At 31.2% G+C, this 57,671-nt stretch carries 56 protein-coding genes and 1 tRNA gene (1 of these 57 running past the window's edge); 25 read left to right on the top strand and 32 right to left on the bottom strand.

Translation table 11 applies throughout. The features are described 5' to 3' along the window. Positions 1 to 13: the 5' portion of a photosystem II reaction center X protein gene (psbX, locus tag EU91_RS07320; RefSeq protein ID WP_025905805.1), read on the bottom strand. Its footprint begins 173 nt before the window's first position; 13 of the gene's 186 nt are visible here — the first part of the coding sequence; it begins with the start codon at positions 11 to 13; its stop codon lies off the left edge, out of view. A gap of 89 nt (positions 14 to 102) precedes the next feature. Here psbX and EU91_RS07325 point away from each other — a divergent pair, with 89 nt between their 5' ends. Continuing rightward, positions 103 to 408, top strand: a complete 306-nt coding sequence (locus EU91_RS07325; protein ID WP_032523845.1) for a YggT family protein — start codon at positions 103 to 105, stop codon at positions 406 to 408. Positions 409 to 425: 17 nt separating this feature from the next. On the opposite strand, the gene accC is transcribed toward EU91_RS07325, so the two are convergent. Further along, on the bottom strand, positions 426 to 1,775 hold the full coding sequence (accC, locus tag EU91_RS07330; protein WP_025923813.1) for an acetyl-CoA carboxylase biotin carboxylase subunit: 1,350 nt from the start codon (positions 1,773 to 1,775) through the stop codon (positions 426 to 428). Positions 1,776 to 2,035: 260 nt separating this feature from the next. On the opposite strand from accC, the gene EU91_RS07335 reads away from it, so the two are divergent. Continuing rightward, a tRNA-Leu gene (locus tag EU91_RS07335) sits at positions 2,036 to 2,117 on the top strand. A 4-nt stretch (positions 2,118 to 2,121) separates the two neighbouring features. Next, positions 2,122 to 3,408 carry a hypothetical protein gene (locus EU91_RS07340; RefSeq protein WP_032523844.1) on the top strand — a complete coding sequence of 429 codons (1,287 nt, stop codon included), beginning with the start codon at positions 2,122 to 2,124 and terminating at the stop codon, positions 3,406 to 3,408. A gap of 3 nt (positions 3,409 to 3,411) precedes the next feature. Here EU91_RS07340 and EU91_RS07345 read toward each other — a convergent pair whose 3' ends face one another. The 4 genes from EU91_RS07345 to EU91_RS09155 form a co-directional block, all read right to left on the bottom strand. Then, positions 3,412 to 4,467: a PRC-barrel domain-containing protein gene (locus EU91_RS07345; protein WP_032523843.1), complete on the bottom strand. Its 1,056-nt coding sequence runs from the start codon at positions 4,465 to 4,467 to the stop codon at positions 3,412 to 3,414. A gap of 45 nt (positions 4,468 to 4,512) precedes the next feature. After that, positions 4,513 to 8,103: a chromosome segregation protein SMC gene (gene smc, locus EU91_RS07350; protein ID WP_032523842.1), complete on the bottom strand. Its 3,591-nt coding sequence runs from the start codon at positions 8,101 to 8,103 to the stop codon at positions 4,513 to 4,515. A 76-nt stretch (positions 8,104 to 8,179) separates the two neighbouring features. Continuing rightward, complete coding sequence (locus EU91_RS07355) at positions 8,180 to 8,542, bottom strand: hypothetical protein (protein ID WP_032523841.1); 363 nt, start codon at positions 8,540 to 8,542, stop codon at positions 8,180 to 8,182. 83 nt (positions 8,543 to 8,625) lie between these two features. Next, positions 8,626 to 8,763 carry a hypothetical protein gene (locus EU91_RS09155; protein WP_144010192.1) on the bottom strand — a complete coding sequence of 46 codons (138 nt, stop codon included), beginning with the start codon at positions 8,761 to 8,763 and terminating at the stop codon, positions 8,626 to 8,628. 188 nt (positions 8,764 to 8,951) lie between these two features. On the opposite strand from EU91_RS09155, the gene EU91_RS07360 reads away from it, so the two are divergent. Continuing rightward, entirely contained in the window at positions 8,952 to 9,413 is a 462-nt protein-coding gene (locus tag EU91_RS07360) for a DUF883 C-terminal domain-containing protein (protein WP_032523840.1), read from the top strand. Position 9,414: 1 nt separating this feature from the next. Further along, positions 9,415 to 9,801: a phage holin family protein gene (locus tag EU91_RS07365; RefSeq protein ID WP_025905778.1), complete on the top strand. Its 387-nt coding sequence runs from the start codon at positions 9,415 to 9,417 to the stop codon at positions 9,799 to 9,801. A gap of 1 nt (position 9,802) precedes the next feature. Here EU91_RS07365 and EU91_RS07370 read toward each other — a convergent pair whose 3' ends face one another. Continuing rightward, positions 9,803 to 10,927 carry a THUMP domain-containing class I SAM-dependent RNA methyltransferase gene (locus tag EU91_RS07370; protein WP_032523839.1) on the bottom strand — a complete coding sequence of 375 codons (1,125 nt, stop codon included), beginning with the start codon at positions 10,925 to 10,927 and terminating at the stop codon, positions 9,803 to 9,805. A 480-nt stretch (positions 10,928 to 11,407) separates the two neighbouring features. Between EU91_RS07370 and EU91_RS09250 the strand changes: the two genes are divergently transcribed. Beyond that, entirely contained in the window at positions 11,408 to 11,545 is a 138-nt protein-coding gene (locus tag EU91_RS09250) for a hypothetical protein (RefSeq protein WP_193741582.1), read from the top strand. Between the two features lie 8 nt (positions 11,546 to 11,553). Here EU91_RS09250 and EU91_RS07375 read toward each other — a convergent pair whose 3' ends face one another. Then, positions 11,554 to 12,516 carry an aldo/keto reductase gene (locus EU91_RS07375; protein WP_025880075.1) on the bottom strand — a complete coding sequence of 321 codons (963 nt, stop codon included), beginning with the start codon at positions 12,514 to 12,516 and terminating at the stop codon, positions 11,554 to 11,556. A gap of 150 nt (positions 12,517 to 12,666) precedes the next feature. On the opposite strand from EU91_RS07375, the gene EU91_RS07380 reads away from it, so the two are divergent. Continuing rightward, positions 12,667 to 13,338, top strand: coding sequence for an AAA family ATPase (locus tag EU91_RS07380; protein ID WP_025880073.1), 672 nt, complete (start codon positions 12,667 to 12,669; stop codon positions 13,336 to 13,338). Between the two features lie 168 nt (positions 13,339 to 13,506). Here the strand turns inward: EU91_RS07380 and argJ are convergent, their stop codons facing one another. Next, positions 13,507 to 14,745 carry a bifunctional glutamate N-acetyltransferase/amino-acid acetyltransferase ArgJ gene (gene argJ / locus EU91_RS07385; protein WP_032523838.1) on the bottom strand — a complete coding sequence of 413 codons (1,239 nt, stop codon included), beginning with the start codon at positions 14,743 to 14,745 and terminating at the stop codon, positions 13,507 to 13,509. A 76-nt stretch (positions 14,746 to 14,821) separates the two neighbouring features. Here argJ and coaE point away from each other — a divergent pair, with 76 nt between their 5' ends. Further along, positions 14,822 to 15,439: a dephospho-CoA kinase gene (gene coaE, locus EU91_RS07390; protein WP_032523837.1), complete on the top strand. Its 618-nt coding sequence runs from the start codon at positions 14,822 to 14,824 to the stop codon at positions 15,437 to 15,439. 3 nt (positions 15,440 to 15,442) lie between these two features. Here coaE and gatB read toward each other — a convergent pair whose 3' ends face one another. Further along, positions 15,443 to 16,915, bottom strand: a complete 1,473-nt coding sequence (gatB, locus tag EU91_RS07395; RefSeq protein WP_032515494.1) for an Asp-tRNA(Asn)/Glu-tRNA(Gln) amidotransferase subunit GatB — start codon at positions 16,913 to 16,915, stop codon at positions 15,443 to 15,445. A 79-nt stretch (positions 16,916 to 16,994) separates the two neighbouring features. On the opposite strand from gatB, the gene EU91_RS07400 reads away from it, so the two are divergent. Then, the gene (locus tag EU91_RS07400) at positions 16,995 to 18,104 is read left to right on the top strand and encodes an FAD-dependent oxidoreductase (protein ID WP_032523836.1); all 1,110 of its coding nucleotides are present in this window, start codon (positions 16,995 to 16,997) and stop codon (positions 18,102 to 18,104) included. A gap of 3 nt (positions 18,105 to 18,107) precedes the next feature. On the opposite strand, the gene ndk is transcribed toward EU91_RS07400, so the two are convergent. Beyond that, on the bottom strand, positions 18,108 to 18,566 hold the full coding sequence (gene ndk, locus EU91_RS07405) for a nucleoside-diphosphate kinase (RefSeq protein WP_032523835.1): 459 nt from the start codon (positions 18,564 to 18,566) through the stop codon (positions 18,108 to 18,110). A gap of 122 nt (positions 18,567 to 18,688) precedes the next feature. Here ndk and speA point away from each other — a divergent pair, with 122 nt between their 5' ends. Then, entirely contained in the window at positions 18,689 to 20,635 is a 1,947-nt protein-coding gene (gene speA / locus EU91_RS07410) for a biosynthetic arginine decarboxylase (RefSeq protein ID WP_032523834.1), read from the top strand. Here the strand turns inward: speA and alaS are convergent. After that, entirely contained in the window at positions 20,620 to 23,280 is a 2,661-nt protein-coding gene (gene alaS / locus EU91_RS07415; RefSeq protein WP_032523833.1) for an alanine--tRNA ligase, read from the bottom strand. The genes speA and alaS overlap by 16 nt on opposite strands. Before the next feature lie 118 nt (positions 23,281 to 23,398). Between alaS and EU91_RS07420 the strand changes: the two genes are divergently transcribed. From EU91_RS07420 to EU91_RS07430, 3 genes are read left to right on the top strand one after another with little or no spacing between them, the layout of a single operon-like run. Further along, on the top strand, positions 23,399 to 25,174 hold the full coding sequence (locus EU91_RS07420; RefSeq protein WP_032523832.1) for a diflavin flavoprotein: 1,776 nt from the start codon (positions 23,399 to 23,401) through the stop codon (positions 25,172 to 25,174). A gap of 16 nt (positions 25,175 to 25,190) precedes the next feature. Further along, positions 25,191 to 26,993, top strand: coding sequence for a diflavin flavoprotein (locus EU91_RS07425; protein WP_032523831.1), 1,803 nt, complete (start codon positions 25,191 to 25,193; stop codon positions 26,991 to 26,993). Positions 26,994 to 27,010: 17 nt separating this feature from the next. After that, on the top strand, positions 27,011 to 27,535 hold the full coding sequence (locus tag EU91_RS07430; RefSeq protein ID WP_032523830.1) for an NAD(P)H-dependent oxidoreductase: 525 nt from the start codon (positions 27,011 to 27,013) through the stop codon (positions 27,533 to 27,535). 22 nt (positions 27,536 to 27,557) lie between these two features. Here EU91_RS07430 and mrdA read toward each other — a convergent pair whose 3' ends face one another. The 7 genes from mrdA to cbiD form a co-directional block, all read right to left on the bottom strand. Beyond that, positions 27,558 to 29,348 carry a penicillin-binding protein 2 gene (gene mrdA, locus EU91_RS07435; RefSeq protein ID WP_072012883.1) on the bottom strand — a complete coding sequence of 597 codons (1,791 nt, stop codon included), beginning with the start codon at positions 29,346 to 29,348 and terminating at the stop codon, positions 27,558 to 27,560. A gap of 11 nt (positions 29,349 to 29,359) precedes the next feature. Beyond that, positions 29,360 to 29,503: a hypothetical protein gene (locus EU91_RS09245; protein ID WP_193741581.1), complete on the bottom strand. Its 144-nt coding sequence runs from the start codon at positions 29,501 to 29,503 to the stop codon at positions 29,360 to 29,362. Between the two features lie 99 nt (positions 29,504 to 29,602). After that, positions 29,603 to 30,211 carry a hypothetical protein gene (locus EU91_RS07440; RefSeq protein WP_032523829.1) on the bottom strand — a complete coding sequence of 203 codons (609 nt, stop codon included), beginning with the start codon at positions 30,209 to 30,211 and terminating at the stop codon, positions 29,603 to 29,605. An 83-nt stretch (positions 30,212 to 30,294) separates the two neighbouring features. Then, positions 30,295 to 31,008 (bottom strand): PD-(D/E)XK nuclease family protein, encoded by a 714-nt coding sequence (locus tag EU91_RS07445; RefSeq protein ID WP_032523828.1) that lies wholly within the window; start codon positions 31,006 to 31,008, stop codon positions 30,295 to 30,297. A gap of 56 nt (positions 31,009 to 31,064) precedes the next feature. Beyond that, on the bottom strand, positions 31,065 to 33,005 hold the full coding sequence (locus tag EU91_RS0108380; protein ID WP_052041260.1) for an acyltransferase family protein: 1,941 nt from the start codon (positions 33,003 to 33,005) through the stop codon (positions 31,065 to 31,067). 391 nt (positions 33,006 to 33,396) lie between these two features. Next, the gene (gene guaA / locus EU91_RS07450; protein ID WP_032523827.1) at positions 33,397 to 34,983 is read right to left on the bottom strand and encodes a glutamine-hydrolyzing GMP synthase; all 1,587 of its coding nucleotides are present in this window, start codon (positions 34,981 to 34,983) and stop codon (positions 33,397 to 33,399) included. A gap of 48 nt (positions 34,984 to 35,031) precedes the next feature. Further along, entirely contained in the window at positions 35,032 to 36,150 is a 1,119-nt protein-coding gene (gene cbiD / locus EU91_RS07455) for a cobalt-precorrin-5B (C(1))-methyltransferase CbiD (RefSeq protein ID WP_032523826.1), read from the bottom strand. A gap of 87 nt (positions 36,151 to 36,237) precedes the next feature. On the opposite strand from cbiD, the gene EU91_RS07460 reads away from it, so the two are divergent. Further along, positions 36,238 to 37,374 (top strand): pyridoxal-phosphate-dependent aminotransferase family protein, encoded by a 1,137-nt coding sequence (locus EU91_RS07460; protein WP_032523825.1) that lies wholly within the window; start codon positions 36,238 to 36,240, stop codon positions 37,372 to 37,374. Position 37,375: 1 nt separating this feature from the next. Here the strand turns inward: EU91_RS07460 and EU91_RS07465 are convergent, their stop codons facing one another. Next, on the bottom strand, positions 37,376 to 37,573 hold the full coding sequence (locus EU91_RS07465) for a hypothetical protein (RefSeq protein WP_032523824.1): 198 nt from the start codon (positions 37,571 to 37,573) through the stop codon (positions 37,376 to 37,378). 133 nt (positions 37,574 to 37,706) lie between these two features. On the opposite strand from EU91_RS07465, the gene EU91_RS07470 reads away from it, so the two are divergent. The 5 genes from EU91_RS07470 (at position 37,707) to pdxA (ending at position 41,467) form a co-directional block, all read left to right on the top strand. Further along, on the top strand, positions 37,707 to 38,219 hold the full coding sequence (locus EU91_RS07470) for an AbrB family transcriptional regulator (protein ID WP_032523823.1): 513 nt from the start codon (positions 37,707 to 37,709) through the stop codon (positions 38,217 to 38,219). A 56-nt stretch (positions 38,220 to 38,275) separates the two neighbouring features. Beyond that, complete coding sequence (locus EU91_RS07475) at positions 38,276 to 38,704, top strand: DUF6554 family protein (protein ID WP_032523822.1); 429 nt, start codon at positions 38,276 to 38,278, stop codon at positions 38,702 to 38,704. 166 nt (positions 38,705 to 38,870) lie between these two features. Next, a complete protein-coding gene (locus tag EU91_RS07480; protein ID WP_032523821.1) occupies positions 38,871 to 39,272 on the top strand; it encodes an HNH endonuclease in 402 nt (133 codons plus the stop codon). Between the two features lie 263 nt (positions 39,273 to 39,535). Beyond that, positions 39,536 to 40,411: an NAD-dependent epimerase/dehydratase family protein gene (locus EU91_RS07485; RefSeq protein ID WP_032523819.1), complete on the top strand. Its 876-nt coding sequence runs from the start codon at positions 39,536 to 39,538 to the stop codon at positions 40,409 to 40,411. A 21-nt stretch (positions 40,412 to 40,432) separates the two neighbouring features. Then, positions 40,433 to 41,467, top strand: a complete 1,035-nt coding sequence (gene pdxA / locus EU91_RS07490) for a 4-hydroxythreonine-4-phosphate dehydrogenase PdxA (protein ID WP_032523818.1) — start codon at positions 40,433 to 40,435, stop codon at positions 41,465 to 41,467. Here the strand turns inward: pdxA and accB are convergent. Next, positions 41,444 to 41,950: an acetyl-CoA carboxylase biotin carboxyl carrier protein gene (accB, locus tag EU91_RS07495; protein ID WP_032523817.1), complete on the bottom strand. Its 507-nt coding sequence runs from the start codon at positions 41,948 to 41,950 to the stop codon at positions 41,444 to 41,446. The two genes, pdxA and accB, sit on opposite strands and share 24 nt — an antisense overlap. Next, positions 41,950 to 42,510, bottom strand: coding sequence for an elongation factor P (gene efp, locus EU91_RS07500; RefSeq protein WP_032524183.1), 561 nt, complete (start codon positions 42,508 to 42,510; stop codon positions 41,950 to 41,952). Before efp ends, accB begins: the two co-directional genes overlap by 1 nt. 43 nt (positions 42,511 to 42,553) lie before the next feature. On the opposite strand from efp, the gene EU91_RS07505 reads away from it, so the two are divergent. Next, positions 42,554 to 43,645 (top strand): peptidylprolyl isomerase, encoded by a 1,092-nt coding sequence (locus EU91_RS07505; RefSeq protein ID WP_032523816.1) that lies wholly within the window; start codon positions 42,554 to 42,556, stop codon positions 43,643 to 43,645. After that, the gene (thiL, locus tag EU91_RS07510; protein ID WP_032523815.1) at positions 43,638 to 44,624 is read left to right on the top strand and encodes a thiamine-phosphate kinase; all 987 of its coding nucleotides are present in this window, start codon (positions 43,638 to 43,640) and stop codon (positions 44,622 to 44,624) included. The genes EU91_RS07505 and thiL overlap by 8 nt, the downstream gene beginning before the upstream one ends. Here thiL and gap read toward each other — a convergent pair whose 3' ends face one another. Further along, the gene (gene gap / locus EU91_RS07515; RefSeq protein ID WP_032523814.1) at positions 44,625 to 45,647 is read right to left on the bottom strand and encodes a type I glyceraldehyde-3-phosphate dehydrogenase; all 1,023 of its coding nucleotides are present in this window, start codon (positions 45,645 to 45,647) and stop codon (positions 44,625 to 44,627) included. 192 nt (positions 45,648 to 45,839) lie between these two features. Here gap and murC point away from each other — a divergent pair, with 192 nt between their 5' ends. The 3 genes from murC to EU91_RS07530 are packed head-to-tail and all read left to right on the top strand — an operon-like array spanning position 45,840 to position 48,527. Beyond that, entirely contained in the window at positions 45,840 to 47,249 is a 1,410-nt protein-coding gene (gene murC / locus EU91_RS07520) for a UDP-N-acetylmuramate--L-alanine ligase (RefSeq protein ID WP_032523813.1), read from the top strand. Positions 47,250 to 47,265: 16 nt separating this feature from the next. Beyond that, positions 47,266 to 48,159, top strand: coding sequence for a UDP-N-acetylmuramate dehydrogenase (gene murB / locus EU91_RS07525; protein ID WP_032523812.1), 894 nt, complete (start codon positions 47,266 to 47,268; stop codon positions 48,157 to 48,159). A gap of 17 nt (positions 48,160 to 48,176) precedes the next feature. Beyond that, positions 48,177 to 48,527 carry a YbaB/EbfC family nucleoid-associated protein gene (locus EU91_RS07530; RefSeq protein WP_032523811.1) on the top strand — a complete coding sequence of 117 codons (351 nt, stop codon included), beginning with the start codon at positions 48,177 to 48,179 and terminating at the stop codon, positions 48,525 to 48,527. Here the strand turns inward: EU91_RS07530 and rsgA are convergent. From rsgA to msrB, 5 genes are all read right to left on the bottom strand, one after another. Next, positions 48,493 to 49,410: a ribosome small subunit-dependent GTPase A gene (rsgA, locus tag EU91_RS07535; RefSeq protein WP_032523810.1), complete on the bottom strand. Its 918-nt coding sequence runs from the start codon at positions 49,408 to 49,410 to the stop codon at positions 48,493 to 48,495. The two genes, EU91_RS07530 and rsgA, sit on opposite strands and share 35 nt — an antisense overlap. Further along, positions 49,400 to 49,630 (bottom strand): sulfurtransferase TusA family protein, encoded by a 231-nt coding sequence (locus EU91_RS07540; RefSeq protein ID WP_032523809.1) that lies wholly within the window; start codon positions 49,628 to 49,630, stop codon positions 49,400 to 49,402. The genes rsgA and EU91_RS07540 overlap by 11 nt, the downstream gene beginning before the upstream one ends. Next, positions 49,630 to 50,754 carry a molecular chaperone DnaJ gene (dnaJ, locus tag EU91_RS07545; RefSeq protein ID WP_032523808.1) on the bottom strand — a complete coding sequence of 375 codons (1,125 nt, stop codon included), beginning with the start codon at positions 50,752 to 50,754 and terminating at the stop codon, positions 49,630 to 49,632. The genes EU91_RS07540 and dnaJ overlap by 1 nt, the downstream gene beginning before the upstream one ends. Positions 50,755 to 50,783: 29 nt before the next feature. Continuing rightward, the gene (gene grpE, locus EU91_RS07550) at positions 50,784 to 51,503 is read right to left on the bottom strand and encodes a nucleotide exchange factor GrpE (RefSeq protein WP_032523807.1); all 720 of its coding nucleotides are present in this window, start codon (positions 51,501 to 51,503) and stop codon (positions 50,784 to 50,786) included. A 76-nt stretch (positions 51,504 to 51,579) separates the two neighbouring features. Beyond that, a complete protein-coding gene (gene msrB, locus EU91_RS07555) occupies positions 51,580 to 52,074 on the bottom strand; it encodes a peptide-methionine (R)-S-oxide reductase MsrB (protein WP_032523806.1) in 495 nt (164 codons plus the stop codon). 23 nt (positions 52,075 to 52,097) lie between these two features. On the opposite strand from msrB, the gene dusA reads away from it, so the two are divergent. Continuing rightward, positions 52,098 to 53,102, top strand: coding sequence for a tRNA dihydrouridine(20/20a) synthase DusA (gene dusA, locus EU91_RS07560; protein ID WP_032523805.1), 1,005 nt, complete (start codon positions 52,098 to 52,100; stop codon positions 53,100 to 53,102). Here dusA and EU91_RS07565 read toward each other — a convergent pair. The 4 genes from EU91_RS07565 to ftsY form a co-directional block, all read right to left on the bottom strand. Then, positions 53,099 to 53,602 carry an RNA recognition motif domain-containing protein gene (locus tag EU91_RS07565; protein WP_032523804.1) on the bottom strand — a complete coding sequence of 168 codons (504 nt, stop codon included), beginning with the start codon at positions 53,600 to 53,602 and terminating at the stop codon, positions 53,099 to 53,101. The two genes, dusA and EU91_RS07565, sit on opposite strands and share 4 nt — an antisense overlap. A gap of 121 nt (positions 53,603 to 53,723) precedes the next feature. Beyond that, on the bottom strand, positions 53,724 to 55,097 hold the full coding sequence (gene argH / locus EU91_RS07570) for an argininosuccinate lyase (protein ID WP_032523803.1): 1,374 nt from the start codon (positions 55,095 to 55,097) through the stop codon (positions 53,724 to 53,726). A gap of 59 nt (positions 55,098 to 55,156) precedes the next feature. Further along, positions 55,157 to 56,500: a PP2C family protein-serine/threonine phosphatase gene (locus tag EU91_RS07575; protein WP_032523802.1), complete on the bottom strand. Its 1,344-nt coding sequence runs from the start codon at positions 56,498 to 56,500 to the stop codon at positions 55,157 to 55,159. Positions 56,501 to 56,567: 67 nt separating this feature from the next. Then, positions 56,568 to 57,671 (bottom strand): signal recognition particle-docking protein FtsY (ftsY, locus tag EU91_RS07580; protein ID WP_032523801.1); only part of this gene is annotated, 1,104 nt, incomplete at its 5' end.

Below are 57,671 nucleotides of genomic sequence, written 5' to 3'. Positions count from 1 at the left end.
AGATTTGAAACACTTTTTAAATATTAAATTCTCAATTTATAATACGAATTAAATACGTTTCAATGGGTTATTTATTAAGATGAGTTAAATAATTGTGATTTCTTGCTTGTAAACTCTCTTCAAATTTTAGATATTAGTTTAGGAATTTCTCTTTCATATCTAACTATAGTTTTTCTAATAAGATTAATACTTACTTGGTACCCAAAAATTGATTTAAGTAAAGGTTTATGGTTATTAATTTCAATACCATCAAGCTCTATTCTTAATTTAACAAGAAAACTAATTCCTCCTATTGGAGGTGTTGATGTTGGACCCGTAATTTGGATCGGAGTTATAAGCTTTTTAAGAGAAATTTTGGTCGGTCAGCAAGGGCTTATAAAACTTGCATTAAATACAAATATTTCATAGAAATAAGTAATTATTTCTCAGTAATTTGGCAATAATTCTTCTTCTACATATTTAGTATGAATCTTACCCTGCTTAAATTTAGATTTATTCAGTAAAGTTAGATGAAAGTTAATTGTTGTAGGAATACCAGTGACCGCACATTCATTTAAAGCCCTATTCATACGTTTAATTGCAGTATTACGATCTTTTCCCCAGACTATTAATTTACCAATTAATGAGTCATAGAAAGGAGGTATTTCATAGCCTGTATACACATGACTATCCACCCTTACACCAGGGCCACCTGGAGGAAGCCACCCAGTTATTTTTCCAGGTGATGGTCGGAAATTGTGAGAAGGATCTTCAGCATTGATTCTACATTCAATGGCATGACCGTTTAAATGGATATCATCCTGATTAAATTCCAAGTTTGCTCCGCTTGCGATTTTAATTTGCTCAGCTATTAAATCTACTCCTGTAACCATTTCAGTAACAGGATGTTCAACTTGAATCCTAGTATTCATTTCCATAAAATAAAAATTATCATCATCATCAACTAAAAATTCAACTGTCCCCGCTCCTTCGTAGCCGATACTTTTTGCAGCAGCAATAGCTGCGTTCCCCATTTTTTTTCTAAGCTCAGGGTTAATTGCAGGACTGGGAGACTCTTCTAGTAACTTCTGATGTCTTCTTTGAACCGAACAATCTCGCTCTCCTAGGTGAACAACATTACCCGACCTGTCGGCCAAAATTTGAATTTCTACATGTCTTGGCTTCTTTATAAATTTCTCCATATATAAACCATCATTACCAAAAGCTGCTTCTGCTTCGCCTTGAGCTGCTTTAAACATTTTTTCGAGATTATTAGAGTTTTCAACCAACCTCATACCTCTTCCACCTCCTCCAGCAGTCGCTTTAATAATTACCGGATAACCAATATCATCTGCCAATTTATAAGCCTCATCAACATTTGAAAGCAAGCCTTTACTGCCAGGTACTGTTGGAACTCCAACTGCTTCCATAGTTTCTTTAGCTGTAGATTTATCTCCCATAGATCTAATAGCTTTAGGAGATGGACCAATAAAAACTATGCCGTGATCGTTACACATCTCAGCAAATTTATCATTTTCAGCAAGAAATCCATAACCAGGATGAATAGCATCAACTCCTCTTGATGTAGCAGCAGCAAGTATATTTGGAATATTTAAATAACTCTTATTACTTAATGAATCCCCGACGCAAACCGCCTCATCAGCAAGCTGAACATGCAATGCTTTTTTATCTACAGTGCTAAAAACTGCAACTGTTGCAATGCCTAGTTCTCTACAACTTCTGACAATTCGTAAAGCTATTTCTCCACGATTAGCAATTAAAACTTTTTCAACCATTATGAAAATAAAATTGAAGAAATGAAATGACTTAAAATAAAAAATTATTTGCCAAAGTATTCAACAAATTTTTTTAGTGATCAGAGGACATTTTTTACAATACAACCTAAAACGTTATATATGTATAAATATTTGTTTTATGCAATAGAAAAATTATTCATGATATTCAAAAATACTCTTTTCGAACTACATCCTTATTTCAGCCAATAATGTATGATATTTTTAAGGTTTAGGTATCCCACGGTTGCTGAAAACCCTTTGCGGACGTGGCGGAATTGGTAGACGCGCACGTCTAAGGAGCGTGTGGCTTCGGCCTTGCGAGTTCAAGTCTCGCCGTCCGCATTTAATGTATTCTGGTTTGACTGCAATGAAAAAAAAATCAGTTGCAGTAGTTATTATTTCCAATGGTCCTGGTGAATTAACCACATGGGTAAATCCTGTAATAGATGAGCTTAACAAAGTAAATAAATCACTACGTGATGACGATAAACAAGATTTCACTCTTAGGTTAGTCCTTGTTCCTTGCCCAAATGCTACTGGTAAAGAATTTTCAGTTGCAAATTCATGGAATAAATTCGAATTAATTACAAAATCCAAAAGTTTTTGGAAATTATTAATAAATCCACATTCTTTTGCATATTGGCCAAAAAAAGGGGTAGTTATTTTCCTTGGTGGGGATCAATTTTGGAGCATTTTATTAGCTAAAAGATTAGGTTATTTAAATATCACATATGCTGAATGGGTTTCACGATGGCCTAAATGGTCCAACGCAATAGCTGCTATGAATGTAAAAGTAAAAGAGTCAATACCTAAAAGATATAAATATAAATGTAAGGTCATTGGCGATTTGATGGCAGATATCAAACTTAATAGCGAAATATCATTAAGAAATAAAGAAAAACATCATATTGCATTGTTGCCTGGTTCTAAGAAAGCAAAGCTTTCTGTAGGAATTCCTTTCTTCTTAGAAGTTGCAGATCATATCGCTGAAGAAAATCAAAATATAAATTTTATAATTCCCATTGCCCCAACTACTGATAAAAGTGAATATTTATTTTTTCAAAGCAATAAAAATCCAATTGCTAAATATTACTCATCAAAAATCAAAACAATTAAAAACTTCAAAGACTCTCGTTTTGATTATGTAATTGAAACATCAAAAAATACAAAGATTTATCTAATCAAGAAACATCCTTGCTATGAAATATTAAAAGAATGTGATCTTGCAATTACAACTGTTGGAGCAAATACTGCAGAATTAGCAGCAATTAGTCTTCCAATGTTAGTAGTTCTGCCAACTCAACATTTAAATATGATGAATGCCTGGGATGGTATTTTTGGAGTGATTGGAAAAATTTCATTCATAAATAGATTCCTAACTTTTATAATCAAAAATTTCTATTTTAAAAAAAAGAAATTTTTTGCTTGGCCAAATATTAAAGCTAAAAGAATGATTGTCCCTGAAAGGATTGGTAATATTTCACCAATAAAAATTGCAAGAGAAGTATTATTTCTTATTAAAAATAGAGATCAATTAAAAAGTATTAGGAATAATCTACACAAAGAAAGAGGCGATAAAGGTGCTGCAAAAAAACTTGCTTCTATAATTCTTAATTCAATAAAAAAACTTTAACAATTACCAGGGGTCATCAATTTCAAACTTTTCTGATTTTTTATTATCTTGAACAAAATTTTGTTCATCAAGTGGTTCAATATCTAAAGTTTCAGATGCATTTTGAATTGGTCTTTTCGAAGTTAAATTAGTAGTTGATTGTTTCTTTTGCTTAAAATCAATATTGTTTTTTTCATCTATTTGATTAACAATATTTTGATTCTGGATCTGATCAGAATCATCATTATCCATGTATAGCTTTTTTCTATTATTTAGTTCTTCTTCAGAACCCTTTATTTCAACATATTCAAGTTCATCTTCATAATCATCTTCAAAATCCTCTTCATAATCATCTTGTTCAACAACTTCTTCATATTCCTCGACCAAATTGTTTTGCTGTTCTGATTCAGAACCTGAAAGTAACTGATTCTCAACAGGTACAAGATTTGCTGAGTATCCATTTACTTCCCTTTCATCCCATGAAGAACCCCCGACTCCAAGTTTCTCTAGTAGACCGCTACTTAGTTGCTTCAGTTTTTCTTCCGCACCTTCATAAACAATAATCCTATCAGTACCACTACTTACAATTTCCTCAACAGGTATTTCCCAAGTACTTAAAACTCCCTCGCCTAAGAGCGGCACACCAACAGCACCCATAACAAGAGATATCAAATCCCCAGTCTCAATATCAAAAGAAAAGCCAAGAACTCTTCCCAAAAGTTGTCCAGATTCTGTAATCACTTGACAATTAATTACCTTCCCATACCTTTCTGGAGAAAAACTTTCACTCAAAGAATCTAGGGAGTCAACTAATATGACATCTCCAACTTGCTTAATACTTTCTAAAGGCATCCATTTTGGCAAACCTGGTAAAAATCTTGTAAGTGGATTATCTCTTAGTCCCAAAGCGACCACCTCTCTTCTATCAATATCAACAACAACCTCGCCGACTACTCCTAGCCGTCTTCCAGTATCAGTAGTTATCACTTGTGTTCCCATTAATTCTGACCTTAACCATAAACGTTCACTAGGAACCGAGTTAGGGAGATTCTTATTAGCAGATGTGTTAGACAAGCTCATAAATTTCTTTTTATCATTCTGACGTATAAATTTAAAAAAGTGTGTTTATGCAGCATTTGGTAACCCAAGAACTTGAGTATTAGCACCTCTTGCTTGTGCGACCCCAATTGTTCGTTCAGATGCACTAATCATAGGCCTTCTATGACTTACGACTATAAATTGAGCATTTGATGACTGATTTGATATTAGTTTTGACAACCTTTCAACATTAATGCCATCTAAAAAACTATCAACCTCGTCTAATGCATAAAAAGGTGAAGGCTTATACTTTTGCAAAGCAAATAAAAAACTTAAAGCAGTTAACGATTTTTCACCACCTGACATAGACGCTAATCTTCTGACATTTTTTCCCTTGGGATGAGCCACTAAAGTTAATCCTCCTTCTAAAGGAGAATTAGGATTTTCAAGTTGAAGAAATCCATCTCCATCAGATAAATTTGCAAAAATTTCTCTAAAATGTCTATCAACTTCTGTAAATGCTTGCATAAAAGCTTCTTGACGCATCGTAGATACAGTTTCTATTCTCAGCAATAATTCAGATCTTTCATTAGATAGAATTTCTAATTTTTCTCGCAAACCATTTAATCTCTCAATTAATTCTTCTAGTTCATCAAGAGCTAACATATTGACAGGTTCTAAGCTTTCTAGTTTGGCATTTATAATCGAAATTTCTGATTGCAAAGATTCAAGACTCTTCCCTTCATATTCTCCAAACTCCGGGGACGGATTAGGTAGATCTTTTTTATAATTTTCTAATTTTATTTTTTCGCTCCTCATCTCTTCTTTAAGGGAATGCATATCCCTTTCAAGATATTCAAGCTTTAACAGATAGTTATTATATTCTTGCCTTTTATTTGAAATTGAAGAGTTTAATTCATCTCTTTTCCTTCTCAATAAACCTAAATCCCTTTCCAGGGAATTTTTTTGATTATCGAGATCTAAAAGCTCTTTTTTAAATTTATCTCTTTTTTCTGTCCATTCACTATGAGCAATTGCAAGTTGTTTAATAGATTCCTGCAAGTTTTTTTCTTGTAGTAAATTAATTTTTAATGAATTGTTGATACGCTCTTTATCTAAAGCAAATTGATTCTTTTTATCTAATAATGTATTTCTTTCCTTAATAAGTAATTCAAGTTTTTTATCAAGATTATTAAAATCCTCATTAAAAGCTATTAATGATGATTTTTGATTTTTTTCATAATTTGCCTTTTGAATGGTTTGTAATTGATTCAACTTATCGTGATAAGGCTTCAATTCATCTTTTAAATGACCTAACTCGTTAACTAATAAATTATTAGCAGTATCAAGTTTATTTAATCTCAATTTACAATCCTCAAGTCTTTGCGAGACAACTTTAAGAGAATCTTGATTTACTTCAATTTCTTTATTAAATGAAGCACAATCCTCAATAATTTGACTGCGGGTTGAATTTAATTTACTAAGTCTATTATTTTTTATTATCAAATCATTATTTGACTCTTTTAAAGCTTCTTCAATAACTTTTAATCTTTCTTTAATAGGACTGGAATCATCAATATCATTATTAATTCCAAACCTATAAGCCAAATCTTTATTTAACTTACTACCTCCTGTAATAGCTCCACTTGCTTCTAATAATTCACCACTTAAGGTAACCAATCTATTTTTTTGTGTAGATAACCTAGCTGAAGATAAGTCTGAAAAAACCAAAGTATCTCCAAAAACATATCGAAAAACATCGGAATAGACTTCATCAAAAGTAATTAGATTAATAGCTTTATCAATAAATCCATTCTCCCTGTTATTTTCAAATCTTGAAATTGCATAATTCTTTTTTTGACTTTTAATTCTATTTAAAGGTAAAAAAGTTAATCTACCCGCTTTCTTCTTTTTAAGAATTTCAATTGCTTTTGCAGCAATATGATCATTATCAACAACAATTTGTCCTAACCTATTTCCAGCAGCAATTTCTAATGCATATCTATTTTTCTCACTGACCTCTCCAAGTTGAGCTACATAACCATGTATACCCTCTAAACCTGCCTCTAAAAGAATCCTAAGAGCATAAGAACCTCTAGATTCGTTTAAAGCTTCCTTCCTGCTTTCGAATCTAGATAAATCCTTTTCAAGCCTTAATTGCTCGTTATTTAGCCTTGATTTAGTTTTAATTAATAAATCAATTTCATTTTTTAAAGAATTAATTTCTGCGCTGTTACTTGCCAAGTTTTTATTCTTTATATCGGATGTCTCTTTTTTGCTTTGATTTCCCTGAAAAAGTTTCTTCTTTTCTAAGTCTAAGGATTCGATCTGCGACATTATCTCATCTTTTTGTATATTATTCTGAATAGTTTCTTCTTCAATTTTCCTTTTTTTTATTTCGATAGGATTAATTTGATTTTTTATACTTTCAAGCTCAGCATTTAATTTGATACTTTGTTTTGAAAATTCTCCAGATTCTCCAGCCGCATCAGAAAGTTTTTTTCTGGAATGTTTGTGTTTTAAAGTGAGATCATCAATTTGCAAGTTCAATTGATTTAAAAAATTATCATCGAAATTTTCTTTTCTCATCTTTTCTGACTCAATATTTCTTTTAGAAATTGCAATTTCATCTCTCTGCTTTTGTAATTTAATACCTTCTTCTTTATTCAGGCTAGATATCCTATCAAGTTCTCTCAAGCTAGAATTAATACTTCCAATATCAGAATTAACTTTAATCAATTTATCCTCGCCTTTCTCCTTAAGCTCATCAACAAGTATTTTCAAAGCATCTTCACAGACTGATATTTCTTTACTAATAGATTCTTTTTGTTTATTAAATAAAATTTTATTTTTTTCAATTTCACTTTCTTTTTTTTCTATAGATTCAACATGTTTAACTTGTTTTTCATAAATAAGAACTTTCTCTAATTCCATTATTTGTAATAGTTTTGCCTTTAACTCTTTATATCGCTTTGCTTTTTCACATTCTTTTTCAAGCTTATTTTTACTAGATTGCAATTCATTTTCTAAAATTTCACATCTTTCTTGTCTTTCGAAAACGTCATTTAATTTTGCATTAGTTTGTTCTATTCTTGTATCAAACAGTGCGACTCCTGCTAATTCATCAATCAGATTTCTCCTCTCCTTATTATTCATTGATACTATTCTTGTTACATCACCCTGCATAACAACATTGCTGCCCTCAGGATCAACACTAATATCTCTTAATATTCTCTGTATTTGTTGCAAGGTACATTGTTTGCCATCAGAAGTATAAGTAGAAGCATAAGAACCCCCTGGCATAAGCCTTAATTTTCTAGAAACTAACCACTCTTTTTGACCTTTATTAAGGGCAATTTCTTCTTCTTCTAGTTCCAAAGGCTGAAGGTCCTCTCTGGGAGACCAATCTTGAATATTAAATTTTACCGATACAGATGTTTCTGATGACTTACCCTCTTTAACTTTAGAGTTATTTATTAGATCTGGTAATCTTTCAGCCCTCATACCTCTGCTATTAGCTAGACCTAAACAAAATAAAATTCCATCTAAAATATTACTTTTCCCAGAACCGTTAGGACCCGTGACCACAGTAAAACCTTCTTCAAGAGGTATTTTTACATTTCCCCCAAAAGATTTAAAATTTTCAAACTCGACCTGATTGATATGTACCAATCTCAAGTCTCAATAGCTAAATAAGAATAACTAATTTGCAAAAATTCTCAATAGGAATATTACGTTTATTTATAAATGAGTATTAATAACTTTTGCTCAATCTGCAAAAATTACCCGAAATTTCAAACAAGCCATAAAGAAGTTCACCATCCAAAATGAATCTATAATGATCAGACTCCAATTTTTCAGAAGCACTTTTAAATATTCCATGATCAATTCTTTTTACAAACCCTCTATTATCAGAAAGTTCATGTTCTACCCTAGATAACCATACAAGTCTATGATTTGGCTGCTTACTAATTTCTATAGAAGCTTGATTTAATAAAGGTAGTTTTAAAAATTTCCAAGTTAAACAATCTATGCCATTTTCAACAAGAAAATCATAATGAATATCGAACGAGTTAACGGAATAAACCTTATGTTCAAGCAAAACCCATTTGTTCATTATATAATTGATAAATAAACCGAATCTATTTGCAAAACAAATTTGAGATAAAGATATATTTTGTTAAAGATGGTTAATGTTATTTAATTACCTGCATCAGGTACGAATCTTAAAGCAATGAATAGCAAACTTCCAGCTCCAGCGATAGCTGCAGCTATTAATCCAAAATCTGTAGGGATTGTGCGAGATGCAAAAATTAAGGATGCAAATGTAATATCCATGATGAAATTTAAACTCATTAAATAAATTCAGTAATAGCTTAACAAAACCTTCTTACAGAACAGTGTAGATAAATAAAATGTAAATAAACTTTTATATGTTTTTATTCTATATTAATCGAACAATTCTTTAGATAAGGGTTCCAAATTAAGAAAATAGGGTCTAATCTTAAAATAAATAAGTTTAAATAATGGAGACTTACCATCCTCCCAAAGAAGTAGAAGAAAAAGAAAATAACTCTGATCTTCCTGAAAAAGAAGTTATTTCGGAAAAATGGTTACTTGAAAAAATTGACAGTTTAATACCTTTAATCAAAGAAAAATGGCCTAACATTGCACAACAAACCCTTGAAGCCACTAAAGGGAGTATTGATGATTTAGTTGAAGTAATAGCTAGCCATAGTGGAACCTCAGTAATTGGAATAAAAAGCCAACTATTTGAAATCATTGATTCAATAAGAGAAAACAATTGGGAAATATCAGAAAAAATTGAACCTATCGAAAGTCAATTAGAAGAATTATTAGAAGAACTTAACAATACACTTAGACCAAAAATAGAAAATCCAATAAGAAAAAAACCACTATTATCTATTGCTATTGCGGCTGGTATTGGTTTACTAATAGGAACTCTCCTTAATAATGGCAGAAAATAATATGGAAAAACCAAAAAATAAAAACTTTGCAAGTACCGCCTCGAGAATTTCAGCGATCGCAAGTTCAGTGATGGATTTGCATGTAAGAATAGCTCTTCAAGAAGTAGATAGAGAAAAAAGAAGATTAATTAGTGGTGGAATATTTTTGGCAATTGGCAGTACATTATTATTATTAGTACTAATTTGCATCCATATTATTTTTTATCTTTTTCTAACGAAATATAATAACTGGAATATTGAATATAATTTATTACTCATAATATTTATCGATTTATTTCTTGCAGGCTTAAGTTTGAAGCTTGGAGGAAAATTAGCTAAAGGACCTTATCTTCCTCAAACATTAGAGGGTTTAGGTAAGACAACAAAGGCAGTTTTAGGCAAAAAATAAATTACCTTATTAGGTACTTTATCCATCTACAATCTATTCCCCCATTGCTAACGGGAATTTTCAATGAAGATTTCATTTTCAAATATTTTGTTAGTTTTGGATTTCCACTTAGCAGCCAAAATTCCCAACCTGAAAAATTGTTCTTTAGGAAGATTCCCATTTGTTCATATAAACAAACCAATTCATTTTCATCGCCTAATTTTTTGCCGTATGGAGGATTACATATGATTATTCCAGGAGTGCAACTTAATTGGAGTGCTAAAAAATCATTATTTATAAGCTCAATATAATTTTCGAGTCCAGCATATGATATGTTTACATTCGCCTGCTCAAAAACCTTTTTATTAATTTCACACCCTATTATTTTTGGTAATTTTTCATAATTTATAATTTTATTTTTTGCCTTATTTTTTTCATTAAGATAGATATCTTTCCTAAAGTCCAACCAATTTTCAAAAAGATATACTTGATCAATATTTATGGGAACTCCAAGAAATTGGTTGACTGCCTCAATTAAAAAAGTACCCGAGCCACACATAAAATCTATTAATGGAACTTTGCCATTCCATTGAGTCATATTTATCAATCCAGAAGCTAAATTTTCTTTTAATGGAGCATTTCCAATTGCGGGTCTATAGCCTCTTTTGTGTAAGCTTTCTACGCTGCTTTGAAGACTAAGAATTGCTTTATTATTATTTAGATGCAAATGAATTATAAAATCAGGATTATCTAGAGCAATATTTGATCTTTTATTCCAAACTGTCTGTTGCAAATCTGTTATAGAATTTTTTACTTCAAGAGCTGTGAAATGAGTATGACTTAAAGAAGATGTTCTCCCAGTTACTTGAACATTAAAAGTTTTATCAAAGTGCAACCAATTTAACCAATCAAATGAATCTCTAACCCCCGCATATAAAGATTGCTTATCATAGCAATTAAAACTTGCAATTTCTCTATAAAAACGAAAAGCTAATCTGGAATAGAAATGAACTCTATAAAAAGTTTCAAAATCACATTCAAAATTAATAAATCTTTTATAAGTATTAATATTAAAGCCGCCTAAATTTGAAATTTCTTCTGCTAAAGATTTCTCTAGTCCCTCCGGAGATGATGCCACTACATTCATATACGATAAAACTTAGTAAAAAAACTATTCAATAACCATTTTGCCTGTCAGAATATAAATGTCCAATTGGACTAGGTGATCTCAACCGATGTTTCGGACAGCGGTTCGATTCCGCTCAACTCCACTATTTGGGGTTGTAATGGTTTCGACGGGGCATAAGGAAGGTGACTGAAGCCGGCTCGGTTAGAGCAAAAACACAAATGCTAACAAAATCGTTAGTTTCTCCCGTCAAACAGCACCAGTTGCTGCTTGATCCTAAAGGAGATGGGGTTATATCAGCCTTATCAACCAAATGATACGAGGAGTCTGGAAGGACTCCACTTTTTAAATAACTAAGAAGTTGTAGTGGATAATTTATGAGAGTGTAAATATTGCTGCAATTACTTGTATTAAAAAGAATTTTTTTAATTTTATAGGTATAAATACTGAGAAGATAAGTTTTAAATTAATTTATCTTATTAAGAAATCCAATCTTGCAAAATGGAATCTAATAAAAAACTAAATGACTTGATAATAAATCTCAAACCAAAAGTTATTAGATTCACTGGTGAAAAATTTCCCAATGAACTATGGAATAGTGGTTGTCAAATCAAAAAAAATAAGAACATAGCTAGCTAAAAATTTAATTAATTACTCGAAAAAGGATTTTTCGGCATTTTTTTTAAACATTTTTGTGAAACCTCCTGTAGTACTTTAAATTCATTTTTTTTTAAATTCCAATTAAATACATTAGATATATCTATAACTTGAGATTTTTTTCGCATTCCAACTAATGGAATAGTTCCTTGATAACAACACCAATTAATTGCTACTTGCGCTTGGGAAACTGATCTTTGATGCGCAATTCTTTTTAGACACCTCCGCAATTCATATGTTGGTTTTTTATAGTTTTCAAATAAGGAATTACGAATAAAACTTTTTTCTTTATTTTCTTCTTTATCAGGATCAATACAAAGTATTCCAAAGGACAAAGGACTATAAGCGAAGAAATCAATATTATTTTCGTCGCAAATTTTTTTTACCTGATATTGTTTTCCTAAATCGGGAGCAAGCAAAGAAAACTGTATTTGAACACTCTTTAAGTGCTGATCTCTTTTTGCTAAAAAATTAATTAATTTCATCAATCTTTTAGGGCCTATATTTGATAAACCTATTTGAAAATCAAAGCCTTCATCTTTTAAATCGCAAAGATTATTCAACAGCCCTAATTCCTGCCAAGGATTGTATTTTGCAGTTGACCAATGTAATTGCACTATATCTAATTTGTTATTAAGTCTCTCTAAACTTTTCAAAAAAGGTTTATTGAAGCCTCTATTACCTATTCTCCAGGGATAAGGTGCAAGTTTGGTTGCTATTTGAATTCTTTTTTTCTTTGCTGAAGGAGTATTTAGTAAAAATTTTCCTATCAACAATTCACTTCTACCCTGAAGATTCCCAGTACCGTAAGAATCTGCAGTATCAATTAGATCGAAACCTCTTCGTAACGCTTCATCATATGTCTCACGTAAATCATCGTCATTTGTAGATTGGTAATTCCAGAAAAGCTTATTCCCCCAGGACCACGTACCTAATCCAATTCTTTTCTTCACTAGCCAATTTAAATAAGGAACTTTATAAGGTTATCTAAAAATATTAACTTCTTTAAAATATTTCAAAAAATAAGTTTTAAAGCATTATAAATCAATTTCTCTTGACATTAAGAAATTATTCTCCAAAGTAAGAGAAATAAAAATAAAAAATTGTTCATTACCGTTTGCGGACAAAAAGGGGGGGTGGCCAAGACCTGTACAAGTATTCACCTTGCAAGTGTTTGGCATTCTGAAGGTAAAAAAGTTTGCATAGTCGATGCCGACAAGAATAGATCTGCTTTAGCATACGCATCAAGAGGCAACCTTCCATTTCCAGTTTTCCCCGTCAATTCAGCTGCTAAAGCATCAAGATCATCAGAAATTGTAATAACTGATGGCCAAGCTAGCAGTGATCAAGAAGAACTTAAACACTTAGCGTATGGTTCAGATTTAGTTATCTTACCTACAACTGCAAAAGCAAGATCAGTAGAATTAACTGTTGAACTAGCTAATTTATTAAGCAACTTAAAAGTTAACCATGCTGTAGTAATAGTAAAAGTTGATTTTAGACAGCAAAAAGCAGCGCAACAAGCCAAAGCAGCTCTAGAAAATTTTGGTTTATATGTTTTTGATACATTTATACCCTTACTCTCAGCATTTGATAAAGCAGAAGCCTCCGGCAATGCTGTATTTGAAGCTGTAGACGATTTAGGTAGATCAGATCCTCGTCGAATGACGGGCTGGTCTGCTTATTGTTCAATTGCCTCACAAATTCCATGCCTGATTTCGAAGCCCTCATCCGACACCAACAACTTAAACAACCAACAACCAATAAGCGCTTAAAAGTAGTTGATTCTCCTAATTTTGAAGAAGAAAAAAAAGAAGAAGCAATAATTAGACAATCTGGATTATTAGTTAATTTTTTTGGAGGTTTTATAGGCTCTGTAATTGGAACTTTAACAATACTGTTTCTATATATAAATGAATATCTACCATTAGATTTACTAAAACTTAAGTAGTATATTCGCTATTTATTTCAACATATTTTTTAGAAAGATCGCACCCCCAAGCTGTGCCTTTCGATTCGCCTGAATTTAGATTAATCATAATTTTTACAATATCATCTACCAAATATCTACCTTTCATTCTGGACTTAATATAGTCTGTGACTTTTTGTGGATCATATTTATTTAACTTGCCTTTTTCCAAAATGTGGGCGTTTCCTATATACAAGTCAACGTCATTTAAATTAAATTTAACTCCAGAATTACCTGCAGCAGAAATGATTCGTCCCCAATTTGGATCACAACCATGTATCGCAGTTTTTACCAAAGCAGAATTACAAATAGATTTCGCGATCATAATTGCATCATCTGTATTTTTTGCTCCTTGAACCAAAACTTCTAATAAACAATTTGCTCCCTCTCCATCCCTTGCAATATTTTTTGCCAAGTTCTGACATACAATATCAATCCCTTGTTGGATAATTGGAAAAAACCTTTTTTCAATTTTCTCTCCTGCATTTATTCCAACAAAAGAATCATTTGTGCTTGTCTCTCCATCAACTGATATTGCATTAAAAGATTTTTGAACCGCAATAGCAATCATTTTGTCCCATTCTTCTTTTTGAATACCCACATCACAGGTTAGAAAAGCAAGCATTGTAGCCATGTTGGGGTAAATCATTCCTGAACCTTTTGCAAATCCTGCTATTTTTATTTTTCTACCTTGAATAATCGTCTCTATTGACACTTTTTTCAAAGTCAAATCAGTAGTTAAAATTGCTTCTGCTGCATTTGCAAAATTATTACCCTTTAAATCACTAACTAAATTCGGTAAATTTTTTACTAAATCATTTATTTGTATTGGGACACCAATTACACCAGTTGAGCACATTAAAACTTCTTCTTCTTTTATTCCTAAAAGTTCCGCAATCTTTCCTGTAGCAATTTGAAAATGTTGAATACCAAGATTTCCTGTACAAGCATTTGCTTGACCAGAATTAATTAGTATTGCTCTTACAAAACCTGAAGTTGTTTTAATCCTTTCCTCACAAATATCCACACAAGAAGCTCGAACAATTGACTGGGTAAACATTCCACTAAAAATACTTCCTTCTGGAGCGAGTATTAGTGCTAAATCTTTTTTATTAGAAGCTTTTAAACCAGCAGATATCCCAGCAAAAAGAAACCCCTTGGGTGTTACCTTACTGTCATCAACAAACGACCAATTGGAATCTAACTGGCTCAAACTTTTTGGTATTTTAATTCATACTAACTACTCTTTAAAACTAAAGAAACTAAGTAATTAGATTATTATTAATTATATGGATATTCTTCAAAAATTAAAAAACAACCAAAGAAGGATTGGTTTAACAGGAGGTATTGCAAGTGGGAAGACAACTATAACTAATTACATAAGAAAACATAAAAACATACCAATATTAGATGCAGATCATTTTTCAAGAGAATTAATCAAACCAAACACATATGGATATAAGAAAATTTTAGATTATTTTGGAAATAAAATTATTGATAATAAAAGCAATTCAGAAAGGGAAATAAACAGAAAAATTTTAAGGAACATTATTTTTAAACATTCAGAAAGCAAGGAATGGATTGAAAAACTACTTCACCCTTTAATTAAAGAAAGAATGATAGAAGAATGCAGTCAATACAGAAATAATCAAACTATAGTATTGGTTATTCCATTATTGTTTGAAGCAAAATTTGAAGATATTTGCACTGAAATATGGTTAGTTAAATGTCCTAAAGAAATACAAAAAAACAGACTTATCACAAGAGATAAAATTAGCGAAAAAGAAGCATATGAATTGATAAATTTTCAATTAAGTTTTGAAGAAAAAAGAAAATTCTCAGATATTATTTTAGAGAATTCGGATGATCAAAATAAATGGATCAATACAATAAAAAAGCTTCTTTAAGATTTAGCTATTTAATTTTTCCATAAGAAGTTTATTTGCAAGTTTAGGGTCTGCTTTACCTTTTGTTCTTTTCATAAGTTGACCAACAAAAAAACCAAGTAACTTAGTTTTGCCATTTTTAAATGCTTGAACTTCATTTGGATGTTCATTTATAAGTTCATCAATTATTGGTGAAATACTTGAAGAATCGGATATCATTGCCAACCCTTTTTCTTCAACTAATTTTTTCGGGGAAATATTTTTTTGAATAAGTTCAGGTAAAATTTCTTTTGCAATTTTTCCACTAATTATATTTTTTGAAATCATGTTGATCATTTCAGCAAGATTTTCAGGACTAAGCTTTAATTCACTAAAACTTAGTTTGTTTGATTTTAAATAGCCCACAATATCACTTGTTACCCAATTAGAAGCTAGTTTAGCCTCAGCACCATTTGCTACTGTTTGTTCAAAAAAGTTTGCCATGCTTATTTCATCAGAAATTACCCTTGCATCATATGCAGACAACCCAAATTGACTTACGTATTTATATCTTTTCTTTGAAGGTAATTCTGGTAGTTCTTTAAACCATATTTCTTGTTGGGCTTTTGTTATTTCAATTGGACCTAAGTCAGGATCAGGAAAATATCTATAGTCACTGCTACCTTCTTTTAATCGCATACTTTTCGTTAATTGCTTAGCTTCATCCCATAACCTTGTTTCTTGGAAAATTTTTCCTCCATTTTCATAAACTTCTATTTGTCTGGCTATTTCATAATCACAAGCCTTTTGAATTGCAGAAAATGAATTCATATTTTTTATTTCCACTTTGGTACCAAAAGGAGCATTAGGTCCTTTTCTAACTGAAATATTGACATCGCAGCGTAATGAACCCTCTTGCATATTTCCGTCAGATACCCCTAGATATCTAACTGTTCTTCTAATCTCTGAAGCATATTCAGATGCCTCTTTACCTGATCTAATATCTGGTTTACTTACAATCTCACAAAGTGCTATTCCGGCACGATTGTAATCAACTAAAGAATACTTAGAGCCAGCTAATCTATCACTTCCTGAATGGACTAGTTTTCCGGCGTCTTCTTCCATATGTAGCCTTTCTATACCAATTTTTTTGATATAAGGTTCTTTGTCCTTTTCAATTATTTCAACCTCTAACCAACCATTTTCAGCTAGTGGCTCATCAAATTGTGAAATTTGATAATTTTTAGGAAGATCAGGATAAAAATATTGTTTTCTATCAAATTTACAATGTTCTGCAACGTTTAAATTTAATGCTAACGAAGTTTTTACAGCATACTCAAGAACAGTCTCATTCAGAACTGGAAGAGTTCCTGGTAACCCACAAACTACAGGATCTATATGGGTATTAGGTGCATCACCAAAAGCTGTTGACGCAGATGTGAATATTTTACTTTTCGTATTAAGCTGTACATGAGTTTCCAAACCAATCACAGCTTCCCAAGATTCCAAATTGTTCATTATTAAAAGTCTCTTTATTAATATTATTGGATATAAAGGAAAAGAGGACCAAAACACAAATAAAAATATTAATTTTTAAATGGCACAAGAAACCAAAAATTCAATATTAATCATTGGAGGTGGACTTTTAGGTTTATCTATTGCTTATGAATTTTCTAGAAATAACTACAAAGTTTTAGTTTTAAGCAAAAACAGAAATGAATCAGCTGGATTTGTTGCTGCAGGAATGTTAGCTAGTCATGCCGAAGGGCTCGAAGATGAATTACTAAAATTTGGCCAAGAAAGTCAAAATCTTATTCCAAAGTGGATAAAAAGTATTGAACAAGATAGTAATATTAAATGCGGTTTAAAAAAATGTGGCATAGTAGTTCCTTTTAAAAACAAAAAAGATCTTGAAGAGTTTCCAACTTATGAATATGGAAAATATTTAAATCACAAAGATCTTCAAACAGAAATTAAGGGAATGAATTCTATTTGGAAATATGGTTTGCTTTTTGAACAAGATGGTCAAATAGATAACCGAAGAAGACTGATGCGTGCTCTTGAGAGAGCATGCTCCTTGCATGAAGTCGAATTTCATGAGGGATCAGAAGTAAAGGATCTGACATTCGAAAAAAACAAAATTACAGGTGCAACAGTTTTATGTGCCACTGGGGAAATAAAAAAAATTAACTGCGAAAAAGCAATTATATGCAGCGGTGCTTGGAGTAAAAAAATTTTTAATAAGATTCCAGTCTTTCCTGTAAAAGGACAAATGCTATCAATACAAGGTCCAACAAATTTTTTGAAAAGAGTTATTTTTGGTCCAAAAACTTATCTAGTTCCCCGTGATGATGGACTTATCATAGTTGGAGCGACAGTTGAAAAAGATTCAAAATTTAATCAGGGTAATACTCCTAATGGAATAAAACAACTGCAAGAAGGCATTCGATCCTTATTGCCAGAAGCTATTAATTGGCCTCAAATGGAACATTGGTGGGGATTTAGACCTTGCACACCAGATCTAAAACCAATAATTGGAAAATCAAAAATTGAAAATCTTTTTATAGCTACAGGACATTACAGAAATGGGGTTTTATTTTCTGCAATAACAAGTGATCTTCTTTTAAAAATAGTTCAAAATAAAAATCTCAAAGAAATAGAAAAAAGCTTTTTAGAAAAATTTAGTTTAGATAGATTTGCGATTTAAATTTTAATTTTCAGATCGCCATTTCGAATCAGAAGTTTCCCATTCACACAATTCCTCTTTGTTGAACCATAGATCAATTTCAAATTTTGCTGTATCTTCTCCATCAGACCCATGAATAATATTCCTCCCAATATCAATAGCTAAATCACCTCTAATTGTTCCAGGCTCTGCTTCCAAAGGTTTTGTTGCGCCTATTAGTTTTCTAGCACTCAAAATAACTCCTTCGCCTTCCCACACCATTGCTACAACAGGGCCACTTGAAATAAAGTCTACTAAATCACCAAAAAAGGGTCTTTCTCTATGTACTCCATAATGATTTTGAGCAAGTTCTTTTGAAGGAATTAATTGCTTTAATCCCACCAATTTAAATCCTTTTTTTTCGAATCTGCCAATAATCTCAGAAACATATCCTCTTTGAACGCCATCTGGTTTAATTGCAATAAAGGTTCTCTCTTTGGTCATTTAGTTAGTAATCACTCTATGTATATTCAACTTTTAGGTGGTAACTTGGCAAGTAATCATTAAAATAAAAGATATTGATTTGAGTTATTTTCAAAAACATTTATTAATCACTAAGACATAAATTGACCAATTTTGAACCGAAAAAATTAAAGAATATTTGGACTATTGAAGATAGTATTTCGACTTATAACATAGACAAATGGGGAGATAAATATTTTTCTATAAATTCCAAAGGAAATATATCAGTAACTAAAGATATAAAATCTGAAAATAAGATAGATCTTTTTAAACTTGTCAAAGAACTTAAGAGCAGAGAAATAAATCCTCCATTAATCATAAGATTTAATGATATTTTGAAAGATCGCTTAAATGCTTTACATGACTCTTTTTTAAAAGCAATAAAAACCTATAAATATAAGAACATTTATCAAGGCGTTTTTCCTGTCAAATGTAATCAACAGAAAAATGTACTAGAAAAGATAATAGAGTTTGGTAGCCAATGGAATTTTGGTTTAGAAGTAGGAAGTAAATCAGAACTATTAATTGGCCTTGCACTTCTTGAAAACCAAAATTCATTATTAATATGCAACGGATATAAAGATAAAAAATATATTGAGATTGCTACTTTGGCCAGAAAACTCGGCAAAAATCCAATAATAGTTATTGAACAACGAGATGAAGTAAAAAGAATTATTCAAGCAGTTCAAGAACTTAACGCGACTCCATTGATAGGAATTAGAGCAAAGTTATCAAGTAAAAGTAGTGGGAGGTGGGGTAAATCTATTGGAGATAATTCCAAATTTGGATTATCAATCCCAGAAATTATGTTGACAATAAAAGAACTAAAAGAAGCAGATCTTATCAACGAAATGAAATTGCTCCATTTTCATATAGGCAGTCAAATAAGTGATATTGCTGTGATCAAAGACGCATTACAAGAAGCGAGCCAAATATATGTTGAACTGTGTAAACTAGGAGCCCCAATGCAATATATCGACGTTGGGGGAGGATTAGGAATAGATTTTGATGGAACTAAAACCTCCTCCAACACTTCTACTAATTATTCTCTTCAAAATTATGCTAACGATGTAGTTGCAACTATTAAGGATTCATGTGAAATAAATAATATCAAGCATCCAACAATAATCTCAGAAAGCGGAAGAGCAATAATTAGTCATTGTTCAGTTTTGATTTTTAATGTCTTAGGAACAAGCCATGTCAGTTCCAAACTACAAATTTTTGATAAAAAAAATCAACAATTAATAATTTCAAATTTACTTGAAACTTTCTATGAATTAAAAAAACTTAAAAATAAAAAAATAAATTTATCTCAAATTATTGAACTATGGAATGATGCAAAAAAGTTTAAAGAAGATTGCTTAGTCGCTTTTAGATTAGGATTTTTAAGTTTGGCAGAAAGAGCTTATGCCGAAGAACTTACTTGGGCTTGCGCAAAAGAAATTTCCAATAACCTGAATAATGATGAAATCAATCACCCTGATTTATCTGAAATTACAGAAACTTTAGCATCGACTTATTATGCAAATTTATCTATCTTTAAATCTATTCCCGATAGCTGGGCAATAAATCAGATTTTTCCAATAGTACCAATACATAGGCACTTAGAGGAGCCGTTCTGCAAAGGCAACTTTGCAGATTTAACTTGTGATTCAGATGGGAAACTAAATAATTTTATTGATAATGGAGAAATTAAATCATTACTAAATTTACATAAGCCAGAGGAAGATAAAGATTATCTAATTGGAATTTTTATGACTGGAGCCTATCAAGAAGCACTAGGAAACTTGCACAATTTATTTGGCAGTACAAACGTTGTTCATATAGATATAAATCAAGATGATTCATATAAGGTCAAAAATATTATTAAAGAGGACAGTAAATCTGAAATTTTACAATTATTAGATTATAGTTCAGCTTCTTTGGTCGAATCTATAAGGATTAATACTGAATCAGCAATTGATCAAAAAAAATTAACTATTGAAGAAGCAAGGAAATTAATGGATCAAATCGAAATTAGTCTCAGAAAAAGTAGTTATTTATCAGAATGACTATCTAATGTTTTTTGCAAATAATTTTTAGCATAATCTAAAGCATCACTTAACTTATCAATATCTTTAGCACCTGCTTGAGCAAAGTTAGGCTTTCCTCCTCCACCTCCCGAACAAATTCTTGCAATCTCATTAATTAATTTACCTGCATGCAATCCTTTTTTTACTGCATCATCACCTAAAGAAACCACAAATAACAACTTTCTATTTTCTGGATTTGGTATTCCCCCAAGAATAACTATTGCTTTATTTCCCAAATGAGAAATTAAATTAAGTGCTGTAGATTGCAAAGAATTCCCATCTAAGCCATCAATCTGATTTACTAAAATTGAAAAAGAATTTACTATTTCTGCGGATGATTTTATGGAAGAGTATTTAAAATATGCAATTTCATCTTTCATTTTTTGTATCTCTTTATTCTTATTAATAAGCTCTGCTTGCAAATTATTAACCCTTTCAAAAAGTTGATTAGGATTTGCTTTTAACAAATCACTTAGTTGATTTACTAAAGCATTTCTATCACTGAAATAGTCTAATGCTGATTGACCTGATAATGCTTCGATCCTTCTTACTCCGGCTGAGATTCCTTCCTCACTAATTATTTTGAAAGAACCTAATTCGGATGTAGTTTTAACATGTGTGCCACCACAAAGTTCCATTGAAACTCCTGGTACATTAACAACGCGCACTTCATCATCATATTTTTCTCCAAACATGGCGACTGCACCCATTTCAAGAGCCTCACTCTTAGACATATTTTTTATTTCTAAGGCATGATTTTCCATAATCCAAGAGTTAACTAAAGTCTCAATCTTAGAAATTTGATCTTTAGAAATAGGATTAGAGGAATTAAAGTCAAATCGTAATTTATTAAAGGCAACTAATGAACCTTTTTGTCCGACACCTTCGTTAACAACTGATTTGAGCGCAGATTGTAATAAATGAGTAGCTGTATGGTTTGCAGCAGCCTTAGCTCTATTAGAGGAGTTAACGTTAGTCTTAACTTTTTGTCCAATAGTTAATATTCCTTTTTTGATAGTTCCGTAATGTAAGAAAACATTTTTCTTTCGCATAACATTATCAACCACAACCTCTACATCTTCTGAAAATATCGTTCCAATATCACCAACTTGCCCGCCAGATTCTCCATAAAAAGTTGTCTGATCAAGAACAATTAAAACTTTCTGCCCCTTAGTTGCTTTCTTAACTAATGTTGAATCCAAGAATATACCCTTTATTTCAGCTTCCGAAAGGAGTGAATTGTAACCATTAAAAACAGTTTTTTTAAAAAGATCTATTTCTCGTTCTAATGATCCCTCTAATGTCAAATCAATATTGCTTGAAGCAGCTTTAGCTCTCTCTTTTTGTGCATTCATTTCTTCTTCAAAACCCTTTACATCTACACTGATACTATTTTCTTCTGCAATTTCTACAGTAAGTTCTAAAGGAAATCCATAAGTATCATAAAGTTCAAAAGCTTTAAAACCAGAAATTAATTTCTGCCCTGAAGAAATTAACTCATCTAATAATTTCTCTCCTCTTTCAAGAGTTTCCCTAAATCTTATTTCTTCAATTTTTATCTCATTCAAAATTAAATCATTATTATTTTTTAAATCAGGATAGTTTTTTTTCATTAAATTGATCCCAACAGTAGCAATATTGGGTAAAAATTCATTTGTTATCCCTAATAATCTCCCATGTCTGACCATTCTTCTAATAAGCCTTCTTAATATATAACCCCTGCCGAGATTACTTGCTGCTACTCCATCAGAAATTAAATGAATAACAGCTCTTATATGATCTCCAATAATTTTTAAAGAAATTTTGTTTTTATCATTTGAAGAAAAATAATCAATATTTGAAATCTCACAAGTTTTTTGAATGATAGGAAAAATTAAATCTGTCTCATAATTATTTTGCTTTTTTTGCAGTATTTGAGCCATCCGTTCAAGGCCCAGTCCTGTATCAATATTTTTAAATTTTAAATCTGTCAATTTTCCATTAGGATCGCGATTATATTGCATAAAAACAAGATTATAAAATTCAATGAAACGATCTCCGTCTTCTAAATCGATATTCTGCAGGCCTTTTTCAGGATAAAAATCATAATAAAGTTCTGAACAAGGTCCACATGGACCTGTCTTTCCTGAAGACCAAAAATTATCTTTCTCACCAAGTTTCACTATCCTATCTGGATGAATACCAATTTCATCTCTCCAAATTTTTGCAGACTCTCCATCTTCATGAAAGACACTCACAATTATATTTTCAGCAGAAAGTTGATAAATATTAGTTACTAATTCCCAAGCCCAATGAATAGCCTCTCGTTTAAAATAATCTCCAAAAGAGAAATTTCCAAGCATTTCAAAAAAAGTGTGATGTCTAGCTGTAACACCAACGTTTTCTATATCGTTTGTTCTGATGCACTTTTGGCTAGATGTAGCCCTTTTTGATGGTCTTTCTTTTAAACCTAAAAAAACTGGTTTAAAAGGTAGCATCCCCGCAATTGTGAGCATAACCGTAGGATCATCTGGAATTAAAGATGCACTTGGAATGATTTTATGTAATTTCTCACTGTAAAATTTTAAGAAAGCATTTCTTATTTCATCTCCAGTAAATATTTTTTTAATTAGTTGAGATGTCATTTATCCAGAATAAAAAGAATAAAAATAAAGAAAAGCGTAATTTCGGTTATTTCGCAAAAATAATCACGCGGATTTATATTCTACATAACTAAAGTTATTCTATAAAGCGATTTGTCCTATGATAGCCTCTGCCCAGACAACTAATTCTAAAGTGGCACAAATAAATAATAAGTTGACAGTTCAATCTCAAAATTTTGCTGATGATTCATTTGCCATAAGATCTTTGGATTGGGATCGTAGTAGATTTGATATTGAATTTGGATTAAGAAATGGAACTACATACAATAGTTTCATAATTAAAGGAAAAAAATTAGCAATTATTGATACTAGTCACGCAAAGTTTGAAGAATTATGGTTTAAAGAATTACTGAAAAATGTAAATCCACAAGAAGTGGATTATCTAATTACAAGCCATACAGAACCTGATCATTCTGGCTTAATAGGTAATCTTTTAGAATTAAACCAAAACATCACAGTAGTAGGATCAAAATTAGCACTTAAATTTATTGAAGACCAAATACATATTCCCTTTAAGCGTCTAGAGGTTAAGAGTGGAGAGTTTTTAAATCTCGGAACTAATCCTAATAGCGGTTTAGAACATAATATTGAATTTATAAGCGCACCAAATTTACATTGGCCAGATACAATTTTTTCATATGACCACAGCACTCATGTTCTCTATACTTGCGATGCATTTGGACTCCATTATTGTTCTGATGAATTTTTTGACATCGATCAAAAAGAAATATATGATGATTTCCGTTTTTATTACGATTGCCTAATGGGTCCAAACGCTAGAAGCGTTTTGCAAGCAATTAAAAGAATAGATAAGTTACCTGAATTAAAAACAATAGCGGTAGGTCACGGACCTTTGCTGCATAATCAAGTAAATTATTGGAAAGGAAAATATCTAGAATGGAGTAGCAATAAAAGCAAAGGTAATGATTTTGTATCAGTCTGCTATATAAGCGACTATGGTTATTGTGACCGACTAAGTCAAGCTATATCACATGGAATAAGTAAAGCAGATGCACAAGTTCAATTAATAGATTTAAGATCCTCTGATCCGCAAGAATTAACAAGTTTAATTTCTGAATCAAAAGCAGTAGTCATACCGACATGGCCAGTAGATTCAGATAATGAATTAAAAAAATCTCTTGGGACATTGTTTGCCGCATTAAAGGCTAAACAATTTACGGCTGTTTATGATGCATTTGGTGGAAATGATGAACCAATAGATTCCTTAGCGAATAAACTAAGAGAACTTGGCCAAAAAGAAGCTTTCTCTCCTTTAAGAGTGAAAAATATTCCAGATCCTATTGTCTATCAACAATTCGAAGAAGCCGGAACTGACTTAGGCCAATTGATCAATAAAAAGAAAAATATTGCCTCAATGAAGAGCTTAGATTCTAATTTAGATAAAGCGTTAGGAAGATTAAGTGGAGGATTATATGTAGTTACAGCTAGCCAAGGAGAAGGTTCTACATTTAGACAAAGTGCTATGGTCGCAAGTTGGGTTAGTCAGGCAAGTTTTTCTCCACCAGGTATCACTGTTGCAGTAGCAAAAGATAGAGCTATTGAATCATATATGCAAGTTGGAGAAGGTTTTGTTGTGAATATCTTGAGAGAAGATAACTATCAAAAAATGTTCAGACATTTTTTAAAAAGATTTGCTCCTGGAGCTGATAGATTTGCAGATGTAGATGTAATTAGCAACATTGCAGAAGGAGGACCAGTCCTATCAGATTCACTCGCATTTCTAGATTGTAAAGTTAGTTCCAGGATGGAGACTCCTGACCATTGGATAATTTACGGAATTGTTGAAAATGGTAATGTCTCTGACTTATCATGCAAGACAGCAGTTCATCACAGAAAAGTTGCTAATCACTATTAGTAAATAAGTCTTCAAAATGTCAGAGATTAATATAAGCTTATTTGAAGAAAATCAAAACTTTTCAAAATTTGAAATTGCTGAAAATATTACTTGCATTAGATTTCTCGATCATAATAAAGAAAGATTTGAACTTGAATTTAATCTAGAGAAAGGAACCTCATTTAACACTTTTTTAATAAGAAATAATGACGAACTTTTAATTATTCATCCACCTGAAAAGCAATATTTAAATTCATTTAATGAAATAATTTCTAACTTTTTTAATCAATTTAAATTAAAAAAAATTAACGTCATCTCTGGACATATCAACCCCCAAATAATAGAAACCATAAAAGAAGTAAATAAACAATTTCAAAACTTAACTATAACTTGCTCAAATCCTGGCTTCAAACTTATTAGTGAACTTTGGAATCAAAGAAATCCTAACTTAAAAGAATTTATTGAAGTTCAATTACCCAAAATCAACATAATTAAGAAAGAACTTAATTTAGAATTAGAAAAAATTTCACTAGAATTAATTCCTATTCCAACTGCACGTTGGCCTGGAGGACTAATAATTTATGAACGTAATCAAGAAATACTTTTAAGTGAAAAAATTTTCTCTGCTCATATTGCATCCGAATATTGGTCTGAGACAAATCGAATTAGCACAGAAATTGATAGAAAACACTTTTATGATTGTTTGATGGCACCGATGTCTAATCAAGTGGTATCAATAACTGAAAAAATTGCAGATTATGACATTAAAACCATTGCACCATTGCACGGTCCAGCTATTGAATATAGCCTAAAAAGCTTTTTAAATGACTACATTCGATGGGGTGAAAATCTCACAACAAATAATCCTAAAATCGCTCTTATTTATGCAAGTGCTTATGGAAATACAGCTTCCATAGGGGATGCTTTGGCCAAAGGTATAAATAGAACCTCAGTTGAAGTGGAAAGTATTAATTGTGAATTTACATCAAATGATGTACTCATAAAATCTATCCAAAATGCAGATGGATATTTAATAGGATCTCCCACACTTGGGGGGCACGCCCCAACGCCTATAGTAAGTGCATTAGGGACATTATTATCAGAGGGCAATAGAGATAAACCGGTTGGGATTTTTGGTAGTTTCGGCTGGAGCGGCGAGGCGATAGATTTACTTGAATCAAAATTAAAAGACGGCGGTTTTCACTTTAGTTTTGAACCTATAAGAATTAAATTCAGTCCAAATAAACCAAAAATTAAAGAGCTAGAAGAAATAGGAACCCACTTTGGGAGAAAAATTATAAAGAGAGCTAAGAAAAAACCTAGAAAATCAGATACTGGAATGATCACAAGTAAAACAGATCCAAAGTTACAAGCTCTTGGAAGAGTAATTGGGTCACTTTGTGTTCTAACTGCTTCTAAAGGAAAAGATGAGAATAATATCAGAGGAGCTATGCTTGCATCCTGGGTTAGTCAAGCAAGTTTTTCTCCACCAGGATTAAGTATTGCTGTAGCAAAGGATAGATCTGTAGAGTCTCTACTTCAAGTAGGAGATTCATTTGCTTTAAATATCTTAAGTGAAAAAGATTTTAAAGAACCTTTGAAAAGATTCACAAAACCTTTTTCACCAGGTGAGAATAGATTCGAAGGCTTAAATATTGAATTTACTCCTAATGAACAGATAATAATTCCTAACTCCTTAGCATGGTTGGATGCCTCTGTAAAAGAAAGAATGGAATGTGGGGATCATTGGGTAATATATGCTGAAGTACAACACGGTAATATACTTAAGTCCGATTGTTTAACAGCAGTTCATCACCGTAAAACTGGTGCTAACTATTAAATTTATTTATCTTATTTATGACTGAATCAAAGGATCTAATAATTATTTCAGCTAGTTGCGGGAAAAATCTAGAACTTTCTCAGAAATTCCTTGAAAAAAGTAATGAACTTAAAATAAGTTCTGAGATATTAGATCTTACTACTATTGATATTCCACTATTTAATCCGCGAATTCATAGCAAAGAAAATATTCCAAGTGAAATAAAGGAATTAAAAAAAAAGCTTTTCGCAATAGAAAAATGGGTTATTTGTGCTCCAGAATATAATGGATCCATACCTCCAATTCTCTCAAACTTCATAGCATGGCTCTCTATTTCGGGAGATGACTTCAGGAATTTATTTAATGGACAACCTATCGCAATTGCAACATTTTCTGGTGGAATAGGACTGGAACTTCTTACTTCATTACGTATTCAATTAGTTCATTTAGGAAGTCAGGTATTGGGGAGGCAGCTTTTATCCTCATATAGCAAACCGATAGATACCAAAACTATTGAAGATATTATTCAAAGACTTCTACAAATGAAAAAATTAAAAACATAGAACTTTAAAAGATAATAAAATATCATTTTTTCTTATTCCAAACTTTCAAAATTTCTCTAGCCATAGGAAGTGCATGCACAGATCCCCCACCAGGTGTATTTTGTGCAAAGGCGACTATAAGTAACTCACTCTTTTCGGAGGGAGTAAAACAAACGAACCAAGCGTGATCTAAACCACCTTCACCATCTTCTGCAGTTCCCGTTTTACCTGAAACAGGAGGTAAATTTGAAACTCCATAATTAATTGATACACCTGTGCCAGATTCAACTACTTTCCTTAAACCATTGTTTATTAACTGAATATGTTTTGGATCAATATCACTTTTAATTCGTTTTTTTTCTGAAAGATATTCCCCATCTTTATTAACTAAATGAGGAGTCACTAAATAACCTCCATTTGCAATCAGAGCATATGCTCTTGCTATTTGAATAGGAGTCACTTGAACAACAAATTGACCAATCGACATACTTGCAATATCTTCTGGGACCCAAGGGGTTCTTCCAGGGTCCCCCCATCCTCTACCATCTTTAGCCCATTGACTGCTAGCTACTAGTCCTATATTTTCTTGCTCAGCAATTTCAATCCCAGAAAAAGAATTAAAACCAAGTTTTCTGGCAACCTTATAAATTTCATCAACACCTACTCCATATCCCACTTGGTAAAAGAATGTATTACTTGAAACTCTTAAAGCATCTTCATAACCTATTACTCCAAAGCCTAAATCATTATGTTCTCTAAAACATTGGCTGCCATAAGTAATACATGATTTTGTTTCAAGCATTGTATCAATGGGAAATTTTCCACTTTCCAAGCCAGCTAAAGCCGTTACAATTTTCCATACACTTCCTGGGTCATAAGCATTTAGTGCTCTATTAAATAAAGGTTTCTCAGAAGAATTAAATAGATTATTATATTCCCTCTCAGGCTTAAAATCCTTTGAAAAAAAATTTAGATCAAAAGTTGGGCTACTTGCCATCGCTCTTATTGCACCATCTCTTGGATCCATAACTATTATCGCTCCCGCTTTTTTGTCTTTTAAAACTTCCTCTGCAACTAGTTGCAAGTCTATATCAATTGTCAATTCAATATCATTACCTTGTTTAGACGGTTTGATACCTAACGATTTTTGAAATTCACCTAAAGAGTTAACTTCAATCATCTCTCCGCCCCATTCACCCCTTATAAAGTCTTCATACACATATTCAATTCCAGTTCTTCCAATTAAGTCATTAAATTTATAACCTTTCTTAGATAAGAATTTATATTCTGAATCATTGATTGGCTGAGTATAACCAATCACATGAGCAGCTACAGATTTATAAGGATAATTTCTAATTAATTTCGTAGCTATTTCAAAACTAAATAAATTATCTTCATTTTCCCTAAATCTTATTAATTGCTCGATATTTAAATCATCAAGAATAGTGACTGAGAGTTTTTGATTTTGTAAACCATTAAGAAATTTTTTTTCTATTGAATTACTATCTATATCTAACAAATTAGAGATGCGTAATTTTTGTTTTTCCCAATATCTTTGATTTATAGATTGAGGTTTTATTATCAAAGAATATCTAACTCTACTATCTGCCAAAACATAGCCATTTTTATCAAGTATTCTTCCACGTACTGGTTGCGAAGCAATCAGTCTAATCCTATTCTCATCAGACATTATTTTAAAAGATTCATAATTTAATAGTTGTAAAAAAATCAACCTTAATAAAATCAAAAAAAACGAAATAGAAGAAAAAATAAGTAAGACTACAGGTTGTCTCCTTGGTGAAATAAGTTTTTTATTAGAATTACTTTTGATCAAAGAATTTAAATTTATCTAGATATTGTTTTTTCTAATAAGGCAATGGTTTCGCGTATCTCTTTTAGTACAGTAAGTAATTTTTTATATTCACTTTCTTCATTATTCAAAGTATTATCGTAATTTTTTATCTTACTAGAATTAAAATTATCATTCATAAAATTTTAAATTCATTATTCTATATATACAATTTTAAATAAAAAAATTTATTTTATCAAAATAATATTAAGTTCAGTACTAAAAAATATCACAATAAATTAATTTAATTTATCAAAATTTTGTTCAAAATAGGGATTGCAACTGTTTTTAGATATTCCTAAAGACCAACCAATAAATGATGATATAAATATTGTGACTATCAATGGCAAAATAGCCTGTTGAGTATTTTGAAGAATAAACCATTCCCTCCAACTGCTTAAAAACCTTTCTCTCTGAAATTTTCGTTTTTCATTTTCTAATAATCTTGCTTTTTTTGCGAAAGATTTTGTGACCCACTTTTCAAAAGGTATTTTTTTTATAATCGCCATTTTTCTCTCAATTTCTAATAATTGTCCTGAACTAAGATTAGGGTGAAATGTACTAATCAATTCAAGAGTTTTTAAAAACATCTCAACTGTCGCATCTTTTATAAGTTTTTGCTCATGACTTAAATCAGCCCACTCTATTTCTGGATAAAAACGATTCCTATTAGGTTGAATCTGATCCTCTGACATTTGACCAGGTTCTCTAAGCCATCTATTTGTATTTTCGTCAAATCTCCGCCAATACAAAAAAGGATTAATAAATATTGTTTTCCCAGAAATTTTTACTACATCTTGTTGGAGATGATTAGTTATCTTTCTTTCAGAGTTTTTCGATTTTATCAAAAGTCCAAAATTTTATAATCTAATTAAAGATTATCTTTTATTTAATTTTTTTCCAGAAATATCAAATAATTATTTTATTTGTATTAATTTTTTGATAAATCCCAGCGCTTTTTTAGATAATTACAATATTCGCAATTTATTGAAGGTTTGGGGAAAATATCAGAACGAAGTAAATTAACCGTTTCAATTATCTTATTTTCTACCCATGAAGTATAACAATCTAACCTAATTAGATGTACATCAAAATTTAATTGATTATTAAATACCTCTTCATTTTTCTTGCCATTAAAATATAAAAGGTAAGCTTCTTTAGCAACTTGAAAACCGTTTTTTTTAAATAACCATTGATACATTTCCAATTGTCTTTTATAAGCTTTTGCATATTCGTATTTATTAAAAGTTTTAGTCCAATCAAAATTATTTCTAGAAGTTGCTTTAACATCAACGATAATAAGATCACCATTTTTTTTCTGCCAAATATCATCTACAGCTCCACCAAAATCATAATTATGTTCAATTGACTTATATCTTATCCCTTGAAAATTACTTCTCCAGAGTTCTAAATCTTTGTGTTTGAAAGGAATAGCATCTATACCTTTTTCAATAAATAAAGGATGTGGTTCCTGAATTCTTCGGTAGTGATCAAATTCATTTTTACATAAATTATCAACAGCTATATTTAGTGTAAATGGTAGTGATGGCGGTTTTATTTTATATTTCTTATCCAGTACACAACATCTTGGACAACTAAGATATTTTTCAACAGTAGATCGACTTAATTTAATAATCTCACTCATTACGTTTTAATTCTCATTTGGAAGATGTCTATTTTTAAGAAGTAACCTTACTAATTTTAAAGAAAATTATTTCTTTGTAAGAAATTTATAAAATCTGGATATATATAATTTTTATTTGCATAGTCAGTTATGTGGTTTTGATCAATATATAAAGGTTTTCCAGAGGTATCGGTTACAGAACAATTATTATTTTTACAGAGGACATTTAATGGATCATATATGAAAACATCCTTTTTCAGATTATTTATTATTTTTATTTCTTGTGCTCTTCTTTTTAAGATTTGACTTTTAGGAATCATACAATTTTTTTTGTTTTGTTTTGAAAACCAATTTTCATAGCAATTTTGTACTGGGTATTCAAAATTAGGAGAAATTGAAAATAATATTACTTTAGCTCCTTTAGATAATACAAATTCAATAAAAACATTTAATTCTAGAATATTATCGCCAATACCATCATTGGAAATAACAATTACATCATCTTTTTTGATTAATGATTTTACTCTTTCTAAAATAACAAACTGACTTTGACATTTTTTCCTTTTAAATTCTGCTGATGGAAATAAACATTCGCTAACAGAAATACCTTCTATTGAAACTTTATTTTTTTTGGCTAGAAGATAATGCGTTTCACGATAGTGATCAGAATGAGAATTTCCTAAAAAGTAAAATGTTTTATTATTATTATTTTTAATACTACATCTTTCAAAATTAAAATTATTAATTGAACTATTTCCCTTATTTATATGACAAAAGTTCCCAGAGTAATCACCATATTCAGATACGATATTTTTATTTGAATTATTTCTAGATCTTGTAATTAAATTTATATATTTATAATTACCTAGATAAAGTTTACCTTTTAAGGGTTTACCAAGTATTAAAAGACTAAATATTGAAATTAATGAGATTATGATACCGAGTGCAAAAGTTTGAAATCTTGAAAAATTAAAAATATTTGTTCTAAATGGTTTTTCTATAAATTCATAAGAAAGAATTGCCATTAAAAACATTATTATTATTTGTATCAATATAGAATATTTTGTTATACCAATTGTCCATCTACTAGTTACTAAAATTGACCAATGCCATAAGTATAAAGAGTAAGAAATTAAACCAATATAACGAATTTTATCAATGGTTAAAATTTTATATAAAAAATGTTTAGTCCTTATTTTTAAGAGAAATAATGATGTGATACATATTGTTGTCAAAGTATTAAGTCTTGCAATTTCATTTGGAGAGATAAATATAAAAATTATTAATAAGAAAAGAATTATTGTCAGAAAATTACTTGAGTTTTCTCCTTTCTTATTTTGATTTTTATAAAATAAAAAAGATAAACAACCTGCTCCTATCTCCCAAAACCTTAATGGCATTAAAAAATATGCTGCTGGTTGATTATTTTGATAAAGGTATAGAAATCCTATAAGAGAAGGAACAGAAAGTATTACCATGACTAAAAACAGATTACGAACTCCATGCTTGGTCTGCTTGGCAAAACCAGAAAACCAAATTAGAAATGGGAACAAAAAATAAAATTGCTCCTCTACTCCTAGCGACCAAGTATGCGTAAACATATTTAAATCTGCAGAGAGACCAAAATAATCTAATGACTTTGAATATAAAAATATATTTGATAATCCGAGCAAAGATGCTATCCCCGTTTGTAAACTAACTCCTGAATTGAAATTGAAAAAACAAATTACTATGCTCGATACTAAAACAAAAAATATTAGCCCTGGTATGAGTCTTCTAATTCGACGTTCATAAAAACCAGAAAGAAAGTCAAAGAGGTTCTTGCTTTCTTTTTCTGCTGCCGATGTGATTACAAATCCTGAAATAACAAAAAAAATATCAACTCCTAAATAACCACTTGGAAGTAAATCTTTATTAAAGTGATTGATAATTACAGCAATAACAGCAAATGCTCTTAAACCATCAATCTCAGGCCTATATTTGCTTTGAGAGAGTTTCTTATTCTCAATATTTATCAATTTGCAAATACAAATCTCTTACTTAAGATATAACATCATCACTCATAATGAACTTCCATTTGTAATTTTTCAGACCTCCTTGTTAGATCTATGCATCTTTTTTGTATTCAGCACTCTTTTATTCAGTATCAAAACCGTTAAATATATATGCAGATGAAGAATATTTATCAACTTTTAAATAAATAAAAATAATCTCCTAAAGTAAAAAAAAACAAGTCATAGACAAGGTTTAATGCTTAATATTTACTCCCACTCTATAATACCGAGAAAAAATGCAGTCATAAACCTAGTAATACCAACATGTTTGAACCCATAATAACACACATTTTCCTGAGGGAAACCTGAGGGAAACCTACTTTTTGAGTCTATAACTGGGTTTATAACCTATTCTTCACTCCCATTCAATTGTGCCAGGAGGTTTGCTTGTTATATCATATATAACTCTATTAACAGAAACTACCTCATTTACTATTCTATTTGAAATTCTCTCCAAAATCTTAAAAGGAATTTTTGACCAGTCTGCTGTCATTCCATCTTCACTAGACACGCATCGTAAAACTATTGGCCACGCATAAGTTCTCTTATCACCCATAACTCCTACAGTTTTAACCGGTAACAATACTGCAAAAGCTTGCCAAATATCATCATAAAGACCTGCTTTTTTTATTTCATCTCTGACTATCCAGTCCGCATCTCTTAAACAATCCAGTTTTACATTAGTAACTTCTCCCAAAATTCTTATTGCCAAACCTGGTCCTGGAAATGGATGCCTCTTTATAATTTCATCCGGCAAGCCTAGAGCAGCACCCAATTTTCGAACTTCATCCTTAAAAAGTTTTCTTAATGGCTCAACTAATTTAAATTGTAAATCTTTTGGTAACCCGCCAACGTTATGATGACTCTTTATTTTTACAGCTATTCTCTCACCTGTCTTAGGATCAATATTAGTACCAGCACTTTCAATAACATCAGGATATAGAGTACCTTGCGCTAAGTAATGAAAAGGTCCCAATCTATTACTTTCTTCTTCAAAAACTCTAATAAATTCTTCACCAATTATTTTCCTTTTTTGTTCTGGATCAATAATCCCTTTTAATTTTGTAATAAACCTTTCCCTAGCATTAATATATTCAACCTTTATATGAAATTTCTTATCAAAAAAATTCATTAAAAACTCAGGTTCACCTTTTCTCATGAAACCTTGATCAATAAACATGCATGTCAACTGATTCCCAATTGCTTTATTAAGTAGAAAAGCAAGAGTTGAAGAATCAACGCCTCCTGATAAAGCAAGCAAAACTTTCTTATTACCAACTTGTTCTTTTATCCTGGGAATTGTCTCCTCTAAAAAGGTTTCGGTTGTCCAATCAGCTGAACATCTAGAGATGTTATAAACAAAATTTCTAATTAGAGTCATCCCAAACTCTGAATGAACCACCTCAGGATGAAATTGTACGCCAAATAATTTTTTTTTATCATCTGAAATTGCTGCATGAAGTGTATTCTCGGTGTGTGCAATTTTATTAAATCCATCAGGCAAACAATTAATTGAATCACCATGACTCATCCACATTATAGATTTATCTTCTACACCAGAAAGTAGATCACATGCTAAATCTATATTTATTGGTGCTTGCCCATATTCAGCTTTTTTAGTAGCTGAAGTAACAGAGCCCCCAAGTTCTTTAACCATTAATTGCATTCCATAGCAAATACCAAGAATAGGAATTCCTAGATCAAATATTTTTTGATCACATTTAGGCGCATTTTTTTCATATACAGAATTTGGTCCTCCACTCAAAATTATCCCTTTAGGTTTAATTTTCTGAATATCCTCAACTGAAATCAAGTTACTTACCACAAGAGAAAAAACATTGGTTTCTCTGATTCTTCGCGCAATCAATTCAGAATATTGAGATCCGAAATCTAAAATTAATATTGAAGGATCCCGTTCTTTTTTTAAAGATTTTTGACTCATGTATAAAAGTTAGCTCAAATTATTTACAAAAGCATAATCAATCAAAAATTAATCGAATTGAAAATAAGCAATATAGTCATTACCATTTTTTCCTGACCACCTAATTTTCCTTTTTCTATCAAAAATGATTGCTGCAATCTCCATATCAGTTTTTACATACCTATTAACATATGCAAGAGAACGCTTTTCAATCATATTTGATAAATTTTGGAATAATTTTTCTGCTATAGATTTACTAAAGCTTTCAAGAAGTAATAAAGCATCTTCAAGGGTATCTAAGTGAGATAATTTATCTATAATTTCGAATGGGACTTTTTCTTTAACGGCTAGATAAACAAGGATTTCAATTCTTCCATCAGCTAAATGATTGTGTGTATGAAAAATACCGCCCGCTAATTTAATTAACTTACCATGATAACCAAAAAGAACTACAGTTTGAACATTTTTTATTGCAGCATCAACTATCAATGGACCTATCCAGTTACCAACTTTTATAATTGGCAATTTAACATTACAAGTTTTTGCCAAATTTAAGCCATTTTCACCAATAACAAAAACAACTTTCCCTTTAAAATCATTTTTAACTAAATTCGATAGTTCTGTTTTAGCCTCTTCTAATTGATCGGGTGAAGCACTAGAATAAGTCTCAGCAGAAGTTCCAATAATAGATAACCCATTTACAATACCAAATGATTGATTACTAGTTCTTTGAGCTAGAAACTCCCCATTTGGGAATATAATTTCTAAATTCAAAATAAAACCCTCAGGGATAATATCCAATAAATTTTCATATAAAACTTCTTTTGCAAAATCAGAAATGCATATCTCTGATGTATCCTCTTTAATCCCTACACCAGATCCTGCAATAATATTTATTAGATTTGTTTGAACAAGATTTTTACAAGAAATTTTTTCAAAAGCAGCTATTGTCCATATCTCTAAGTTTTGTGTAATATCAAGATCTAAGCCAGACCTTGCAAAGGAAATTCCTAATGCATGCGAATCATCTTTAAGTAGTCCGACAGAATGAATCTCGATTTTTATTTCTTTTTTTTCATTAGGAATCCTTATTAGTTCATAATTCTCAAATGGTAATCCTACTAATTTTTTTAATGCTGATTTAGCAGCTCCAGCAACCCACAAAGGTAAAGAAAATCCTTTTTTCAAATCAAGTAATTGAAAAATATATAATGAGAACTAATCTAAGAATGACCTATTTCACAAAAAGTGGCCATACAACAAAAATTATCATTGATGATTCCTGGACCAACACCAGTTCCAGAAAAAGTTTTACAAGCATTAAGTAAACATCCAATAGGCCATCGCAGTAAAGAATTCCAAGATCTCGTAGAAAGTACTACTAAAAATTTACAGTGGCTACATCAAACTCAAAATGATGTTCTAACAATTACTGGTAGTGGAACTGCCGCAATGGAGGCTGGAATAATAAATACCTTAAGTAAAGGAGATAAAGTAATTTGTGGAGAAAATGGAAAATTTGGCGAAAGATGGGTAAAAGTTGCTGAAGAATTTGGCCTAGAAGTAATAAAAATTGATTCCGAATGGGGGACTCCACTTGATCCAGAAGAATTCAAAAAATTATTAGAGGAAGATAAACAAAAAGAAATAAAGGCAGTTATTTTAACTCATTCTGAAACTTCAACCGGCGTAATTAATGATCTAGAAACTATAAGTTCATATATTCGCGAACACAAAACAGCTTTATCAATTGTTGACTGCGTAACGAGTCTTGGAGCTTGCAATGTACCAGTAGATGAATGGGAATTAGATATCGTTGCTTCCGGATCACAAAAGGGATATATGATACCTCCAGGGCTTAGTTTTATAGCAATTAGTCAAAAAGCATGGGAAGCTGCAGAGAAATCTAATTTACCAAAATTTTATTTAAATTTAAAATCCTACAAGAAAAGCCTTTTAAGTAATAGTAATCCTTATACCCCAGCAGTTAATTTAGTTTTTGCTTTAGATGAAGCTTTAAAAATGATGAGAGAAGAAGGCTTAGATAACATTTTCCTCAGACATAATAAACATAAATTAGCAATGAGCAATGCTGTAAAGACTTTAAATCTAAAATTATTTGCTGATGAAAAATACTTAAGCCCTTCTATTACTGCAATAAAAACTGAAGGAATGGATGCTGAAGAATTTAGAAAAACCATAAAAAGTAATTTTGATATTTTACTTGCTGGTGGTCAAGATCATTTGAAGGGGAAAATATTTAGAGTCGGACACTTAGGTTATGTAAATGATAGGGATATTATTACAGTAATTTCGGCTATTAGTACTACACTACTAGACCTTGGTAAAATTTCAGCTCAACAAGCTGGTGAAGCTTTAGTTGTTGTATCTAAATATCTTGAGGGAAATTAAGTTAGGTTCCTGGCTCTTCAACATTTCCGCCTAATTCAACAATCTTTTTTCTAAGAACGATTGATTTTTGTTCATCACCGTTGGTTTGAGCTATTGCAAGGGCAAATTCTAATTTTTCAAGTTGATGACCACCCTCAAAAAAAGATAATTTTTTCTTGATGCGGTTTTTATTATCTTTGTATGAAATTTGTGAAGACATAAAAATTCAAGCTTTAGTTAATATTATGCCAACAAAAGGGGACATTACGAGAGAAAACCAAAAATATTATTTGACTATAAAATTAAACAAAATAAATTCTTTCTAATATTATTATCAAACATCTTTAAAATTAATGCCTAACATAAATTTAATCTATTATCTTATTGCAGGTTGTATTTTTGGAGCTTTAGCTCTCAAAACAGGCATACCTGCTGCTCCATTGGCAGGCGCCTTAATAGGCGCAAGTATACTTAGTGTAAGTGGCAAAGTCGATGTTGCAGAGTGGCCAATTGGTACAAGAACAATATTAGAAATTGGGATTGGAACGGTTATTGGTACATCGTTAACTAAAGACTCATTAGTTGATCTTCAAACCTTGTGGAGACCAGCTATCTTAATAACTTTTACTTTAGTTATTACAGGGTTAGCGATTGGATTATGGACTAGCAGATTACTTAAAATAGATATCATTACAACTATTCTTGGAGCTGCACCAGGAGGTATTAGCGGTATGAGTCTTGTCGGATCAGAATATGGAGTAGGAGCAGCAGTTGCGACTCTTCACGCAGTAAGGTTAATAACAGTGCTTTTAATTCTTCCTCTAGTCGTAAAATGCTTGACCTTTCTTGGAGTAATAAAATCTTAAATTTCTATAGACATATTGTTAATTAAAGATATTTTTAAATAGAAGAAAAAAGTTTAATGGAAAGATTAGAGCAAAAAAAAATAATATTTTTAATTCTAGGAGTATTAACTCCCTTAATTTTTACAACCTCAAAAGTAAGTGCAGGATCATTTGGAGCAGAAATTTTTTGTAGTATGCGAGATAGTGGGAATGACCATAGAAGTAGTTGGGAAGCAGCATATACTTACATAAAAAAACAAAAAGGGGGGATTTTTAAAGTATCTCCTAAACAAGCAGCATCACAAATCACTGAAACAGTAATAAGAGAACGCGAAAAATTTAGTTACTGTATTGAATACTTAGATAAACTTCATCCAGATAGAAAACTTCAAAGAGAATTAGAAAAAGAAAGAAAAAGAAAGGAAAAAGAATCAAGAGATAAAGAAAACATTGATGAAACTAATGAACAATTCTCAGAAGCAACTCTTGATAGGTACAGCTATTAGTTAAGAATTTAAAATAATAATCTATAGAAAGATTATTTATAAATTTTTATTTTGTATCTATATACACTAAATTATATTTTTGTAATCTTATTTGAACTAAAAAATAATAAAAAAATATTGACTTTTGATATTTTCAAGCCATTATTTATTTAATTAAATAGCCTTAATGCATATTAATGATGCGGTTTTTTTAGAGGACCTATGTCCTAAGTTCAGATTTAGACAATGGCGAAAATCAATTCATAGATTTACAGGAAAGAGTTGTATATATTGCGGAAAACCATCTGAATCTATTGACCATGTTTTACCACGTAGCCAAGGTGGCTTAAGCACTACAGAAAACTGTGTACCTGCTTGTCTTTCTTGTAATGGGGATAAATCAGATGAAAATGCTTTATATTGGTATAGAAAGCAAAAATTTTATGATCCTAGAAGAGCAATGGCGATAAGAGCATGGTTAGAAGGTGATTTAAGATTAGCTATAAGATTATTACAATGGGCAACTCCTAACTTCAAGGTAAATAATAAGGATTGCGAAAAAAATAAATCAAAATATAAGGCAGCTTAACTACCAGACATTACATAAAGATTTAGAATTATAGATCTCACAAATGTTTTCCAATTCTCTTGGCGATTCTGGGATTATTAAAAATGTGGACAATGAAATGAAGACAACAAATAATTTTTGATAGAATTTGATATTAAGAAAACTTATCTTTTTTTCTTTAAGAAAAATATAGTTTTTGCTACTGCAGAAAGTTTTTGAATTTAATTGAGGCTTAACAACTGTATTCATTGTAAATTAATACATATGTACTACTCTAATACTATATGAATAACTTGGCAAGTTTACTAAGAAAAAATAAATTTTTAATCTTAGGATGTGGTTTCAGCGGTAGTTTTTTTGCAAAAACAATAAGAAAATTAGGTTGTACTGCTTTAACAAGTTCGAGATCTAAAAACAAAGATCCAAATAGTTTCGTTTTTGACAGTGAAAACGGAATAGTCCCTAGTGAAGAAGTTTTTGATGGCGTCACACATATTCTTAGCTGCATACCTCCCAACAAAAATGGCAACGATCCAGTACTAAGAATTCTTCAAAGTAAACTAGAAAGTTTATCCCTTGAATGGGTTGGATATTTATCTACCACAGGAGTATATGGCAATACGGAAGGCGATTGGGTATCTGAAAGGAATAAACCGAATCCTCTTCAAAAAAGGAGCCTTAATAGATTAAATTGCGAAAAAGAATGGATTGAATCTAATTTGCCCGTACAAATTTTCAGGTTACCTGGTATTTATGGACCTGGAAGATCTACTTTTGAGGCAATCAGAAATCAAAAAATTCGCGTTATTACAAAAAAAGATCAAGTATTTTCAAGGATTCATGTAGCTGATATTGCAAATGCAATTATTTACTTATTACAAAATAAAGATATTTTAAAATTTCATAAAATTATTAATATTGCAGATGATGAACCCTGCTCTCAAATAGAAGTTATTCAATATTGTTACGATTTACTTGGCCTAAAAATGCCAAAGCCGACATTATTTGAAGAAGTAAAAAAAGAATTGTCACCTATAGCCCAATCATTTTGGATGGAAAACAGAAAAGTTTCTAATAAATTATTATGCGAAACATTAGGATATAAACTAATTTATAAAAACTATAAACTTGGCCTAAAAAACTGCTTTTTAAATCTTTGAATATTAATTTAAAAACTTTTAATGAATATAAAAAATACTAGTGAAAAATTTAAGATTGTATTAAGTGTCGGTGATGAGTCTGGTATAGGACCTGAAATAATTTTAAAAGCTCTTGGTTCTCGTGAGATACCAGAGAATACTGACTATATATTAGTTGGGTCAAAAAATAATCTAGAGAATACATATACACAACTTAAAAATCTAGGATTGAAAAAAATCGCAAACCCAAAAAATTTACAAATTCACAATATCGAAATTTCTTCATCTAAAAATGAATCTCAATCAAGTTATGGACATTCAAGTTTTTATTACCTAACAAAAGCAATTGAAATTGTAAAACAATATCCTAATTCAGCACTTGTGACTGGCCCAATTTGCAAAAAATCATGGGCACTTGCTGGCCATAACTTTTCTGGGCAAACAGAAGTAATAGCAAAATCATGCAGAGTAAAAAATTTCGGTATGTTATTCACAGCTAAATCACCAATAACAGGTTGGAGATTTAATACATTACTAGCTACAACTCACATAGCACTTTGTGAAGTACCAAAAAGACTAAATACAAATTTAATCCACGCCAAATTAGATCTTTTAAAAGAATTTTGTCTCTCGTATGAAAAGAAACCTACTTTAAGAGTTGCTGGATTAAACCCTCATGCTGGCGAAGAAGGTATTTTGGGAAATGAAGAAAAAGATTGGCTTAGTAATTCTTTGATTGCTTGGAATGCTAAGAATAAAGATATTGAATTATTAGGACCTTTATCACCAGATAGTTGTTGGAATTCTTCCGCAAAAGCTTGGAGACAAAAAGATGCTGAAAAACATGATGGTATTCTTGCTATGTATCATGATCAAGGTTTAATACCGATGAAGGTTATAGCTCTTAATTACTCAGTAAATACAACAATAGGTTTACCTTTCATAAGAACTTCTCCTGATCATGGAACAGGATTTGATATTGCCGGCAAAGGCATTGCTCAATCACAAAGTATGGTTGAAGCTATAAAAGCTGCCGTAGAAATGACTAAAAATTCAAGACTGCTTAACACGCATTAGAACTTGACCAAATTCAACTGGAGTCCCATTTTCAACAAGAATCTCTACTATTTCAGCATTAAATTCAGACTCAATCTCATTCATTAACTTCATAGCTTCCAAAATACAAATAGTTTGGCCGACTTTAACATTATTTCCTATTTCAACGAAAGGGTCCTCGCCTGGCGCTGCAGCTCTATAAAACGTGCCAACCATAGGTGAAGTAATATCAATCAGGTCTGAGCGTCCAGGAGGAGCTACCTGAGGTACCTTTGGCTCATTAACTATTTGGACATTATCATTAATAGATTTTTGATTAGAAATTACTTGACTGTCAGATGAAGTTTTTGAAACTGAATTATTAGTAAATTGGTTCTGATCAAATAAATTCCGCTTTATTTCGAGTTTAAAATCTTCTCCCTCTAATGAGAATTCTTGAATATCGCTTATTGAGATTTTCTCTATTAAGCGATTTAAGTCTTCATGATCTAGTTTCATAGCCATTAATTTTCACGTCCAAGATAACTATCGTTACGAGTATCAACTTTAATCATTTCTCCCACAGAAATAAATAAAGGTACCATAACTTGAGCACCTGTTTCTAGAATAGCTGGTTTCGTGCCCCCACTAGCAGTATCCCCTTTAACTCCAGGATCAGTCTCAGTAACTTTCAAAGTAATAGATATTGGAAGTTCAACTTCTAAAACTTTACCATTGTGGAAAATGACTGTGACCTCCATTCCCTCTTTCAAATACTTTGCCCCTTTTCCAATTTGTTCAGAGGAAAGTCTAGTCTCTTCGAAACTTGTCATATCCATAAAAACATAATCTCCGGACTCCACATATGTATGCTGGAGGTTAGACTTCTCAAGGATAGCCTGCTGTACTGATTCTCCGGCTCGAAAAGTTTTTTCAACCACGTTGCCGCTTTGAACTGATTTTAATTTTGTTCGCACGAAAGCAGAACCCTTGCCAGGCTTGACATGTAGAAATTCTACAACACGCCAAACTTGTCCATCCAATTCGATGGTAGTACCTGTGCGAAAATCGTTACTGGAAATCATTCCTGTATTATATCCCCAAGGATCATAAACCTGCAAGAGTGCTATGCAAAAATTCTTATCAAATCAGAACAAACTTTTCTTAATTCTATCGATTGTAATTTTACAGGTTTTTCTCTTAAAACCGATTCAAGTACTAGCGGATTTACCTACTGGAAATGCAGTAAAAGACCCTAGTGCAATCCTCAGAAACGCACTCCCTATCAAGCAAGTTGAGTTACAAGAACTTCAACACAAACTGGAAGAAACTAGTGACCTTGTAAGAGGAGGAAGATGGCCCGCTCTCACGAAAACTGTTACAAAATGTCAATCTTTACTGAAAAAAAACCAAAGTAAAATAATTCAAGATCTACCAAAAGACAAAAAGAAAATTGCTGAAAAAACATTTTTAGAGCTCAAAGAAAATTTTGATAGCCTTCAAGATTACTCTAAATCAAAGGATAAGTACTCATTTATAGCGACCCGAAGAGATGCTTTAGATAAAATAGGTGGATTAGAAGAATATTTTCTACCAAGTGAGTTTCCATACCCTATTCCCCAAGAGTTTGATAATTTACCACGATTACTTGGCAGAGCAAAAGTAAATATAAAGACCTCCAAAGGAGATATGAAAGCTATTGTAGATGGATATAACGCCCCACTTACAGCGGGAGCATTTATAGATTTATCTTCAAAAAATTTTTATAAAGATTTGCCAATTAATAGAGCAGAAGAATTTTTTGTACTGCAAACAGGTGACCCAATTGGGGAAGCTATTGGTTATGTAGATGCTGAAACAAATGAAGAACGTCACGTTCCTTTAGAAATAAGAATTCCTGATGAAAAAGATACTTTCTATAATCAAACTTTTGAAGATTTAGGTCTTTACACAGAGACGCCAACATTACCTTTTGCAACACTTGGAACTCTTGGATGGTCCCATTCAAATACCGCAGTTGATGATGGCTCATCACAATTTTTCTTCTTTCTATATGAAGCAGAATTAAATCCAGCAGGTCGCAATTTAATTGACGGGAGGAATGCTGCCTTTGGTTATGTTATAGATGGATTTGATGTTTTAGAAGAGCTGACTAAAGATGACACAATTATTTCAATAGATGTTTTAGAAGGGATTGAAAACCTCAAATTAAATGCATAAAGAAATATTAGAAGATATAGGGGAAAAAGAATTAATAAATAGGCTAGGGAAATTTATGCCTAAAAACCAAATTTTAGATGATTGCGCTTTAATCAAAACTAAAAATAAAAATTTACTTGTTAATACTGATTCTTTGGTAGAAAATGTTCATTTCAATGACATTACTATTTGTCCTCAGGACCTTGGATGGAAAGCAGTTGTTAGCAACATCTCTGACTTATTATCCAGTGGAAGCAAGAAAACTATAGGTATTACAATAAGCCTTGTTCTACCTGCTAGAACTGAGTGGTTTTGGGTTGAAGACTTATATAGAGGAATAAATAAAGCTTTAAAAAAATATGGCGGCATAATTCTTGGAGGAGATTGCTCAAAAGGTAATCAAAAAGCCATATCAATTACTGCCTTTGGGATTCAAGGTGAACTTGAATTACGAAGAGACGCATGTAAACCAGGAGATGTCATCTTAACTACAGGAATTCATGGTCTTAGCAAACTAGGATTTTTAATTAAAAATAAAATTAATTTAGATAATGATATTTCTCTTAAAAAAAGATTAATCAATAAATCCATTGAACATTTTTGTCGCCCTAAAGTTTACCCAAATTTTCTAAAAAATCTTATAAAAACTCGCTCCAATAAAAAAATCAAAAGAATAGGATGTACTGATAGCAGTGATGGTCTATTTCAAGCTTTACAAGATTTAGCAAGTGCTAGCAAATGCAAAGCGATAATAAATTATGAAAAAATACCCAAAGATAAGGATTGGCCAACGGGAGATAAATGGGACGAATATTATTTTTTTGGAGGTGAAGATTACGAATTAGTTTTCTCATTGCCAAAAAAATGGGCAAAGAATTTATCTAAACTTGATAAAGATATTAACGAGATTGGCTATTTTGCTGATGGAGAACCATCGATAGAATTTATAGATGATAAAAAAGATGCATTATTAAAAAATACACCTTTTAAGCACTTTTAATTATTCCCAATTCTTAGCAACAATCTCTGCTAAATCTACAACCCTCTGACTATAACCCCACTCATTGTCATACCATGCAAGAACCTTAACAAGATTATCTCCAATACACATAGTTAGGTCGCTATCTACAATTGATGATTCATTAGTACCTGCATAATCACTTGACACTAGAGGTTCATCTCCATATTTAATAATGCCTTTCATTGAGCTTAGAGATGCTTCCTTGATAGCATTATTCACTTCTTCAGCTGTGACAGATTTAGATGATTCAAAAACAAAATCTACTGCTGAAACGTTAGGAGTTGGAACTCTCATTGCAATTCCTGTTAATTTGCCTTTCATTTCTGGGTATACCAGAGCTACTGCTTTTGCAGCTCCTGTAGAAGTAGGAACAATATTTGTTGCAGCCGCTCTAGCCCTTCTTAGATCTCTATGACTATTATCTAAAATTCTTTGATCCCCTGTATAACTATGAATTGTAGTCATCAAACCTTTGTTAATACCAAAAGTTTGGTCTAAAACTTTAACTACTGGAGCTAAACAGTTCGTTGTACAACTAGCATTACTCAAAATATCATAATCCTTATGTTTATATGTATCAGCATTGACTCCAACTACATAAGTACCAACGCCATCACCTTTACCAGGAGCAGTTAGGATGACTTTTTTTGCTCCTACCTCTAAGTGCTTACTTGCACCTACGTCTGTATTAAATACTCCAGTAGATTCAATAACCAAATCTACACCCCAGTCTTTCCAAGGTAGATTCATTGGGTTTCTATCAGAGAAACATTTAATTGTCTTGTTATTAATTACAAAAGTATCATCTGTATATTTGATATCAACACCATCAAGCTGACCGAGGACTGAATCATACTTTAATAGATGAGCATTAGTCTTGGGATCTGAAGTTACGTTAATTCCAACTACTTCAATGTTGGTGTAAGCTCCCCTACTTAGCCAACAACGCATAAAGTTTCGACCAATTCTACCAAAGCCGTTAATTGCAACACGCAAAGTCATAATTAATAATTTCTAAAAGATTAACCTAAGTTGCTGATCATACTGAATTTTGTGCAATAACGTAAGTTTTTTTTGATTTATTAAGCAAATAAGTCTTGTTTTGTATTAATTCAAGAAAAAAAAACATTTTTTTTAAGAAAAAATAGCAAAATTTTAACTAGAAGTTATTTTGATTTAAGTAAAAGGTAAACATTGGATAAAAAATTACTGTTGAAAAGTCATTTTCATTTTATTGGGATTGGAGGTATTGGGATGTCAGCATTAGCAATAGGTTTACTTAAAAAAGGTTGTTCAGTTTCAGGATCTGATTTAGTTAAAAACGATGAAACTAAAAAATTAGAGGAATTAGGTGCAGTAATATTTACTTCTCAAATTCGACAAAATATTGAATTTGTTATTTCAAAATTTACCAACAAAATGATTAATTTTGTTGTAAGCTCAGCGATCAAGCCAGAAAATGAAGAATTTTCGTACTGCAGAGAAAAAAATTTATCAATAAAACATCGTTCAGAGATACTAGCAATGCTAATGCGCACTTATACTGCATTGGCGGTAGCCGGCAGCCACGGAAAAACATCAACTAGTACATTTCTATCTACAATACTTGAGTTATGTACACTTAATTCTTCTTCAATAACAGGAGGAATAATTCCTATTTACAACTCTAATTGTCATTTAGAAAATACAAAATACTTAGTAGCTGAGGTTGATGAATCTGATGGGACAATTAACAAATATAATTCTGATATCGGAATAATCAATAATATTGATTTTGATCATTGCGATCACTTTTCTAATTTAAGTGAAGTCATATCTTCTTTTAAAAGTTTCGCTAACAACTCTAAAAAATTACTACTTAATTTTGATTGTGAAACCTCAAGAAAAAATTTTTATTCTACTTATAAGTGGTCAAACACTACGGCTAAAAACGTAGCCTATGCAATAATTCCGACTGAAATTAATTCAAAATGCACAATTGGAAAATATTATGAAAATGGAAATTTTATTAGTAGTTTAAATATTCCAATTCCAGGATTACACAATCTATCCAATATCACCGCAGCAATAGCAGCTTCAAGAATGATTGGAGTAGATTTTATAGAAATTAAGAAAAATATAAAATATCTGAAACTCCCAAAAAAAAGATTTGAATTCAGAGGCCAGATAGATGAAAGAATTTTATATGATGATTATGCACATCACCCAAACGAAATAAAAGAAACTATTAAATTAGGAAGATTATTGATTCAGCAAAAAAATAATATTGAACATCAAAAAAGTAGATTAATAGCCATATTTCAACCTCATAGATACTCTCGAGTAAAGCAATTCACTAAAGAATTGGCTGAAGAATTATCAAAAGCAGATGTTGTTTATGTAACCAGTATTTATGGAGCAGGAGAAGGAAACAAAAATAAAATTACTTCGAAAATTATCACTGATCTGATTTATAAAAAAAATAAAAATGTTAGTTACATAAGTAATTATTATGAAGTTACAAAGAATTTTTACGAATTAACTCAAAAAGGGGATTTAATTTTGAATATGGGAGCTGGCGATTGTCATAATTTCTGGTCAATTTTAAATGGAAACAACAATTAAAATAGTTAACTAAGTTATGAATAAAATAATTTTTTCTGAGAACTGTAATCTAAGTAGTTATACAACTATAAAAGTGGGAGGAGTAGCTGAATATTTTGCTGAGCCAAGAAATTTAGAAGAATTTTCATATCTAATACAATGGGCCAATTTAAACAAACAAAGATGTCAAATAATTGGCGCAGGTTCAAATCTTTTAATAAATAATATTTTCATAAAAGGCTTAGTTATTTGTACAAAAAAATTAAAATCACTGAGGATAGAGCCATATACAGGAATTGTTGAAGCGGAAGCAGGTGTAATGCTCCCAACATTATCTAATTCTCTTGCTAAAAATGGATTACAAGGAGGGGAATGGGCTGTCGGCATTCCAGGAACACTAGGAGGAGCAATTTATATGAATGCTGGCACAGGTAATTTATCGCTAGCAAAAAATCTTATTTCCGTAAAAGTTATAAATAATAAAACTAATGAAGAACTTGAAATTGAAAAAAAAGATATCAATTTTGAGTATAGATTTAGCTCTTTTCAAATAAATGATTTAACAATTATTAGTGCAAGATTACATTTTGAACCTAATGGGAATCTAAAACAATTAATTCAAACAACCAAAAATAACCTTAAATTAAAAACAGAAACACAACCATATCATCTACCAAGTTTTGGTAGTGTTTTTAAAAATCCTGGAAATAATTATGCAGCAAAATTAATTGATGATATGGGTTTAAAAGGATTTAAAATTGGGGGAGCAGAAATTTCTACAATGCATTCAAATTTTATAATCAACACTTCTTCAGCAAGTTCAAGTGATATTTATGAATTAATAACTGTAATTCAACAAAAAGTACTACAAAAAAAAGGAATTTATCTGCAACCGGAAGTAAGAATGATTGGTTTTGACTATCCTAACTAAAGAAACTTTTTTTTAAAATGGCGGGTTTTGGACTTCCAAACTTTGGACAACTTACAGAAGCTTTTAAAAAAGCTAAACAAATACAACAAGATGCTCAAAAATTACAAGATGAACTTGAATCTATGGAGATTGAAGGGAAAAGTGATGATGAAATGGTAAAAGTCTGGATTAGTGGCAACCAACTTCCCTTAAAGGTAGAAGTACAAGAAAATATTTTAAATTCAGATAAAGAAAAAATTGAGCAAAACATACTACAAGCCATTCAAAAAGCTCATGAATTATCTACTACCACTATGAAAGAAAGAATGAATGATTTAACTGGTGGATTAAATCTTAATCTTCCGGGTTTTGATAATAGTGACTCTTAGAAGACTCGATCATTTCTTTATAAAAAGAATATCTTTCAAAAGATTTATTTAAATTACAACCCTCATCATTCAAATGTAAGCAGTCCCGAAATTTACATCTAATTCCTTCATCGTTTACTTGTTTATATATTTCCGAATAAAGATTTGGTATCAACCTAATATCAACCTCTAGAGGTTGCATATTAAAACCTGGAGTATCAACAATATAACTTTGATTAGATATGGAAAATAACTCAACATTTCGAGTAGTGTTTTTCCCTCTCTTAATTTTATTGGAAACTGGAGCAGTACTATTTTGAAGACCTGGAATTATCTTGTTAAGCAAAGTAGTTTTACCAACACCGGATGGGCCCATAAAAATCGAACACTTTTTTTTCTTTAACTGAACTAATAAATCTTCAAAGTGATCAGATTTATGTAAATTTAAAATAATTGCTTGATAACCCCATTTCTTAAATTTATCAAGTAAGAATGTCTGTTTTTTATCTGATATCAAATCACACTTTGTCAAAACTAATGACACTTCAACCCCTATAGATTCTGCTGATATCAAGAACCTATTAACTTGAGATAAATTTAACTTTGGTTCTTCAACTGAAAAAGTAATATAAATGTTAGAAATATTTGCAACTGAAGGTCTAGTTAATAAATTATGTCTTTTTTTTAGACTTGCTATTACTGCCCGTTTGCTAATTAAATCAATATTGTCAATTTCTACTTCATCTCCAACATAAATGAATTGATCTTTGAAATTTATAGACTTTTTTACCTTACATAAAAATCTTTCGCTATTTACAAAGTTTTCTTTATTTATTAGGTCAACAAAGAAAAATTCATTAAATTTTTTCGTAACTAAACCTAAATGTTTACTATTAGTTTTCATTAAGAATTTTTATTTTTAAAAATTTTTCATGTTCATTGATTTGTTCATACAAACATCCCATCTCTTTTAAATTTTTTAATACCATTTCTTCTGGTTCACCTTTATCTAATTCAACAATAAGTTGTTCATTTTTGGATAACTTCTCTAAAGCCAATTTAATTTTGACTAGATTTAAAGGACATGGAACTGATTTAAGATCCAAATGCTTTAAAGAAGTCATTAAGATTCTTTACCAAATAATTTACTAAATAGTCCACTACTGGAATTGATATTTTTATCTGAATACTGAGAAGCTAAACCCTCTAAAAGATTTCGCTCTTCATCAGTTATCCGAGTTGGCAATTTTACCTTTACTAAAACTTCATGATTTCCTCTAGCAACTGGATTACCAAGTCTCGGTACCCCTTTATTCTCAAGTGAAAGAGTTGTATTTGGTTGCGTACCACTAGGAATTTTTAAATTAACATTGCCATCAACTGTAGTAATTTCAACGGTATCTCCTAAAATAGCCTGTAAATAACTCACAGCTATTTCTGAGTAAATAGTCACACCATCTCTTTTTAATTTTGAATCCTTCTTTACCTTAATAAAAACATAAAGATCTCCAGGTGGGCCCCCTTTCAAACCAACATTTCCCTCTCCGGAAACTCTTAATTTAGTACCGGTATCAACTCCTGCAGGAATATTAATCCGTAATTTTTTTCTTACTTGCTTTACTCCATTACCACCGCAACTTGTACATGGATCTGAGATTATTTGACCAGTTCCATTACACGAAGGACATTCAGCTACTTGTGTGAAATTACCAAATGGTGTTCTCGTAGCTCTTCTAACTTGTCCACTTCCTCCACAAGTTGAGCAAGCTTTCGGTCCGGTTCCTGGTTTGGCACCTGTACCCCTACAAACTTCACATGTCTCAAGATGAGGAATTGTAATTTCTCTTTGTTGGCCAAATATTGCATCTTTAAAGTCAACATTAAGGTCATATCTTAAATCATCTCCTTGTTGAGGACCTCTTCTTTGAGTTCTTCCACCCTGAGGAGTTTGTCCTCCAAAGCCATTAAAAAAAGTTTCAAATAAATCTGCAAACCCGCCCATATCACCCATATCAGGCATTCCAGCCGCACCTCCAAGGCCAGCCTCTCCAAACTGATCATATCTAGCTCTAGTTTCTGGATCAGCTAATGCTTCATAAGCCTTGCCAATTTCTTTAAATTTATCTTCAGCACCAGGTTCTTTATTAACGTCAGGATGATATTGTCTTGCTAATTTTCTATACGCCCTTTTTAAGGTATCCGCATCAGCATCTCGTGAAACTCCAAGTATTTGGTAAAAATCAGACATTAGACAATGCTCAAGTAAAAATTTGGAATTTATACATCTTCAGAGATATTTTCCCCTGAATCAATATCCTCTTCAACTGTATCCTTTTCTACTTCCTCTTGTGAATTTTCTTTACCAGGTCCCATAGAAACTTTAACCAAAGCATGTCTCAAAACCTTTCCCTCTAAATGATATCCTCGCTGCAATTCTTCCACAATAAAATCTTCTTTAAACTCTTCACTAGGCTCTCTTAATACAGCTTCATGTAAATTCGGATCAAATTGTTGGCCAACAACTCTCATAGGTGCAACTCCTTGTTGTTTTAAAACTTCCACCAATTGTTTATACAATCCTTGATAGCTTCTATGAAGAGCTTGAGCTTCTTCACTTTCAGGTTTTAATTGCTGTCTTGCTCTCTCAAAATTATCAACGATTGGAAGTATTGCCGTTAAAGTTTTAGAAACAAGTTGAACTTTTAAATCATCTTGATCTCTAGACTGCCTTTTTCTAAAATTATCAAAATCTGCTGAAATTCTTACATATTGATTTTTTAATGTTTCGTGCTCTTTTTCTAGCTGTTCTAACCTTGCATCATTATTTGAAATAGTATTTTTTAATTCTTCAGTATTTATTTCTTCTGAATTTTGTGGAGATAATTCTTCCTTTTCGACTATTTTATCTTCAACAGATAAAGTATCCTCAGGAACACTATCCTGATTAGGAACATCATTTTCTTTAATATCAATATTGTCTGATTGATTTTCAATCATTTTTCTAAAAATTTAATAAAACTATTTTCCAATAAAGTGATGCACAAAACAAGTTGCGGAAGGCCGCACAATTTTTTTAATCTGGAACAAACCTTAATGCTAAGCCGTTATTGCAGTATCTTTTTCCTGTAGGGCGTGGTCCATCATTAAAGACATGCCCTTGATGACCTCCACATCTAGAGCAATGATATTCAGTTCTTGGGACAATCAACTTAAAATCAATCTTGGTTTCAACTGATCCTTGAATCGAATCCCAAAAACTTGGCCATCCTGTGCCACTGTCATACTTTTTATCTGAGAGAAAAAGCGGCAAATCACATCCTGCACAATGAAAAACACCTTTTCTTTTCTCATTATTTAATTGACTACTGAAGGCTCTTTCAGTTCCTTCTTCCCTTAAAACATAATAAGATTCTGGACTAAGCCTAGATTTCCATTCATCTTTTGATAAATTCCACTCTTCTTTAGAAACGAGTGAAGAAGCTAATACTTGCATAGGCTTAAATAATATTTTTAAGATTGACATAGTAGGAATTAGAATAAAAGTTCTTCTTGATAGAAATTGATGCATATATTTAAATCACATAAAAAATAATGAGCTTAACCCAATCTAATTCTATTAAAAATATTCATAAATTAAGTATCGCTCCAATGATGGATTGTACTGATAAACATTTCAGAATGATAATGAGAAAAATTAGTACCGAGGCTCTCTTATATACAGAAATGATTGTAGCCCAAAGTTTAGTTTATTCGAACAAAAAAGAAAAATTTTTAGATTTCAATAATGAAGAACATCCGATATCAATTCAATTTGGTGGAGATGATCCTGAAATCCTTAAAGAGGCTGCCCGAATGGCGGAGGATTGGGGTTATGACGAAATAAACTTTAATGTTGGTTGTCCAAGTCCAAGAGTTTGTTCTGGGAATTTTGGCGCTTCACTTATGAAAGATCCTGAAAAAGTAGCAAAATGCATAGAATCTTTAAAAAATAGCTGCAGCTTACCGGTTACTATTAAACACAGAATCGGTGTAGACAATGATTATAGTTTTATAAATTTGAATAATTTTGTAAGGCACGTCGCAAATGCTGGCGCAGAAAGATTTACAGTTCATGCAAGGAAAGCAATTTTAAAAGGTTTAAATCCAAAACAAAACAGAACCATACCTCCGCTTGAATACGATGTAGTAAAAAAATTAAAAAAATTAAATCCAAAATTATTAATAGAAATAAATGGTGGTTTAACAACTATCGATGAATCGTTGGAAGCCCTAAATCATTTTGATGGTGTCATGATTGGGAGATCAGTATATAAACATCCATTGAGATGGTCTGAAATTGATCAAAAAGTTTATGGGATTAATGCAAAATCCAAAACGGCTTCAAATATTATTTTCTCCTTAATTCCATACATAGAGAGACATTTAAGTAATGGAGGAAACTCTTGGGATATTTGTAAACATCTAATAAATTTAGTTGAAGGAATTCCTAAGGCGAAAATTTGGAGAAATCAAATTTCAAATAAATCCATAAAACAAAAATTAGAAATCGAGTATCTAATAGAATTAACTACTTGGCTTGAAAAAATGGGTTATTAATTTTCTTCGTTTGAAGAATTGCTTTCATTAGAAACCCCCCTTTTTCTTCTACTCCTACCACTTTCATATTCAGCATTTTCAGAAGAGTTTCCATAACTTCTATCCTCCCAACCTTCTGCTCCGGAAGATTTATTACTGTAAGAAGTATTAGATTCAGAATTTGCACCGCCGTAGCCACCGCCGTAGCCACCGCCGTAGCCGCCGCCATTATTTCCACCGCCATAGCCACCTCTTCCTCCTCTTCGAGGTCCACCAGAACCTCTTGGTTCAGCCTTATTAATTCTTAATGGTCTACCCATAAGCTCCGTGCCTTGCAAGCTATCAATAGCTGCAGACTCTGTTGCTTCATCTGCCATTTCAACAAATGCAAATCCTCTTTTTCTACCAGTATCTCTCTCAAGAGGAAGAGAACAATTTACAACCTCACCGAAAGGGGCAAACAACTGTGAAACATCTTCACGCTCTGCGCGGAACGGCAAATTACCAACAAAAATACTCACTTGAAACTCAACAAAGAAAAATTACCAAATTAAAAAAACTACAAAAGTAGTTCCATAACGTTACTCTTATATACTACTTCAAAGCATACCCTTGTTGTAGAAAAATAATTGAGATTCAAATTTACAATCTTTTTTGCCAATTATTTACTTCTTTTTCTACTTGGGCAAAACCTGTTCCACCTTCACTAGTTCTTGACTTAACAACTTTAAAGGGGTCAAGATCCATAAAAACATCCTCATCAAATTCTGGATGAAATTTTTTAAATTCATCAACTTTAAGATTTTTAAATAACATTTTTCTTTCTAAGCAATATTTAACAAGTTCACCCACAACTTGATAAGCAGTCCTAAAGGGAACCTTTTTAGAAACTAAGTAATCAGCCAAATCCGTAGCATTAGAAAAATCATTTCCTACCGAATCAGATAAATTTTTAATATTAAATTCAATTCCTTCATTAATTAAAATAGTCATTGCTTTAATACATGAAGATAACGTCTCTGCAGTGTCAAATATTGGCTCTTTATCTTCTTGGAAATCTTTGTTGTAAGCAAGTGGTACCCCTTTGACCATGGTCAACAAAGCTTGAAGATGGCCATAAACTCTCCCCGTTTTACCTCTTATCAATTCTGGAACATCTGGATTTTTTTTCTGAGGCATTAAGCTACTGCCAGTGGCACATTTGTCTGTTAATTGTGCAAAAGAAAATTCATCTGTAACCCATAAAATTATTTCCTCTGAAATTTTACTTAAATGTGACATTACCAATGCAGATGCAGACGCAAACTCTATACAAAAATCTCTATCACTTACCGCATCAATACTATTTTTATATATCTTGTCAAAACCCAATTCTGCAGCGGTAAAGTTCCTATCTATTTTTATTTTTGTACCAGCCAATGCTGCTGCTCCTAATGGGGAAATATTAACTCTTGATCTTACTTCTTTAAACCTTTCACGATCTCTTTGAAGCATTTCTAAATAAGCCAATAAATGATGAGCTAACGATAATGGTTGTGCTCTTTGCATATGCGTATATCCAGGAATTAAGGTATAAATATTTGACTTCGCAAGATTTAAGAAAGATTTTTGCAAATCAATTATTAAAATTTCAATGTTGTCAATCTCTTTTCTCAGCCACAATCTTATGTCAGTACCAACTTGATCATTTCTACTTCTGCCTGTATGTAATTTTTTTCCAGTTTCACCAATTAAACTTATTAGTTTTTCTTCAATACAATAATGAATATCTTCAGAAGGAGGATTAGGATAAAATTTACCTTCCAAATACTCAACTTTTATTAGCTTAAGACCATTAATAATTTGCAAAGTTTCAGAAGATGATAAAACCTGAGTTTTACCAAGCATTTTTGCATGAGCAATAGAGCATTCTAAATCTTCTAAAATAAGTTTTTTATCAAAACTAATTGAAGCATTAAACTTTTCAATGAATGGATTTAGTGTATTATCGAATCTTTTACTCCATACTTTTGCCATATCAATTAATAACTCTTATATCTCTAATAAAGCATTTTTTTCTTTTAGTGACAAAATTTCTATTTCAATTTGAAAATAACTATGGATGCATCATCTTCTAGATGTCTATTTTGACCTGTAAATTCATCTAATTTTTTAAATAATTTATTTAATATTTCTTGAGATGTATAGGATTGCTTGCATAATTTTGTAAGAATTTTAATTAACCTTTCCTCATCAAATCTTTCTCCTAGAGAATTAGAAGTATCGATTACTCCATCGGTATAATATAAAACTAAATCATTTTCATTCAACTTTATTTCAGAACAATTATATTCAGCATCTTTTTGAAGTCCCAAAACGAATCCATCTGCATCTAATTTTATAATTTTCTGTTCTGAATTTTTCCAAAGCAAAGGAGGATTATGAGCTGCATTGGCGTATCTTAATTTTTTAGTTCTGGGGTCATAATCTGAGTAAAATAATGTCACGAATCTATTCGATTGATCTAAATCATTTATTGCTAGTTGATTCAAATCATGCAAAATCCTATCTGGAGGTAAACCTGTAAGAACTTCTGCACGAAGCATTCCTCTCAGCATAGTCATTAGCAAACCTGCTGGTATACCCTTACCCATAACATCACCTATTACTAAGGCCCATCTAGCTTTTTCTTTTCTTTTTTCTGAAATATTAGTCTTTAAGCACATAAAATCGTAATAATCGCCGCCAAGTTGAAGAGCAGGTCTACAGTGCGCAGCTAGGTCGACTCCATAAATATCTGGGCAATAATCTGGTAGTAATTGGGACTGTATTTCAGCTCCCGTAGATATTTCTCTATCTACATTCTCATGCTTCTTTTTTGTTTTTATTAAGCAGTAATTTTCTAATCCAAGAGCAAGGCAATTTAAAATAAAGTTAAAATTACTATCTTCAAGTATCGATTGACTAGTTACAGATTTGCTAAAAACGTAAACAAATCCTCTACATTTTCCTCGAGATAATACTTTTTCTTTCTCAATTTTATATTCTTTAAATTTATTTTTTAGGGAATTTTCAAATGTTTTAGTATCTTTTATTTTAAAGTTTTTCGAGAAATTAAATTGATTAAAAAAAATACTAATTTCTTCTTGAATTTTTAAATATTCATTATTAGAAGAAATTTTTATGTTTTCATGCCATATTTCACCCGTATCGTTTAAAGGAATAATTAATATTATATTTTCATTAAAAATATGTTTTAAAATTAAGCATATATAATCAAGTAATTTATTTATATTTGAAAAAGATTTTAGATAGTAAGATAATGAAGATGAAATTTCAGCAAATTTATATTTATCTTCTAAAGATGCTATAGATTTATTGTCTAAAAATTTTTGGATAAATTTGTTTGTAAATAATTTTTCTTTTTGATTATTTGTCACAACAAATTTAATAGATAAATATGTTTTAACATTAAATTTTAATTTTTAAAAAATTTTAATTAAATATTCATTTATCGGCAATCATTGCTTCTACAAATTCATAACTGTTAAAAGGTCTCAAATCTTTTATACCTTCTCCTGCTCCAATAAATCTTATTGGCAAATTAACTTCTTCAGAAACAGCTAAAGAAACACCACCTCTAGATGTACCATCTAATTTAGTGATAATTGCTCCGGTTAAATTTGCAGATTTAGCAAAACTTTTTGCTTGTTTTAAACCATTTTGACCTTGACTTGCATCTAAAACTAATAATGATTCAACCATTGCATCTGGTACCTTTTTATCAATAATTTTTTTTATTTTTGCTAGTTCATCCATCAAATTGTTTTTTGTTTGCAATCTTCCTGCTGTATCAACTAACAATAAGTCAATATTTCTTTTTTTTGCAGAATTAATTGCATCAAAAACTACAGCAGCTGGATCAGCATTTTTTGATTGATTAGATATAACATCAACATTGCTCCTCTCACCCCAAACTTTCAGTTGTTCAACCGCTGCAGCTCTAAAAGTGTCAGCAGCAGCTATCAAGGTTTTGTAATTACTTTTCGCTGACAGATATGCTAATTTTCCTAAGGTAGTAGTTTTCCCAACACCATTAACTCCTACTAAAAGCCAAACATTTAACTTACCCTTTTGAGGTACTAAAAGATCAGTACCTGAATTTTTTATTGGTTTATCGATAATTAATTTTAATTCCTTCTTAAGGAATTTTATCCCTGCTTCTCCCCCAACAACTTCTTCATTTAATTTTTTTCTGAGAGAGCCCATAACCTTATCAGTTGAATCAATACCAACATCAGCTCTTATTAATAGAGTCTCTAATTCATCAAGAGATTCAGGAGTTAGGGGATCATCTCCCAATTTATCCAACAATTCAGTAACAAATCCTTTTCTTGTTTCTTCTAATCCTTTTCTTAATTTAGTTAGCCAATCAATTTCATCTATCGAAATTTGATTTATTTTCTTTCCTTGAGCAGCTAAAACCATTGCTGACCACGTAAAATTATCATCAAAATCTCCTAGTTCAGGTTCAGAAAGATTTTTTGGCGATTCAGAAAGATTCTCTTTACTCTCAATATCAATTAATTCCTGTTTTTGCTCTTCTTGATT

This window comes from Prochlorococcus marinus str. GP2, from assembly GCF_000759885.1.
GTDB classification, from domain to species: Bacteria; Cyanobacteriota; Cyanobacteriia; order PCC-6307; family Cyanobiaceae; genus Prochlorococcus_A; species Prochlorococcus_A marinus_J.
This window is presented reverse-complemented; position numbering and strand designations above follow the sequence as displayed.

Bases quoted from the DNA above. Each gene is read 5' to 3' on its own strand.
- accC (WP_025923813.1), bottom strand. From the start codon at position 1,775: ATGGTTGAAAAAGTTTTAATTGCTAATCGTGGAGAAATAGCTTTACGA.
- EU91_RS07340 (WP_032523844.1), top strand. From the start codon at position 2,122: ATGTATTCTGGTTTGACTGCAATGAAAAAAAAATCAGTTGCAGTAGTT.
- EU91_RS07345 (WP_032523843.1), bottom strand. From the start codon at position 4,467: ATGAGCTTGTCTAACACATCTGCTAATAAGAATCTCCCTAACTCGGTT.
- EU91_RS07355 (WP_032523841.1), bottom strand. From the start codon at position 8,542: ATGAACAAATGGGTTTTGCTTGAACATAAGGTTTATTCCGTTAACTCG.
- EU91_RS09155 (WP_144010192.1), bottom strand. From the start codon at position 8,763: ATGGATATTACATTTGCATCCTTAATTTTTGCATCTCGCACAATCCCT.
- EU91_RS07360 (WP_032523840.1), top strand. From the start codon at position 8,952: ATGGAGACTTACCATCCTCCCAAAGAAGTAGAAGAAAAAGAAAATAAC.
- EU91_RS07365 (WP_025905778.1), top strand. From the start codon at position 9,415: ATGGAAAAACCAAAAAATAAAAACTTTGCAAGTACCGCCTCGAGAATT.
- EU91_RS07370 (WP_032523839.1), bottom strand. From the start codon at position 10,927: ATGAATGTAGTGGCATCATCTCCGGAGGGACTAGAGAAATCTTTAGCA.
- EU91_RS09250 (WP_193741582.1), top strand. From the start codon at position 11,408: ATGGAATCTAATAAAAAACTAAATGACTTGATAATAAATCTCAAACCA.
- coaE (WP_032523837.1), top strand. From the start codon at position 14,822: ATGGATATTCTTCAAAAATTAAAAAACAACCAAAGAAGGATTGGTTTA.
- gatB (WP_032515494.1), bottom strand. From the start codon at position 16,915: ATGAACAATTTGGAATCTTGGGAAGCTGTGATTGGTTTGGAAACTCAT.
- EU91_RS07400 (WP_032523836.1), top strand. From the start codon at position 16,995: ATGGCACAAGAAACCAAAAATTCAATATTAATCATTGGAGGTGGACTT.
- ndk (WP_032523835.1), bottom strand. From the start codon at position 18,566: ATGACCAAAGAGAGAACCTTTATTGCAATTAAACCAGATGGCGTTCAA.
- alaS (WP_032523833.1), bottom strand. From the start codon at position 23,280: ATGACATCTCAACTAATTAAAAAAATATTTACTGGAGATGAAATAAGA.
- EU91_RS07420 (WP_032523832.1), top strand. From the start codon at position 23,399: ATGATAGCCTCTGCCCAGACAACTAATTCTAAAGTGGCACAAATAAAT.
- EU91_RS07425 (WP_032523831.1), top strand. From the start codon at position 25,191: ATGTCAGAGATTAATATAAGCTTATTTGAAGAAAATCAAAACTTTTCA.
- EU91_RS07430 (WP_032523830.1), top strand. From the start codon at position 27,011: ATGACTGAATCAAAGGATCTAATAATTATTTCAGCTAGTTGCGGGAAA.
- EU91_RS09245 (WP_193741581.1), bottom strand. From the start codon at position 29,503: ATGAATGATAATTTTAATTCTAGTAAGATAAAAAATTACGATAATACT.
- EU91_RS07445 (WP_032523828.1), bottom strand. From the start codon at position 31,008: ATGAGTGAGATTATTAAATTAAGTCGATCTACTGTTGAAAAATATCTT.
- guaA (WP_032523827.1), bottom strand. From the start codon at position 34,983: ATGAGTCAAAAATCTTTAAAAAAAGAACGGGATCCTTCAATATTAATT.
- EU91_RS07460 (WP_032523825.1), top strand. From the start codon at position 36,238: ATGATTCCTGGACCAACACCAGTTCCAGAAAAAGTTTTACAAGCATTA.
- EU91_RS07465 (WP_032523824.1), bottom strand. From the start codon at position 37,573: ATGTCTTCACAAATTTCATACAAAGATAATAAAAACCGCATCAAGAAA.
- EU91_RS07470 (WP_032523823.1), top strand. From the start codon at position 37,707: ATGCCTAACATAAATTTAATCTATTATCTTATTGCAGGTTGTATTTTT.
- EU91_RS07475 (WP_032523822.1), top strand. From the start codon at position 38,276: ATGGAAAGATTAGAGCAAAAAAAAATAATATTTTTAATTCTAGGAGTA.
- EU91_RS07480 (WP_032523821.1), top strand. From the start codon at position 38,871: ATGCATATTAATGATGCGGTTTTTTTAGAGGACCTATGTCCTAAGTTC.
- EU91_RS07485 (WP_032523819.1), top strand. From the start codon at position 39,536: ATGAATAACTTGGCAAGTTTACTAAGAAAAAATAAATTTTTAATCTTA.
- pdxA (WP_032523818.1), top strand. From the start codon at position 40,433: ATGAATATAAAAAATACTAGTGAAAAATTTAAGATTGTATTAAGTGTC.
- accB (WP_032523817.1), bottom strand. From the start codon at position 41,950: ATGGCTATGAAACTAGATCATGAAGACTTAAATCGCTTAATAGAGAAA.
- efp (WP_032524183.1), bottom strand. From the start codon at position 42,510: ATGATTTCCAGTAACGATTTTCGCACAGGTACTACCATCGAATTGGAT.
- EU91_RS07505 (WP_032523816.1), top strand. From the start codon at position 42,554: ATGCAAAAATTCTTATCAAATCAGAACAAACTTTTCTTAATTCTATCG.
- thiL (WP_032523815.1), top strand. From the start codon at position 43,638: ATGCATAAAGAAATATTAGAAGATATAGGGGAAAAAGAATTAATAAAT.
- gap (WP_032523814.1), bottom strand. From the start codon at position 45,647: ATGACTTTGCGTGTTGCAATTAACGGCTTTGGTAGAATTGGTCGAAAC.
- murB (WP_032523812.1), top strand. From the start codon at position 47,266: ATGAATAAAATAATTTTTTCTGAGAACTGTAATCTAAGTAGTTATACA.
- EU91_RS07530 (WP_032523811.1), top strand. From the start codon at position 48,177: ATGGCGGGTTTTGGACTTCCAAACTTTGGACAACTTACAGAAGCTTTT.
- rsgA (WP_032523810.1), bottom strand. From the start codon at position 49,410: ATGAAAACTAATAGTAAACATTTAGGTTTAGTTACGAAAAAATTTAAT.
- EU91_RS07540 (WP_032523809.1), bottom strand. From the start codon at position 49,630: ATGACTTCTTTAAAGCATTTGGATCTTAAATCAGTTCCATGTCCTTTA.
- dnaJ (WP_032523808.1), bottom strand. From the start codon at position 50,754: ATGTCTGATTTTTACCAAATACTTGGAGTTTCACGAGATGCTGATGCG.
- grpE (WP_032523807.1), bottom strand. From the start codon at position 51,503: ATGATTGAAAATCAATCAGACAATATTGATATTAAAGAAAATGATGTT.
- msrB (WP_032523806.1), bottom strand. From the start codon at position 52,074: ATGCATCAATTTCTATCAAGAAGAACTTTTATTCTAATTCCTACTATG.
- dusA (WP_032523805.1), top strand. From the start codon at position 52,098: ATGAGCTTAACCCAATCTAATTCTATTAAAAATATTCATAAATTAAGT.
- argH (WP_032523803.1), bottom strand. From the start codon at position 55,097: ATGGCAAAAGTATGGAGTAAAAGATTCGATAATACACTAAATCCATTC.